Below are 49,574 nucleotides of genomic sequence, written 5' to 3'. Positions count from 1 at the left end.
GGGACCGCTTGGCCAGGCGCTCCACGTCCAGCAGGATCACGGCGCGCGCCTCCAGGCGCAGCCAGCCGCGTCCGGCGAAGTCGGCGAGCGCCTTGTTGACCGTTTCGCGCGAGGCGCCGACCAGCTGGGCCAGCTCTTCCTGGGTCAGGTCGTGGACGACATGGATGCCTTCCTCGGACTGGACGCCGAAGCGGCGCGACAGGTCGAGGAGGGCGCGGGCGACACGGCCCGGTACGTCCGAGAAGACCAGATCGGACATCTGGTCGTTGGTCTTGCGCAGTCGGCGGGCGACGGCGCGCAGCAGGGCCGTGGCCACCTCGGGGCGGGCGTTCAGCCAGGGCTGGAGGTCGCCGTGGCCGAGGCCGAGGAGTTTGACCTCGGTCAGCGCGGTCGCGGTGGCCGTGCGCGGGCCCGGGTCGAAGAGCGACAGCTCACCGATCAGCTCGCCGGGGCCGAGGACCGCCAGCATGTTCTCGCGCCCGTCGGGGGAGGTGCGGTGGAGCTTCACCTTGCCCTCGGTGACCACGTAGAGGCGGTCGCCCGGGTCGCCCTCGTGGAAGAGCGCGTCGCCGCGTGCGAGGGTCACCTCACTCATCGAGGCGCGGAGCTCCGCGGCCTGCTCATCATCGAGCGCCGCGAAAAGCGGGGCGCGCCGCAGAACGTCGTCCACGAGTTCTCTCCTTGTCGGCCTGTTCAGGGAACCGTGGTCCCCATCATGCCGGACGGTAAAACAGTGCGATCAATCACAAACCAGTTTGACGCACGGGCGTGCCGAACCGTGAGGCAGGGGGCCGATCGGGGGTGGATACGCGGTGACCGGGGCGGATGTCAGTGTGTGGCTCTAGGCTGGCCGGGTGTCCAAATCGCCGGTGAGAGCGCAGGCCAAGGGGGCTGATGGGGTGTCGGAAGGCCGTGATTCCGCTGTGGGCGAACAGGCTGCGAGTCGCCCGAAAAAAGCGACAAAACGCCCTGTGGGTGAGCAGGTCCCGAGGGCCGGGCTGAAGGCCGCGGCGAAGCCGGCGTCGAAGTCCGCCGCACGGGCCGCAGCCGAGTCCACCGCGAAGCCCGCGTCGAAGTCCACCGCGAAGGCCACCGTGAAACCCTCGAAATCCGGAGCGAAGCCCGGCGCGAAACCGGAATCGCATCTGGCGATGGTCCGCCGTGCCCGCAGGATCAACCGTGAGCTCGCCGAGCTCTACCCGTATGCCCACCCCGAGCTGGACTTCAGGAATCCCTTCGAGCTTCTCGTCGCCACGGTCCTCTCCGCCCAGACCACCGATTTGAGGGTCAACCAGACCACCCCCGCTCTCTTCGCCGCCTACCCCACCCCCGAGGACATGGCCGCGGCCGTCCCGGAGGAATTGGAGGAGCTCATTCGGCCGACCGGCTTCTTCCGGGCCAAGACCAAGTCGCTGATAGGCCTCTCCGTGGCGATCAGGGACAGGTTCGGCGGCGAGGTGCCGGGCCGGCTTGCCGATCTCGTCACGCTTCCGGGAGTCGGCCGCAAGACCGCCAATGTCGTGCTCGGGAATGCCTTCGGAGTACCGGGCATCACGGTCGACACCCATTTCGGGCGCCTGGTCCGCCGCTGGAAGTGGACGGAGCAGGAGGACCCGGAGAAGGTCGAGGCCGAGATCGCCGCGATCTTCCCCAAGAGCGAGTGGACGATGCTTTCGCACCGCGTCGTCTTCCACGGCCGTCGCATCTGCCATGCCCGTAAGCCCGCCTGCGGCGCCTGTCCGATCGCCCCGCTCTGCCCGGCGTACGGGGAGGGCGAGACGGATCCGGAGAAGGCCAGGAAGCTGCTGAAGTACGAGATGGGCGGTCAGCCCGGGCAGCGACTGAGCCCACCGGCGGACTACCCGGGCAAGCCCGCGCCGGCCCTGGGGGCCGGCTGACGCACGGCGCTCGCTCCGGAACGAAATGCGTGATGACAGGCGTTGTGAGACGAGGGGTGCCTATGAAGACGCACGAACAGAGCACGCAGAGCACGCACGAACAGGGCGCGGCGGCGGCCGGCCCCGCTGTGGTCAACCCGGCGGCCGTGAGCCCCGCTGCGGCGGTCGCAGCGGCCGCCGCAGCGGCCGGCGCAGGTCACGACGGAGCCATCACCGTCACGACCGAGGGCCTGCCGGAGTGGCTCGACCCTGTGGCCCGTGCCGCGCGGACGATCGAGCCGGACCAGCTCAGCCGCTTTCTGCCGCCGGAGAGCGGCGCCGGGCGGCAGTCCGCCGTACTCGTACTGTTCGGGGAGGGTGAGCGCGGCCCCGAGCTGCTCCTCATGGAGCGATCCGGAAGCCTGCGTTCCCACGCTGGGCAGCCTTCCTTCCCCGGCGGTGCACTGGACCCGGAGGACGGCGACCAGGCCACTACAGGGCCGCTCAGGGCCGCTCTGCGGGAGGCCCGGGAGGAGACGGGCCTCGATCCGCGCGGAGTGCAGATCTTCGGAGTGCTGCCCAGGCTCTACATCCCGGTGAGCGGCTTCGTCGTGACACCGGTTCTCGGCTGGTGGCGGTCGCCGAGCCCGGTCGGTGTCGTCGATCCGGGTGAGACAGCCCGAGTCTTCACCGTCCCCGTGGCGGATCTCACGGACCCGGCCAATCGCGCGACCACGGTTCACCCGAGCGGTCACCGAGGCCCGGCATTTCTGGTCGAATCCGCCTTGGTCTGGGGGTTCACGGCCGGAGTGATCGACCGGATTCTGCACTTCGCGGGCTGGGAGCGCCCGTGGGACACCGCCAAGCAGGTGCCGCTCGACTGGCGCGCATGACAGGCTGACTCCCGTGCTGCGCTGTCCGGCCCTGCCCGGACCCAGTCGAAGAAACAGGCCCGGTGACGAATCTGCGAGGCTATAGACGGTGAACGTGCTGGACATCCTGCTGCTGGCCGGCGCCGTGTGGTTCGCGGTCATCGGCTATCGCCAGGGGTTCGTCGTCGGCATCCTGTCGGTGATCGGGTTCCTGGGCGGCGGTCTCGTAGCCGTCTATCTGCTGCCGGTCCTGTGGGACCAGCTGACGAACGGCTCCGAGGTCTCATCGACGGCAGCCATCGTCGCCGTCGTCATCGTGATCGTCTGCGCCTCGGTGGGGCAGGCGTTCACCACCCATCTCGGGAACAGGCTCCGCCGGTACATCACGTGGTCGCCCGCGCGCGCTCTCGATGCCACCGGTGGTGCCCTGGTCAATGTGGTCGCGATGCTGCTGGTCGCCTGGCTCATCGGCTCCGCACTGGCCGGTACCACACTGCCCACGCTGGGCAAGGAGGTCCGTAGCTCGTCGGTCCTGCTCGGCATCTCCCGAGTGATGCCGACCCAGGCCTCCACCTGGTTCACGGACTTCTCCTCGGTCCTTGCGCAGAACGGCTTCCCGCAGGTCTTCAGCCCCTTCGCCAACGAGCCGATCACCGAGGTCCAGGCCCCGGACCCGGCGTTGGTCGGCAGCCCCGTGGCGGCCATCGCCAAGAAGTCCATCGTCAAGGTCGTCGGTACGGCCCCGAGCTGCGGCAAGGTCCTCGAAGGCACCGGTTTTGTCTTCTCCGACCGCCGGGTGATGACCAACGCCCATGTCGTCGGCGGTGTCGACGAGCCGACCGTCCAGATCGGCGGTCAGGGGAGGCTGTACGACGCGAAGGTCGTCCTCTACGACTGGCAGCGCGACATCGCCGTACTCGATGTACCGGACCTCGACGCGAAGCCGCTGAAGTTCACCGACACCGATCACGACGCCGGTACCGGGAACAGTGCCATCGTCGCGGGCTTCCCGGAGAACGGCTCGTACGACGTACGGGCCGCGCGCGTCCGGGGTCGTATCGACGCCGACGGACCGGACATCTACCGCCGGGGCACTGTCCGCCGCGATGTGTACTCGCTCTTCGCGACCGTCCGTCAGGGCAACTCCGGCGGACCGCTGTTGACCCCCGACGGCAAGGTGTACGGGGTCGTCTTCGCGAAGTCGCTGGACGACCCCGACACCGGCTACGCGCTGACGGCCGACGAGATCCGCCAGGACATCGCGCACGGCCGCGCCGCCAACCAGCAGGTCGACAGTCAGGGGTGCGCCCTCTAGAGCCTCTCCGGCACTGATCCGCCGGACAGGCCCTGCGCGTACCGCCCCGCGGCAGCCGCGAGAGACATGGAAGTTCCGCCCGGTCGGTGAACACTCACCGGCCGGCCGGGGCGGACATCATCCGCGTGGATGGCGCAGCCGCGCCGAGACCCAGCGGGCCCGACGGCGCAGAATGCGCGGAATACCGAGCCGGGGATCATGCATATCGTGCACCCGGCCCTGGGGGCCGCCCCCCTCATGAGTGCTCGGACTCGCCGTGGCGGTCGAGCGTCGGTTGCGTGCTGCGTCACCGAAGTCGTGCGTCCAGCCCATACCTCGACGTCTGCCCGTGCCTCATGGTCGGTAACCGCGCATCCGCCAGCCAATTGGCCTATGCGTCGGGCAATTGGCTGTTCGTCGGACAACTGTGCCCGTACGGCTACCGGTCGGGCTCGGAATCCTTGAGCCAGTTGATGAGTTCGGCCGAGAACCCGTCCGGATCCTCCTCGTGGGGGAAGTGCCCCAGACCGTCGAAAAGTCGCCAACGGTACGGCGCTTCGACGTACTCGCCGGACCCTGCCGCGCTCCGTGTACGGATCGCCGGATCGAGTGAACCGTGCACATGCAGTGTGGGTACCCGCACCGGCCGCTTCATGCGCCGGTTGAACTGGATTCCGTCCGGACGGGCCAGGGAGCGCACCATCCAGCGGTACGGCTCGATCGAGCAGTGCGCCGTCGACGGGATGCACATCGCGCGCCGGTAGACGTCGACCGCCGCATCGTCGGGGAACTCAGGGGTCCGGGGGCCCGCCCAGTCACGGATCAGCCGGCCCACCAACGCCGCGTCGTCCGCGACGAGCTGACGCTCCGGCACCCACGGGCGCTGGAAGCCCCAGACGTACGAGCCCGCGCGGGACTGGGCGAAGTCGGAGAGCATCGAGGAACGCCAGCGGCGCGGATGCGGCATCGACGAGACCACGAGGCGACGCACCAGCTTCGGCCGCATCACCGCGGCCGTCCAGGCGAGGTAGCCACCCATGTCGTGGCCGACCAGGGCGGCGTCCGGTTCGCCCAGCGAGCGGATCACGCCGGTGATGTCGAGCGCCAGGTTGGCGGGGTCGTAACCCCGGGGCGTGCGGTCGCTGCCGCCGACCCCGCGCAGGTCCATTGCCACGGCCCGGAAACCGGCGTCGGCCAGTGCGGTGAGCTGATGGCGCCAGGTCCACCAGAACTGCGGGAAGCCGTGCAGCAGCAGCACCAGCGGCCCCTCGCCGAGCTCGGCGATGTGGAAGCGGGCGCCGTTGGCCGCCACATCCCGGTGGGTCCACGGCCCGTCGAGCCTTACGGGCCCACCGGAGCCGGCCGGGCCGGGGGAACCCGGCAGGTCGGACGAGCCCGAGGGGCCTGAGCGGCCGGTCGAGCCCAAGGAGCCGTCCGGGCCCGCCCGGCCGTTCGGGCTTACCCGGCCTTTCTGGCCTGCCTGACCTTCCGGGCCTACTGGGCCGGATGCACTGGAATCGGGGACCGTCATGTGGACGAGCGTGCCACAGCGGACGCCTTGTCCTGGACCGAAGACTTCTCCAGAGCCTTCTCCGCCGGCCTGCTGCCCACAGCGGCCGGACGGCTCGCCCCCGCCGTGACAGCGGGCCGCGGGTGCGGCTTGACCCCCTGCAGCACGGCCGCCGTCTGCTTGGCCGAAGCGATGGACTTCTCCGGCGGCTTCACCTTCTTGAGCTTGGCGATGGCGAACAGTGCGAGCAGCACACCCAGCAGGATGAACGCGGCGCCCACGATCGTGAACGACACGGCGAGGCCGAGCCCCAGGTAATGGATTCCGTAAGCCGCCGCGAAGCTCAGCACCGGGATCGCGAACAGAACCAGCACGCCCGCGATGATGAACGCCACGCTCCCGGTCACGCCACGCTTGACGTCCTGCCGCACTTCGGCCTTGGCCAGGGCGATCTCGTCGTGCACCAGTGCGGACATCTCGGCCGTCGCTGCGGCGACCAACTGTCCGAGACTGCGGTCGGCACTGCCCGCGTTGTTGCCGGGGTCGCTCATCCCTGACTCCCTCTCCTGCTCTCCTGCTCAACACATCTGGTGTCAGATCATGCCGGACTGTCCGGCTTGCTGCTCGCTGCCCCCGCCAGTTGGGCAAGGCGGCGGTGCTCGGCCGCCTTCTTCTCGTAGATCGCGGCCATCCGCAGGTGGTACTCCGGGTCGTCCTGCTCATAGACGTCGGGCACGCCGTCCTCGTCCTCGTCGAGCTCCTCCGCCTCGTACAGAGTCCGGTATCTGCGTACCCGGAGTTTGAGCAGTGCACCGGAGAGTACGGCGGCTGTCAGCGAGCCGAGCAGCACGGCGGCCTTGATCTCGTTGATCATGTCCTCGTCGCCGGCGAAGGCCAGTTCACCGATGAGCAGCGAGACGGTGAAGCCGATCCCGGCGAGCGAGGCGACCGCGAAGACATCCGCCCAGGCCAGGTCCTTGTTCAGCTCTGCCTTCGTGAAGCGGGTGGCCAGCCACGTACCGCCGAAGATGCCTATCGTCTTGCCGACGACGAGCCCCAGGACGACACCGAGCGTCTCGGGCCGGGTGAAGACGCCCGCGAGTGCGCCGCCGGAGAGGGAGACACCTGCTGAGAAGAGGGCGAACAGCGGCACGGCGATACCGGCCGACAGCGGGCGGATCAGATGCTCGATGTGCTCACCGGGGGAGTGGGTCTCGCCGTCCCGCCGGGTGCAGCGGAGCATCAGGCCCATGGCGACACCGGCGATGGTTGCGTGGATGCCGCTGTTGTACATCAGGCCCCAGATGACCAGGGCGAGCGGTACGTAGATGTACCAGCCGCGCACATTTCTGCGCAGCAGCAGATAGAAGACGGCGAGACCGATGAAGGCGCCGGTCAGCGCCATGAAGTTGATCTGCTCGGTGAAGAAGACCGCGATGATCAGGATCGCGAGGAGGTCGTCGACGACGGCGAGCGTCAGCAGGAAGGCGCGCAGCGCGTTCGGCAGCGAGGTGCCGATGACCGCGAGGACGGCGAGCGCGAAGGCGATATCGGTGGCGGTGGGGACGGCCCAGCCACCCGTGGAACCCCCGCCGGTCACGGCCACGAGTGTGTAGACGACGGCCGGAACCGCCATTCCGCACAGCGCGGCGACGACCGGGAGGGCGGCCGCCCTGGGGTCGCGCAGTTCGCCCGCAACCAGTTCCCGTTTGAGTTCGACGCCCGCGACGAAGAAGAAGACCGCGAGCAGCCCGTCCGCTGCCCAGTGCTCCACGGAGAGGTTGAGGCCCAGCGACCCGGGACCGAAGTGGAAGTCGCTGACGGCCGCGTAACTGGAACCGAAGGTGTTCGCCCACACCAGGGCGGCTATCGCGGCCGCCAGCAGGATGACTCCACCGACGGTCTCGGTGCGCAGTGCGTCCGCGAGGTAGTTCCGCTCGGGGAGGGACAGGCGCGCCAGAAAGGTGCGGCGGGAGGAAGAGGGTGTGGGGGTGGCCACGAGTGAGGACCTCCGGGTCGGTACGGCAGCGATGGCATGGCTGATGCACTTGCCGACCAGACTTCCCGGCACACCCTGTGGAGATTTCTTATTGCTTTGTTGACGCCGCTGCCACTGTACCCGGGGTGCGCGGGGCGGTATCCGGTGATCTTCACCATAAATGTCCGAGGGGCACCCGGCGCGTTGCCGGATGCCCCTCGGTGACGTACTCGCCTCGGTCAGTCCTCGGACGAGGAGGAGGACGGCAGCTGGGTCTGGATGAGGTCCATTACCGACGAGTCGGTCAGCGTCGTGACGTCGCCCAGCTCGCGGTTCTCGGCGACGTCACGCAGCAGACGCCGCATGATCTTGCCGGAGCGGGTCTTCGGCAGCTCCGCGACCGGAAGGATCCGCTTCGGCTTGGCGATCGGGCCGAGCGTGGCGCCGACATGGTTGCGCAGCTCCGCGACGAGCTCGTCCGAGGCGGCAGCCGTACCGCGCAGTATCACGAAGGCGACGATGGCCTGGCCGGTCGTCTCGTCGGCAGCGCCGACCACGGCAGCCTCGGCGACCGAGGGGTGCGACACGAGCGCCGACTCGACCTCGGTGGTCGAGATGTTGTGCCCGGACACGAGCATGACGTCGTCGACGCGGCCGAGCAGCCAGATGTCGCCGTCCTCGTCCTTCTTGGCGCCGTCGCCCGCGAAGTACTTGCCCTCGAAGCGCGACCAGTACGTGTCGATGAAGCGCTGGTCGTCGCCCCAGATGGTGCGGAGCATCGACGGCCACGGCTCGGTGAGGACGAGATAGCCGCCCCCGCCGTTCGGAACCTCGTTGGCCTCGTCGTCGACGACCGTGGCGGAGATACCGGGCAGGGCGCGCTGGGCGCTGCCCGGCTTGGTCTCCGTCACGCCCGGCAGCGGGGCGATCATCATCGCGCCGGTCTCGGTCTGCCACCAGGTGTCCACGATCGGGCACTTGTCGGCGCCGATGTGCTTGCGGTACCACATCCACGCCTCGGGGTTGATCGGCTCACCGACCGAACCGAGGACCCGGAGACTGCTCAGGTCGAACTTGGCGGGGATGTCGTCACCCCACTTCATGAACGTACGGATCGCGGTCGGCGCGGTGTAGAGGATCGTGACGCCGTACTTCTGCACGACCTCCCAGAAACGTCCCTGGTGCGGGGAGTCGGGCGTGCCCTCGTACATGACCTGCGTCGCGCCGTTGGCCAGCGGGCCGTAGACGATGTACGAGTGGCCGGTCACCCAGCCGATGTCGGCGGTGCACCAGAAGACATCGGTCTCCGGCTTGAGGTCGAAGACCGCGTGATGGGTGTACGCCGCCTGCGTGAGGTAGCCGCCGGAGGTGTGCAGGATGCCCTTCGGCTTACCCGTCGTGCCGGAGGTGTAGAGGATGAAGAGCGGCTGCTCCGCCTCGAAGGCCTCGGGGGTGTGCTCGGCGGACTGCCGGCCGGTGATCTCGTGCCACCAGACGTCGCGGCCCTCGGTCCACGCGGTGTCCTGCCCGGTGCGCCGGACCACGAGGACGTGCTCGACGGTGTCGATACGGGAGACGGCGTCGTCCACGGCGGGCTTGAGCGCGGACGGCTTGCCGCGACGGTAGCCGCCGTCGGCGGTGATGACGACCTTGGCGTCCGCGTCCTGGATGCGGGCGGCGATGGCGTCGGCGGAGAAGCCGCCGAAGACCACCGAGTGCGCCGCGCCGATGCGGGCGCAGGCCAGCATCGCGATGGCAGCCTCGGGGATCATCGGCAGATAGACGGCGACCCGGTCGCCCTTGCCGACACCGAGCTCGGTGAGGGCGTTCGCTGCGCGGGAGACCTCGTCCTTCAGGTCGGCGTAGGTGATGGCGCGGCTGTCGCCGGGCTCGCCCTCGAAGTGGATGGCGACCCGGTCACCGTGGCCGGCCTCGACATGGCGGTCCACGCAGTTGTACGCGACGTTGAGCTTGCCGTCCGCGAACCACTTCGCGAAGGGCGGGTTGCTCCAGTCGAGCGTCTCGGTCGGCTCCGTGGCCCAGGTCAGGCGACGGGCCTGCTCGGCCCAGAAGCCCAGCCGGTCCGCCTCGGCCTGCTCGTACGCCTCCGCTTTGACGTTGGCATTGGCGGCCAGATCGGCAGGCGGTGCAAACCGCCGCTCCTCCTTGAGCAGATTGGCCAGGCTTTCGTTGCTCACGACATCTCCCATTCCCAGGGTGTCCGTTGTGTCCCGGGGCATAGCTCATCAGGCCAAAGGCCGGGTGACAAGTGTCTGCCCGGAATTGGTTTAGACCTGTGTCTCGTGTATGGAGACACGGTCCCGCCTCCATGTGCGGTCCGGCGCGGCGCGGCGCACCAGTGCGGAGCACAGCGACACGGAGCCGTACGGAGCGACACGGAGGCGGGACCACAAGGTCTCACGGACCGGGGGCGAATGTGGTTCAGACGCCGGTACGTTCCAACTCGCCGGAACCGCCTGGATCACCCGGGGCGGCGGGCCTGGGAGTGTCGGCGTCACCGGGGGAGCGGGAACCGGCCGGGGAACGGGAGTCGGCCGGGGGGTGGGCACCGGCCAAGGCGTGGGCTTCGGCCGGGGTGTGGGAACCGGAGGAGGCGTGGGCGTCGCCAGGGTCCACGCGGTTGAATACCTCGTCGAGCGCGTGCCCGGCGCTCGCACCCTCGGCCAGCAGATAGGCCTGTGCCTCGCCCACATGGAAGTACATCCCGTGCAGTTGCAGCCTGCCCTCGGCGAGCCGCCGTGCCACCGATCCGTGGGCCCGCAGGTGGTCCAACTGCTGGACCACATTGGTGAGGCAGAGCTGTTCCACCGCATCGGCAGGAAGGCGGCCGGAGATCCGGGCCCAGGCATGATGCCGGGATCTCATTCGCTCCAGGCTCGGCAGCCCGTGTCTCAGCCAGCGCCACAGGGACGACAGCGGAGTGTCCGGGCCCGGCCTGGCGCCGAGCAGAGCCTGCATCGCGCCGCAGCCGGAGTGCCCGCAGACGGTGATGGACTCCACCTTCAGCACATCCACGGCGTACTCGATCGCGGCGCCTACCGAGTCGTCACTCGACTCGGCGTCCGGCGGGGGCACCAGATTGCCGATGTTCCGTACGGTGAACAGGTCACCCGGGCCGCTCGCCGTGATCATGCTGGTGACCAGGCGGGAGTCGGCGCAGGTGATGAAGAGCTGGGAGGGACGTTGACCCTCGCGAGCCAACCGAGCCAGCTCCTCGCGCACCAGCGGAGCGGTGTTCCGCTGGAACGAACTCAGACCGCTGAACAGGCGGTTGCTGCCGATCCGGCGTGGGGCGGCGGTGGGTGAGCCGGCCGGGCCGGGGGTGCTGTGGGCTCCGGAGGCGTCGTGGGACGTGTGGTGCTCGGGGGAGCCGTCCTCGACGGCTCCCGATCCGCAGTCGGGGGCGCGGCCAGCGTCGAGGCGGGCGTGCTGGGTCTCGGGCGTCTGGCCGGACCGGTCGTGGCAGTGATGGTTGCGCCACGGCGTCCAGGGGCGGCAACAGGAATGCGCCGCCGAGGCGGGCTCGGCAATCCGGCCGCCGGACCTGCCGGTGAAGACGACCCGGCCGCCGTGGGCCGTCTGGGCAGTGCTCCAGTCCTGGATCGTCTCGTACGCCGCATGGTCCATGAAGAAGCCGTCCAGCTCGACGACGGCATCCCCGTCCTGGGGCAGCCGGGCGAGCGCCCGACTGAGTCGGGGCACCGCGAGGAACGTCAACTGACCCTGTACGACCACCAGATGCTGACCAGCCTGTTCGGTCACGGCGATCCTGGTCCGGGCCAGCCGGTGCAGCGCGACGGCCACCGCCACCGCGATGCCGATCACTACACCCTTGAGCACACCGAAGAGGAGCACGCCCGTGATCGTCGCCCCGTACACCAGGAATTCCCGGTGCTTATGGACATTGCGGATGTGGGCGAAACTCACCATCTGGATGCCGACCATCATGACCAGCGCGCCGAGCGCGGCCAGTGGGATCTGCTCCAGGGCGGTGACCAGCAGCCCTGCGGCGAGTACCACCCAGACGCCGTGCAGCACGGTGGAGGCACGGCCTGTCGCTCCGGCCCGAACATTCGCCGAACTGCGTACCGCACCGCCGGACACCGCCAGCCCGCCGACAAGCCCGGACAGGGTGTTGGCGATGCCCTGTGCACGCAGTTCACGGTCGAGATCGGAGCGTCTGACGGGTGGGTCCGGCGGGGACGAACAGGCCGGGCCGGGGCGGCCCGAGGCCGAAGCCGAGGCCGGGGAGGAAGCCGACGGCAAGTCGGCTTTGGACCGGGCGGTCGCTTGCCCGCCGGCACGGTCGGCCGACAGCTTGTCGACAGCGACCGCGGCGAGCAGTGACTCGAGACTGGCCACCAACATCACTGTCAATACAGCGGTGGCCAGAGCGAGTACGGGGCCGTGCGGCATCTCCGGCAGTGCGTGCGAGCGCCAGGACGGCAGATCGACCCGGGCGATCCCGGGCGCCGTGATCGCGGCCACCACCGTCGCGGTCACCACCGCGGCGAGGGCAGCCGGAATCCGTCGCGCCACCCGGCCGATCCGCCCCGGAATCCGCGGCCACAGGGTCAGGATGGCGATGGTCAGCGCGCCGATCAGCGGGGCGGCCGGACTCACCCGCCCCCACTGGTCCGGGAGAGCGAGGGCGTTGGCGACGGCCGAACTCTGAGGCGAGCCGCCGAGCACGATGTGCAGCTGGGCGAGTGCGATGGCCACGCCGATGCCGGCGAGGGTGCCGTGCACGATGGCGGGGCTGACGGCGAGGGCGCTGCGCGCCGCCCGCAACGAGCCCAGCAGGATCTGTAGAAGTCCCGCGCCGATGGTGATCGCGCAGGTGGTGCGCCAGCCGTAGATCTGGATCAACTCGGCTGTGACTACGGTCAGCCCCGCGGACGGGCCGCTGACCTGGAGGGGTGTGCCGCCGAGCAGTCCGGCAACGATTCCGCCGACCGCGGCGGAGATGAGGCCGGCCTCCAGCGGGGCGTCCATGGCGACGGCGAGGCCGAGGGACATGGGGACGGCGAGCAGGAAGACCGTGACCGATGCGGACAGGTCGGCGCCTGTGATGCGGAATCGTCCGCCGTGCGGCGGCGGTGGCGGGCTGTGCGGTCGTTTGATTCCCGAGTCGCGGGGTGGGCGCGAACTGCGGGATGTGTGGTCATGACGAGTGGGGACGCAAGCAGACATGTTCCCGTCTCCTCCGGGGCAGCGCGGTCGCGGAACGTGGGGGACGCGGCCGTGGGTCACGGCGTGCAGCGGCGGGATTTCTCAACTCTCAGTAAACAGATCGTAATGGAGGGTAAAGATCTCTGTCCATGCTTGAGGTCAAATGGCCCACTCAATCACCTGTTCAAGTGAATAAGCAGCTTTTCATTTGGCTTGTCATGTTAATTTCTGCATGACTGCATGTGACCTTGACCTTGACCTTGACCTTGACCTCGACCGCGCCGTCAGCCGAAGCAGCCCGTGGCACAGCGCCTGGCACCCGGTCAGAAGCCCCTGCGGTTCGTGGTGTTCTCGTGGGACGGCGCTGGAGAGGACAGCCAGAAGCCGTTCTCGCACTTCCGTGAGGTGGGCAAGAAATACCACGCGAACATGACGTACTTCCTCAGCGGCGTGTATCTGCTGCCTGAGGGCAAGCGGGAGCTCTACGACCCGCCGAAGCGCAGCGTCGGCAGCTCCGACATCGGCTTCAACGACACCGGGGGAATCCGGAACACCATCACCCAGGTTCGCGACGCCTGGGAGGACGGCGACGAGATCGGCACGCACTTCAATGGCCACTTCTGCGGCCCCGACGGTGGCGTCGGCACCTGGTCCGTCGATCAGTGGAAGAGCGAGATCAACCAGGCCAAGACCTTTGTGAAGAGCTGGAAGGCCAACGACCCCGACCTCAAGGGCGAGCAGCCGCTTCCATTCGACTTCGACAAGGAGCTCATCGGTGGCCGGACCCCCTGTCTGGAGGGGCAGAGGAATGCGGTGGCCGCGGCGCGGGCGATGGGCTTTCGCTACGACTCCAGTGGCGTCGACAACCAGGTCTGACCCAAGCAGAAGGACGGCATCTGGGATCTTTTGGTGCAGCTTGTCCCGGTTCCGGGGCGTGACTTTGCGACCCCGTCGATGGACTGCAACTCCATGTTCAACCAGTTCGGTACGACGCAGGGCGGTGCGGGCCGACACGAGTACTGGGGTAACCAGATGCGCGACGGCCTGATCCAGGCCCTCGACCGAGCGTACGACGGGAACCGTGCCCCGCTGATCACCGGCAATCATTTCGAGTCCTGGAACGGCGGTACGTACATGCGGGCCGTCGTGCAGACCATCGCGAGGGTCTGCACCAAGGCGGGTGCCCGCTGCGTGTCCTTCCGGCAGCTGGCCGACTGGCTGGACGCACAGGACCCGGCAACGCTGGCGAAGCTCGGCACGCTCGATGTCGGCCAGGCCCCGGCGAAGGGCTGGACGGACTTCCTCGACAAAGCCGCGACCTCGGCAGCGGACGCGTGGCCGGGCGGCGGGAGCCGACAAGGCCCATGCCGGGTCCGGCGCGGATCAGGCCGGTCGCTAGCTCGGTGGCCGCGCTCGGCGATGGAGCTCGGCCACCGAGCCGGACGTCCTCCGGCTGTGACTGCCCCGTGGGGGCGCCATGGTGCCCTGGCCGGAACGAGGGCATCCTCCCGGCCCGGGCACCGATGGATCAGGCGGGCTGAGCGGCGCCGTCCTGCACGTACCGCTCGTCGAGCACGAAGGACGGGTCGACCTGGGCGGCCAGGTCGGCGCCCGTCTTCTCATTGCCCCAGCTCTCCGCGTTCTTCAGATGGAAGTGCACCATCTGCCGCGTGTAGCGCTCCCAATCCCGCTGCTCGTACGAATCCTCCGCGGCGTTCTGCAGCGCCTGCAAGGCCATCCGATTGTCCGCCTCCAGCAGCTCGAAGCGGGCCGGCCTGCCCTTCTCCATGGCCCGTACCCAGTCGGAGTGCCCGACGCTGACCAGCAGATCGTCGCCCACCTCGGCACGCAGGAAGTCCAGATCGTCCTCGCCCTGCACCTTGTTGCCGATGACCTTCAGCGCGACCCCGAAGTCCCGGGCGTAGTCCTTGTACTGGCGGTAGACCGAGACGCCCTTACGGGTCGGCTCGGCGACCAGGAACGTCATGTCGAAGCGGGTGAACATCCCGGAAGCGAAGGAGTCCGAACCTGCTGTCATGTCAACGACGACGTAGTCGTCGGGGCCGTCGACGAGATGGTTGAGGCAGAGCTCGACCGCACCGACCTTGGAGTGGTAGCAGGCCACACCCAGATCCGACTCGGTGAATGGCCCGGTGGCCATCAGCTGGATCTCCCCGTCGTCGAGCCGGACCGTGCGGGCGCAGGCGTCGTAGATCGGGTTGCTCTCGCGGACCCGCAGCAGCCGCGAGCCCTCGCCGGGCGGAGTCGTCTTGATCATCGTTTCGACGGAGGCGATACGGGGATTGCTGCCGCGCAGATACTCCTTGATCAGAGGCAGCTGGGCTCCCATGGCGGGTAGCGTCGCAGCCTCTTGGTCGTCGAGGCCGAGCGCGGCCCCGAGGTGCTGGTTGATGTCGGCGTCCACCGCGACAACATGGGCTTCATTGGCGGCAAGGTGGCGGATGAAGAGCGAGGACAGTGTGGTCTTACCGCTGCCGCCCTTCCCTACGAAAGCGATCTTCATGTTCACCTAGGGTAGCGGCATGATTGCGTTCTGCTGTCACGCTTCGTGAAGAAGGCCACTCTCGGGCGGTAGTGGCGCAGGGGGCGCGTAGCCTCGCTACTTATGAGTACGACTGCCTCTGATCCGCTCGCCACCCTGGGCACCCTGCCGGGGGTCGCCGACGCGGTGGACTCCGTACGCAAGGCCGTCGACCGGGTCTACGGCCACCGCGTCATGCGGCGCCGCAGCAACGAGGTCACCGCCGAAGCGGCGCTGCGCGGCGCCCGTGGTTCGGCGGCGCTGTCCGGTGCCGACTGGAACCTGGAGGAGGTGCGCCGGCGTACCGACTTCAGTGGTGACGGTGAGGCGCATGTGATCGGAGCGGCCCTGAGGCTCACCGCCGAAGCGGGCCAACTGCTCTCCATCTGGCGGCAGTCGCCGCTGCGTGTCCTGGCGCGGCTGCATCTGGTTGCGGCCGGCGGTGCGGCGCCCGAGGATGCTGTCGGCCGGCCACGGCTGGCAGGCGAACCCGTGGACGAGCCACTGATCGAAGCGCCGCTGCCGGACGCCGAGGAGGTGGCAGGGCGGCTGGAAGGGCTGTCCGGATTGATCCTTTCGGGTACTGCCGCGCCCGCGCTGGTGACGGCGGCGGTGGTGCACGGTGAACTGCTGGCCCTGCGACCCTTCGGTTCGTACAACGGCCTCGTCGCGCGTACCGCCGAGCGGATCGTGCTGATCGGGAGCGGCCTCGACCCCAAATCGATCTGCCCCGCGGAGGTGGGACACGCCGAGCAGGGGCGGGCGGCATACATTGCCGCGTTCGAGGGATACCTGTCGGGGACGCCGGAGGGGATGGCGGCCTGGATCGCGCACTGCGGGCGCGCCGTGGAGCTGGGCGTCAGGGAATCGACGGCGGTGTGCGAGGCGCTGCAGCGCGGCGCCGCGTAGCGGGGTGCGTCGGTTCCGTGGGGGTGGGCACGACAAGCGGGGGCGGCCAATCGATGACTTCACCGCGGTAAGTCAAGCGCGGTAACTCCATCGCCGTAACTTCACTGCTTGGTAAAAGGGTTGCGGCGGTACCGTCCTCGGTACCGCCGCTGGCATGTCTACCCAGTTACCATGCGTCCTCGATATGTGCCCATCAGGTCGGGGGCTTTGCCCGTTTCCTGGTGCGGCTGGCCCGTAATCGACGGGTCGACGTCGCGTGGGTGCTCGGTTTTCATGCTCGGTCCGTGGGGCCTTCTCTGCGTTATCAGGTAATCCTCTCGGATGTCCTTGGTCTCGCGGGCCGTTGAGTCCTTTCTACTCCAGAGCCGGAGCGAGCGGTAGTGCTGGCCGCACTTCTTTACTTTCAGGTTCAATTACGGGCGAGTTGGACAACTCGGTTCGGTCGGATGAATCGGACTCATCGGTCGTCCTGCTTGACCCCATCGATCGGGCCGGGCGGCGGGGCTCGGGGTGTGTGCAGGGGTGCCGCCGCCCGGCTCACACATCAGGTGGAGGCCGTGGTGGCGCGGCGGCGGGAGGTGTACCAGACCAGTCCCGCCGTGACGGCGGCTGCGCCCAGCGCTGCCGCAGCGACCAATGCCGGGCGTGGCGGCAGTGAGAACGTCGGCAGTCGCTGCTTGAGTCGGACCGGTCGGTCAAAGACGAGAATCGGCCATTCGCGAAGGGTCGCTTCGCGCCGCAGGGCGCGGTCCGGATTCACTGCGTGCGGGTGGCCGACCGACTCCAGCATCGGTACATCAGTCGCGGAATCGCTGTAGGCGTAGCAGCGCGACAGGTCGTATCCCTCCGACACCGCGAGGGCCTTGACCGCCTCGGCCTTCGTCGGTCCGTACGCGTAGTACTCCACTTCTCCGGTGAAGCAGCCGTCGTCACCGACGACCATCCGGGTGGCGACGACTCGGTCGGCGCCGAGCAGCTCGCCGATCGGCTCGACGACCTCGGCGCCCGAGGTCGAGACGATCACTACATCGCGTCCGGCGGTGTGATGCTCCTCGATGAGCGTCGCCGCTTCGTCGTAGATGATCGGGTCGATCAGATCGTGCAGGGTCTCGGCGACGATTTCCTTCACTTGCTGGACGTTCCAACCCTTGCAGAGGGCGGAGAGATATTCGCGCATCCGCTCCATCTGGTCGTGATCTGCACCCCCGGCAAGGAACACGAACTGTGCGTACGCAGTGCGCAGTACAGCGCGGCGGTTGATCAGTCCGCCTTGGTAGAAGGACTTGCTGAAGGTCAGCGTCGAAGACTTCGCAATGACCGTCTTGTCCAGGTCGAAGAAGGCTGCTGTGCGCGGCAAGAAGCGGTTTTCCACAAGGCTGAGCATAGGGTCCCACCATTCGGCGTAAACTCTGGCGTGTGGGTTTGCCTGAGAAGGCTCTCGGGTACACCATGGAAGTCACGGATCGTTCGCGACCGTGCTAACCCGGTCCGGCTCCTCCCCCCCCGAGTCGGCCGTGGGGACGACCCCCGCTCTCCCCCCCGGCGGGGGTCGTCGCATGTCCGGACGCGTTTCTGTCATTCGGAATCAAGCATTCTGCCTCCATTTCGGCCGCGATGGCCCGCTTCTCGTTCCGTCTCTCACCCATCCTGACTCGTCACGGTGCGTAGCGGAAGTGCTGCTCTCCGGAAGTCGCCGGTATGAGCTACAGAGATATTCACAACGGCGGACTTGTCCACAGTTTTTGAGCAAGATCCACACGATTTCCCGAAGCGCTGCACGGTGATTCCAGTTGCGAAGTCCGCGACTTGTGGAATCGCCGATCTCGGAACGCTACGAGATCACCGCGAACCGCGATGAAGGTGCAGAGAGAAGGGGGCGGAGATCGTGGCTGAATCCATCGCACGGGATCGTCTGCCGACCGCTGGGGTGCGGCGGGGCGGACCGTTGATCGTGACCGAGGATGTGGAACTCCTCGACGATCTGCTGCGGCTGTGTGCGGCCGCCGGAGCGGAACCAGAAGTTCATCACTCGTTGCCCGAACGCAGAGGCGGCTGGGAGCAGGCCCCGATGGTCCTCGTGGGGGACGATGCCGCCCAGCGGTGTCGCGGAGCGGCACGCAGGCGCGGTGTGATGCTCGTGGGCCGGAACCAGGATGCCCCGGATGTCTGGCGCCGTGCCGTGGAGATCGGGGCCGAATATGTGCTGAGGCTGCCTGATTCGGAGGGGTGGCTCGTCGATCAGATCGCCAATGCGGCGGAAGGCGTTGGCCGGCCGGCACTCACTGTCGGGGTGATCGGCGGACGGGGCGGATCCGGCGCATCCACACTGGCCTGCGCCCTCGCGGTGACCGCGGCCAGGGCCGGACGGCGGACCATGCTGATCGACGGTGACCCGCTTGGCGGGGGCATCGATGTGCTGCTCGGTGGCGAACGGGCTGAGGGAATGAGGTGGCCGGATTTCGCCCATTCCAAAGGGCGGGTCGGCGGAGGTGCACTGGAGGAGTCGCTGCCTGCGCTGCACGGTCTGCGGGTACTCAGCTGGGGCCGCGACGACTGGGTGGTCATCCCGCCACAGGCCATACAGGCAGTGCTGGCCGCCGCGCGCAGGCTCGGCGGGGTGGTGGTCGTCGATCTGCCGCGCCGGGTCGACGAGTCGGTGGCCGAGGCGCTTGCGCAGCTGGACCTCGGGCTGTTGGTGGTCCCCGGAGAGCTTCGCGCAGTCGCGGCGGCGAAGCGGGTGGCATCGATGGCAGGGATGGTGCTGGGCGACCTGCGGGTGGTGGCCCGCGGCCCGTACGCGGCGGGCCTCGACGAGCGGTGGGTGGCGCAGGCGCTGGGGCTGCCGCTTGCCGGCGAACTCCCGCTCGACTCCGGGTTGCTGGCCACCCGGGATGGCGGCGCGCCGCCCGGCGGCAGTCCGCGCGGTCCACTGGCCAGGTTTTGCGCGGCGTTCTGGGAGCGGGCCCTCGCCCCGGAGGGTGCAGGGGGATGCGCCGGTGGGGGGCGTCGTGACGGAGACGCTGCTTGACGCCGTGCGGCAACGGCTGGCACAGAGTGGCGCGGCGCCGACCCCGGCCGTGGTCGCGGCAGCTCTTCGGGCCCAGGGACGGCTGCTCGGTGATGCCGAAGTTCTCGGCGCGGCCGATGAGTTGCGCGGCGAGCTGGTCGGTACCGGGGTGCTGGAACCGCTGCTCGCCGACCCGGCCGTGACGGATGTCCTGGTCTCCGCGCCGGACCGGGTGTGGGTGGACCGGGGCGGCGGGCTCGAACTCACCGGGGTGACCTTTCCGGACGCCGCCGCGGTGCGCAGACTGGCACAGCGGCTGGCGGCCGTGGCGGGACGGCGGCTGGACGATGCCCGGCCCTGGGTGGACGCGCGGCTGCCGGACGGCACCCGGATGCATGCCGTGCTGCCGCCGGTGTCCGTCGGCTCGACATGTCTGTCGCTGCGGGTGGTACGGCCCAGGGCCTTCTCGCTGACGGAGCTGGTTGCGGCGGGCACTGTGCCGCCGGGCGGTGACCGGGTACTGAGGGCGTTGGTGGAAGCGCGGGTCTCGTATCTGATCAGTGGGGGGACGGGGGCAGGAAAGACGACCCTCTTGTCCAGTCTGCTGGGTGCGGTCGGGGAGCGTGAGCGAATCGTGCTCGCCGAGGACTCGGCGGAGCTGCGGCCGGACCATCCGCATGTGGTGCGCCTGGAGTCGCGCCCTGCCAACCAGGAGGGGGCGGGGCGAGTGACGCTGAGAGACCTGGTGCGGCAGGCGCTGCGGATGCGGCCCGACCGACTGGTGGTCGGGGAGGTGCGGGGCGCCGAGGTCACCGAACTGCTGGCCGCGCTGAACACCGGCCACGAAGGCGGCTGCGGGACGGTTCATGCCAATGCAGCCGAGCACGTCCCGGCCCGCCTTGAGGCCTTGGGGACGGCGGCGGGACTGGACCGGACGGCACTTCACAGCCAGTTGGCGGCCGCGCTGTCGGTGGTGGTCCATCTCGTACGGGACCGGGCCGGGCAACGGCGGATCGCCGAGGTGCAGGTCCTGGAGCGGGATGCGGCTGGGCTGGTGGTGACCGTGCCGGCACTGCGCTGGGGCACCGACGGATTTGTGCAGGAGCGGGGCTGGGAACGGCTGCGGTCGATGACCGGGGGTGCGCTGTGAGCGGTGGCGCGACGGTGGGTATGTCGGACGGCGCGAGCTTTGCGGCACTCTTGTGCGTCGGGGTGGCGGCCTGGCTGGCGGTGGTGCAGGACCAGGGGCGTCGGCGAGCGCGGGTGTTGTTCGTCGACGGGGTGGTGGAGTCGCCGCTGCGTGAGCGCCGGAAGCGGATTCAGGCTTGGTTCCAGGAGCGGTTGCGGGCGCGGCGGGAGTGGCTCTGTCTGCCGGTGGCGCTGGCCATCGCCGTGCTGGGGGAATCCGTGCTGCCGGTCCTGGCTGTGGCAGTGGCGGTGCCGCTGATGCAGCGCTGGCTGCGGAGACGGGCCCTGACACAGGAGTGGGAACGCCGGGCCGATGGGGTGGTTGCGCTGTGCGGTGCCGTCGTCGGTGAGCTGCGGGCCGGGCACGAGCCGGGGCAGGCGCTGCTCGTTGCTGTCCGAGGGACCGGGGTGATGGGAACGGCGGAGGCCGCTGTGTCCGCTGCGGCGCGGTTCGGCGGCGATGTGCCGGGGGCGCTCGGGCAGGCGGCTCGGGAGCCGGGTCTGGACGGGCTTGCCGGAGTGGCGGCCTGCTGGCGGGTGGCGGTGGACGGCGGGACCGGGCTCGCGGCGGGCCTGGACCGCCTGGAGGGTGCGCTGCGGGCGGAACGACGCAGGCGGGAGGAGTTACGGGCCCAACTGGCCGGTGCCTGGTCGACGGTGGCCGTGCTGGCGCTGCTGCCGGTGCTGGGTCTGGGGCTGGGGGCGGCACTCGGGGCGGATCCGCTGAGGGTGCTGCTGCACACGCCGGCCGGGCTGGTCTGTCTGGTGACGGGTGGGTTGCTGGAGGCGGCCGGGCTTTGTTGGGCGGGCCGGATCGTACGGGCGGGGGAGACGGCGTGAACGGGGTCACCGGCGAAGCCGTCCACCGGGCGGCGGCAGTGTGGGCAGTTCTGGGCACCGTCGCGTATCTGGCCCTCGCCCTGGCGAGACGGCGGCGGAGGCGGACCGTGCACCGTAGGGGTGCGGTGCTGCTGGCGATCGGCCCGGAGAGGCGTCGGCGCGGACGGACGGCTTCCGGTGCCCGGGTGAAGGAATGGATTGCGCCACTGGGTGTTCTGGCGGCAGGCGTGGTCCTGATCGGCGGCCTGCCAGGGGGCGCGGCCGGGCTGGCAGGGGCGTACGGCGCCTGGAGGTGGCAGCGGGCCCGGCGTAGCCGCGACCCGGGGGCCGACGCTGTGGAAGCGGCGCAGTTCTCGCGTCAACTCCCTTTGGCGGCGGACCTCTTGGCGGCCTGCATTTCTGCCGGAGCCGGGCCCCGAGAGGCGGCGGAGGCGGTGGGGGAGTCGCTGGGCGGACCGGTCGGCGTGCGCCTGACGCGGACGGCCGCGGAGATCCGGCTCGGTGGCGAACCTGCGGTGGCCTGGGGGCGGTTCGGGGAGATACCGGGCGCGGGTGCGCTGTCCCGTTGCCTGGACCGGGCGGGATCGACCGGGGCTCCGGCGGCGGAGCCGGTGGCGCGGCTGGCCGAGGCGATGCGGGCGGAGCAGGCGAGCACGGCCGTGGCGCGTGCCCAGCGAGCAGGCGTGCTGATCACCGCACCGGTCGGGCTCTGCTTTCTACCCGCTTTCCTGGCGGTCGGAGTGGCGCCGGTGGTGATCGGTCTGGCGACCGGCCTGCTTCACAACAGGTGACAGAAAAGTACTAATAAGTATCTATTGCATATTATTTATGCATTTCTCGGGGGTTGAAATGACACAGCGAATCAGGGGCTGGGCGCGGAGCATGGTGCGCCGAGTCCGGTCGGACAACGGAATGACGACATCCGAATATGCGGTGGGGACAATCGCGGCCTGTGCGTTCGCGGCGGTGCTCTACAAGGTGGTCACCAGCCAGCCGGTCATGTCCGCACTGCAGTCACTGCTCAAGGACGCGCTCGATGCGAAGTTCTAGGAGCAGTTCCGGGGCGTCCGCCGGAGGTCGTTCCAGGACCGTGTGCGGGGGCGGAGACCGGGGGGCGGTGACGGCGGAAGCGGCTATGGCGATTCCGGTGCTGGTCGTGTTCGCCCTGGTGCTGGTCTGGGCGCTCATGGCCGCCTCCGCCCAGATCCGTTGCGTGGACGCGGCCAGGGCCGGGGCGAGGGCCGCGGCCCGCTCGGAACCGGAGGCGCAGGTGCTGGAAGTCACTCGTTCGGCGGCACCCGGCGGGGCCGAAGTCGCGATGGAGCGGGCCGGTGAGCTGTGGCGGGTACGAGTGGCGGCGCCGATGCCCGGACCCGGACCACTGGCCCTCGAGCTCCATGCAGAGGCGGCAGCACTTGCAGAGGACACGGTGGGGGTGAGGCCGTGACCGGGACAGGAGGGGGAGCCCGGAAGGCCGTCCTCGGGTGGCTGCACAGGAGCGGGAATCACATGCGGAATCGGGGTCGGGCCACGGACCGGGACAGAGGCCTGGCGACGGTGTGGGTGGCGATGACCACGGCCACGTTGTGCGTGGTGTTCGCGGTCGTGCTGGCGCTCGGACAGGTGATGGTCGCCCGGCACCGGGCCGGCGGCGCGGCGGACCTGGCAGCCCTGGCCGCGGCCGACCGGGCCCTGCAAGGGTCCGGGGAGGCGTGCGGGGCGGCCGAAGAGGTGGCCGCGGCACAGGGGGCGATGGTAGTGCGGTGCACGGTGCATGGGGAGATCGCCGATGTGACGGCCCGGGTGAGTTTCGGGCCGTACGAACCGGCGGTCAGGTCCCGGGCCGGCCCTCCGGCGGCTGCTCCCGACTCTCCGGATCCGTCGCCTCCGACGGTTCCGGAGGGCCCGGCTCTCCCGGGTCCTCCGGCGCAGACCGGAGGAGTTCGCTGAGGAGGCGCACGGCGCCCCGCTTGTGCAGCGGATCGTTGCCGTTGCCGCATTTGGGGGACTGGATGCAGGACGGGCAGCCCGCCTCGCATTCGCAGGACGCGATGGCCTGGCGGGTCGCGGTCAGCCATGTGCGGGCGGTGTGGAAGGCCCGCTCGGCGAATCCGGCACCGCCCGAATGACCGTCGTACACGAAGACCGTGGGCAGCAGGGTGTCCGGGTGCAACGGCACGGAGACGCCACCGATGTCCCATCGGTCGCAGGTGGCGAAGAGCGGCAGCATCCCGATCGATGCGTGCTCCGCGGCGTGCAAGGCGCCGCCCAGGATCTCCGGGTTGATACGGGCGGCGTCGAGCTGGTCCTGCGTGACCGTCCACCACACGGCGCGCGTGCGCAGAGTGCGGGGCGGCAGGTCCAGCTTGGTCTCGCCGAGGACCTCGCCGGTGATCAGTTTGCGACGCAGGAAGGAGACGACCTGGTTGGTGACTTCCACGGAGCCGTAGCAGAGTCGCCCGTCACCCCACGGGATCTCGGTGTCGGTCTCCAGGACGGCGATGGCAGTGGTGTCGCGTGCCGTCGTCGAGTACGGCGGGTTGGCCTCCTCGACCAGGGCCACCGAGTCCTCCAGGTCCAGCTTCCGGACCAGATAGGTGCGGCCCTGGTGGAGGTGGACGGCGCCTTCGTGGACGGCGGTGTGCGCGGCCGATTCGTCGACGGTGCCCAGCAGCCGGCCGGTGCCCTCCTCGACGATCTGGACGGGGCGGCCGCCCTCGCCGCGGATGTCGGTGAGATCGGCGGCGCGCTCGCGGCGGGTCCAGTGCCAGCCCGATGCCCGTTTGCGCAGTAGCTTCGCGGCCTCCAACTGCGGCAGCAGTTCGGCCACGGCCGGGCCGAAGAGCTCCAGATCGGGCTCGGTGAGCGGGAGCTCCGCAGCAGCGGCACACAGATGCGGGGCAAGGACGTACGGGTTGTCCGGGTCAAGGACGGTCGACTCCACGGGCTGCTGGAAGAGCGCCTCGGGATGGTGGACGAGGAAGGTGTCCAGCGGGTCGTCGCGGGCCACCAGGATGGCCAGGGCGCCCTGGCCGGAGCGTCCGGCGCGGCCCGCCTGCTGCCACAGCGACGCCCTGGTACCGGGATAGCCCGCGATGACGACGGCGTCCAGGCCGGAGACATCGACGCCGAGTTCGAGGGCGGTGGTGGCGGCCAGGCCGAGCAGTCGGCCGGAGTGCAGGGCACGCTCCAGGGCGCGGCGTTCCTCGGGGAGATAACCCCCGCGGTAGGCGGCGACCCGGGTGGGCAGGGAGCGGTCCACCTCGGCGAGGCGTTCCTTGGCGATGACGGAGATCAGTTCGGCGCCGCGCCGGGAGCGTACGAAGGCGACGGAGCGGACGCCTTGGACGGTCAGATCGGTGAGGAGGTCGGCTGTCTCGGCAGTGGCGGTACGGCGCACGGGTGCGCCCTTCTCGCCGTGCAGCTCGGTGAGGGGCGGCTCCCACAGGGCGAAGACCATCTCGCCGCGCGGCGAGGCGTCGTCGGCGACCTCCTTGACCGGGAGGCCGGTGAGGCGACCCGCCGCGACGGAGGGCTCCGCCGCGGTGGCCGAGGCGAGGAGGAAGACCGGATTCGCTCCGTAGCGGGCGCACAGACGGCGTAGCCGGCGCACCACCTGGGCGACGTGGGAGCCGAAGACACCCCGATAGGTGTGGCACTCGTCGATGACGACGAAGCGCAGGGCGCGCAGGAAGGAGGACCAGCGGGGGTGGGACGGGAGTATCCCGCGGTGCAGCATGTCGGGGTTGGTCAGGACGTAGTTGGCGTACTGACGCACCCACTCGCGTTCCTCGACCGGGGTGTCGCCGTCGTAGACCGCTGGCCTGATGGCGTTGCCGAGCGGTGCCGTGAGCTCCTTCACCGCACGCCTCTGATCGGCGGCCAGGGCCTTGGTGGGGGCGAGATACAGGGCGGTCGCGCCACGGCCGTTCGGGGCCTCGGAGCCGTCGAGCAGTGTGGTGAGCACCGGGACGAGGTAGGCGAGCGACTTGCCGGACGCCGTGCCGGTGGCGATGACCACGGATTCGCCGTCCAGGGCGTGCTCGGCGGCGGCCGCCTGGTGCGCCCAAGGGTGGTTGATTCCGGCTTTTTGGATCGCGGCGATCACTTCTGGCCGGATGCGGTCGGGCCAGATGGCATGGGTTCCCGTACGCGGGGGCAAGTGCTCCGTATGAGTGATGCGCGCGGACCGGCCCGCCGCTGCGGCGAGCCGGTCGAGGACCATGGCGGGAGAGGGGCGGGAGTCCCTGTTCTCGGGTGGTCCACTGGGGCGGTGATTCTTGGCCATCGGCACCGAGTGTGTCACTGGTGTGACGGACAATGGTCCCAAGGCGTCGTGCATGGCTGCTGGTAAGTGATTGAATGCCATCGCGGCTGGCGATCCGTCCCCTGGCTCCGCCGGGGAGACCGAGGGGCGACCGCTCGATAGCAAGGTGCTGGAGGATCCGTGGACCTGTCCTTGTCGACTCGCAATGTGTCCGGCCCTGGTGGCGACCGTACGGTCGTCGAGGTCGGTGGCGAGATTGATGTGTATACCGCGCCCAAGCTGCGCGAGCAGTTGGTCGAGTTGGTGAATGACGGCAGCTACCACCTGGTTGTCGACATGGAAGGCGTCGACTTCCTCGACTCCACCGGCCTCGGCGTGCTCGTGGGCGGCCTGAAGCGTGTCCGGGCCCATGAGGGCTCGTTGCGCCTGGTCTGCAACCAGGAGCGCATTCTCAAGATTTTCCGGATCACTGGTCTGACCAAGGTGTTCCCGATTCACACCACGGTCGACGAGGCAGTTGCGGCCACCGACTGACGGTCGGTCCGTGGCCGGTCCGGCGCGCGGTCGGTGGACCGGTGGCCGTGACCGGCGGGCGGTCTGACCGCCGATTGCCTCAGTCAGGCAGTCGGCCGTCGGGCAGTCAGTGGCCGGGACCTGGGTATCCAGCGCCCCGACCGCTGAGCAACGGGTCGGCGTCCGCTCTGTCGGCGGGCTGCTTGCCGGACGGCTGTTCGGTATTCGGCTGCTTGGGGCCGTCTGCCGGTTCGGGCGCCTGTCGGTCAGTCGACAGCCTGTCCATCAGTGGGCCGGTGGTCGGCGACCAGGCCGGAGCGCCGACGGCTTCGCCGGTTCCGGAAGAAGACCGGAAACAAGACCGGGTGAAGACTGGAAGAAGAGCAGGGGCGTCGGGCAGCCCGCCCGGGTCCCTGGGTGCACGCCCGTACGTCTGAGGGGGATCACATGGCCACCGTTGAACTCCGCTTCAGCGCCCAACCCGAACACGTCAGGACGGCCCGCCTCGTGGCAGCCGCCGTGGCGCGCCGGGCGGGGGTCGATGAAGCCGTGCTCGACGAGGTCAGACTCGCCGTCGGTGAAGCCTGCAGCCGCGCAGTCGGGCTGCACCGCAGCCATGGCATCACCGCCCCTGTCTCCGTCGTCCTGACCGAGGAGGAGAAGTCCTTCTCCATCGAGGTCGGCGACGAGGTGCCCGGGCCGGGTGCCGAGCCCGCTCCCGGCGAACCCGCCGGAGCCTCCGCGACACGCGGCGCCACGCCCGGCGTGGGAATCGACGGTCCGGATTCCGAGGCCGACGCCGACGGCGAGGACGAGATGGGTCTCGCAGTCATCAGCGGCCTCGTCGATGATGTGGAAGTCAGATCGGGGACCAACGGCGGAGTGATCCGCATGAGCTGGCCGAAGACGCCCGTGACGGTGCTTCCCTGAGGCGCCGCGGGCGTCACGGGCGGTCTCGCCGTCCCGATTCCTCCGAAGCCATCCCCCGATCCATTTCTTGATCCCTCTTTTGGGGCCCTGCTGAGCAGGGCCTTTTTTCATTTCTGTGTGATCATTGATCTACAGAAAATGCGTCCGCCCCATTACTGCATTCGAGCCGATCCGCGGTTGCGATCATTTGCCGATCCGCCGTTGAGGTCAATTACATTTACCGCGCACTGTTTTGATCAGCTCCCGCTCCCTACAATCCGTCCACGTCTTGAGCGCTGAGCGTCAAGGAGGACGTATGGCGGAGTTCTTCAACACCCCACTGGTAGGACTGACGCAAGATTCCGCAATTTCCACACCTTCCGTTCGACCCGCATCTCTCGCGGCCGCTGTACTCACCGATGACAACCGCGTCATCGTGATCGTCGTCGCGGTCGTCGCCATCGCCGCGCTGGTCGTCGCCCGACTGCTGGTGCGCCAGGTGTTGGCGACCGGTGAGGGCACCGACCGTATGAAGGAGATCGCGGCAGCCGTCCAAGAGGGCGCGAATGCCTATCTGGCCCGGCAGCTGCGCACCGTCGGCATCTTTGCCGTCGTGGTCTTCTTCCTGCTTCTGCTGCTTCCGGCCGACAACTGGTCGCAGCGCGCGGGTCGTTCGTTGTTCTTCCTGGTGGGTGCGCTTTTCTCGGCGACCACCGGATACATCGGGATGCGGCTCGCCGTACGCAGTAATGTCCGTGTGGCTGCTGCTGCGCGTGAGGCGACTCCCGCGGAAGGGGAACCCGAAAGGGATCTCACCGCTGTTTCGCACAAGGCGATGAAGATCGCTTTTCGTACCGGTGGCGTGGTCGGCATGATCACCGTGGGACTCGGGCTGCTCGGTGCTTCCTGTGTCGTCCTCGTCTATGCCGCCGACGCGCCCAAGGTGCTGGAGGGCTTCGGTCTCGGTGCCGCGCTGATCGCCATGTTCATGAGGGTCGGAGGCGGTATCTTCACCAAGGCCGCGGACGTCGGCGCCGACCTCGTCGGCAAGGTGGAGCAGGGCATCCCGGAGGACGACCCACGCAATGCCGCCACCATCGCCGACAACGTGGGCGACAACGTCGGTGACTGCGCGGGCATGGCGGCCGACCTCTTCGAGTCGTACGCCGTGACGCTCGTCGCGGCGCTCATCCTCGGCAAGGCCGCCTTCGGCGACTCCGGACTGGCCTTCCCGCTGATCGTCCCAGCGATCGGCGTGGTCACCGCGATGATCGGGATCTTCGCGGTCGCCCCGCGGCGCGCCGACCGCAGCGGAATGACCGCCATCAACCGCGGATTCTTCATCTCCGCGGTGATCTCGCTCGTCCTGGTGGCCGTGGCGGTCTTCGTCTACCTGCCGTCCTCGTACGCGGATCTGGACGGCGTCACCGACACCGCCATCTCCTCGAACGGCGGCGACCCGCGGGTCTTCGCCCTGGTCGCCGTCGCCATCGGTATCGTGCTGGCCGCCCTGATCCAGCAGCTGACCGGCTACTTCACCGAGACCAACCGGCGGCCCGTCAGGGACATCGGCAAATCCTCGCTGACCGGCCCGGCCACCGTCGTACTCGCCGGTATCTCCATCGGCCTGGAGTCCGCCGTCTACACGGCACTACTGATCGGTCTGGGCGTCTACGGGGCGTTCCTGCTCGGCGGTACGTCGATCATGCTGGCGCTCTTCGCGGTGGCCCTGGCGGGGACCGGGCTGCTCACCACCGTCGGGGTCATCGTGGCCATGGACACCTTCGGCCCGGTCTCCGACAACGCGCAGGGCATCGCGGAGATGTCCGGTGACGTCACGGGCGCCGGTGCTCAGGTCCTCACCGACCTGGACGCCGTCGGCAACACCACAAAGGCCATCACCAAGGGCATCGCCATCGCCACCGCCGTCCTGGCGGCGTCGGCCCTCTTCGGTTCGTACCGCGACGCGATCGCCACGGCGGTCGACGGCGTGGGGGCCAAGGCCGGGGGGATGACACTCAGTCTGGACATCTCGCAGCCCAACAACCTGGTGGGCCTGATCCTCGGTGCCGCGGTCGTCTTCCTCTTCTCCGGGCTGGCGATCAACGCGGTGTCCCGGTCCGCCGGATCCGTGGTCTACGAGGTGCGGCGGCAGTTCCGCGAGCACCCCGGGATCATGGACTACAGCCAGAAGCCGGAGTACGGGCGCGTCGTCGACATCTGCACCAAGGACGCCCTGCGCGAACTCGCGACGCCCGGCCTGCTCGCCGTTCTGGCGCCGATCGCCGTCGGGTTCACGCTCGGCGTCGGGGCGCTGGGTTCGTATCTCGCGGGCGCCATCGGTACCGGCACACTGATGGCGGTCTTCCTGGCCAACTCCGGCGGTGCGTGGGACAACGCCAAGAAGCTCGTCGAGGACGGTCATCACGGCGGCAAGGGCAGCGACGCCCATGCCGCGACCGTCATCGGGGACACGGTCGGCGACCCGTTCAAGGACACAGCAGGACCGGCGATCAACCCCTTGCTCAAGGTGATGAACCTGGTCGCGCTGCTCATCGCCCCGGCGGTGGTGCAGTTCAGCTACGGGCAGGACGCGAGCGCCGGCGTACGAGCGGTGGTGGCGGTGCTCGCCGTCGCCGTCATCATCGGCGCGGTCTACGTTTCCAAGCGGCGCGGGATTGCCGTGGGGGACGAGGATCACCCCGCTGACAGCGACGGGGGACCCGCCAAATCGGCTGACCAGGCGGCCGTTTCGTGAGGCGGCGACGGGAAGGGGCCGGTGGCGTGTAGCCGGCTGCGCTCAACGACCGGGCGGGCGACGCACTCTGATGTGTCGTCCGCCCGGTCGTGTTCTGGTGTCGTTTGCCGGTCGGTACGCCCGTCCGTGTGCTTGCTCGGGCAGGTGTTCTAGCGCCCCGAGGGCCGCGTGGGTGAGTTGTATCTCCCTCATTTCCCTTGGTGCAAATGGCTGCAAAAGCCCACTCATCGGACGTCCGGCACCCGGATGGAGGGCGCTCGACGTGTAAGTTCCGGGGCCGAGAGCCTTGGAAGGGACCGATCCGGTGAACAAGAAGCTTGCGGCCGCGCTGTCCGGCGGTGCGGTACTGGTACTTACGCTGTCGGGCTGCAGCAGCGACGACAACAGCGCCAAGGTGAACGCCTGGGCCAAGAAGGTCTGCGACCAGGTCCAGCCCCAACTGCAGAAGATCGCGAACGCCAACGCCGCCATCCAGCAGCAGACCGCCGACAACAGCAAGCCCGCCGACGTCCAGAGGACCGACTCGGCCGCCTTCCAGCAGATCTCGCAGGCGTACAAGGCGCTGGGAGCGGCTGTCGATTCGGCGGGCGCGCCGCCGGTCGACGGCGGCGAGACCACGCAGAAGGAGGCCGTGAAGGAGCTCAACGCCTCCTCCGCGGCGTACGCGAACCTGCAGAAGAAGGTCGACGCCCTCAACACGAAGGACCAGGCGAAGTTCGCCGACGGCCTCAAGGGCATCGCGGACGAGCTGAACAAGATCAGCACCAGTGGTGACGAGGCGCTGAAGAGGCTCCAGTCCGGCGAGGTCGGCACCGCGATGGCGAAGCAGAAGGGCTGCCAGAAGCCGACGGCCTCGGTGCCGCCGAATGCCGCTTCCTCGAAGTCGGCCTCCCCGTCCGCCTCGCCCAGCAAGAAGCCGTAACCGAGCGGAAGCGGCGGTTGTACGGACGGCCCGGCTGCCCCGGTGGGCGCCGGGCCGCTGCCGTTGTCAGCGGTAGCGGACACAATGGGTGGGTGAGTACGACCAGTCTCCCCGCGCCCGACCGTTCGCCCCGGCTCCGCGAAGCCCTGCTCGCCGCCGCCTTCACCGCCGATGGGCTCCTCGACCTGCTCGGCGCGCCGGCCTATGCCGCGCTCGCCCGCAGCGAGACGGTTCCGGCGCTGCGTGCCACCAGGGCGGACTCCCCGCTCGAAATACTGGTGCGGCTCTTCCTGCTCCAGCACCCCGTCCCGTACGAGCGGGCCCGCGCCGCGCTCCCACTGGCCGAGTGCATCGAGGACGGCTGGGTGACCCGGACCGGCGACGAGGTGCGGGCCACGGTCGACGTACGCCCGTACAGCGGGCCCGAGGGGCAGGACTGGTACATCGTCTCCGACCTGGGCTGCGCGGTCGGCGGCGCGGGCGGCATCGGTTCGCGCGAGGAGGGCGTGGTCCTCGGAGTCGGCGGGGCGTCCACCACGCTCGCCGGGATCACCGTCCGCACGCCTGTCGCCTCCGCGCTCGATGTCGGTACGGGCTCGGGCATCCAGGCGCTGCACGCCTCGCAGCACGCCACCCGGGTCACGGCCACCGACCTCAACCCGCGTGCGCTGGACTTCACCCGGCTGACGCTCGCCCTGTCCGGAGCCGCCCCGGCCGAGCTGCGCCAGGGTTCCCTGTACGAGCCGGTCGGAACCGAGACGTACGACCTGATCGTCTCCAACCCGCCGTTCGTCATCTCGCCCGGCGCCCGCCTCACCTACCGTGACGGCGGCATGGGCGGCGACGATCTGTGCCGGACCTTGGTGCAGCAGTCGGGCGACCGGTTGAACGAAGGCGGATATGCCCACTTCCTCGCCAACTGGCAGCACATCGACGGCGAGGAGTGGCAGAACCGGCTGAGTTCCTGGGTGCCTCACGGCTGCGACGCCTGGATCGTGCAGCGCGAGGTCCAGGACGTCACGCAGTACGCGGAGCTGTGGCTGCGCGACAGCGGAGACCACCGCACGGACCCCGCCGATTACGCCGCACGGTACGACGCCTGGCTGGACGAGTTCGAGGCCCGCAAGACCAAGGGCGTCGGCTTCGGCTGGATCACTCTGCGGAAGTCCGCCGCGGCTGCCGCCGGAAACCCGTCCGTCGTGATCGAGGAGTGGCCGCACGCGGTGGAGCAGCCGCTCGGACCGGCCGTCCAGGCCCATTTCGCCCGCCAGGACTACCTCCGCGCACAGGACGACGCGGCGCTCCTGGCCGGCCATTTCGCACTCGCCGCCGAGGTCGTGCAGGAGCAGGTCGGACTGCCGGGCGCGGAGGACCCCGAGCATGTGGTGCTCCGTCAGAACCGCGGCATGCGGCGTGCGACGAAGGTGGACGCCGTCGGCGCGGGCTTCGCGGGCGTGTGCGACGGAACGCTGCCCGCGGGCCGGATCCTGGACGCGATCGCCCAGTTGATGAACGAGGACCCCGTGCTGCTGCGCGATCGCACCCCGCAGGCGATCCGACTGCTGGTGGAGGAGGGCTTCCTGGAGCCGGTGCCGACGGCGAGCTGATGGCGTTGCTCCGGTCCTGGTCCGAGCCTCGGCCCCGGGGTGGGGCAGCTGCCGGCTCCGCCACCGCGGCTGTCTCCCGCACCGGACTCCGTTCCGGTTCGGGTGCGTGCTGCCGTTTGTAATGAACGGGCTCGCCATCAGCGTCTTCATGCTGACCGCCGACGGCCCGCCGCGGAGGCTGCGGATTCCGGTTGGCTCACGGACCGGTCCTGCCCCCGGGGCCTCGGTCCTGCACCTCCGGGATGTGTGAATCCGGCCATTCACCGGGGGTTCGCGTGCACGACGCCCTGGGGTGGCAGCCTCCCCCTGACCGGATGGCACAGGCCCCGGCCGAGCAGGGACAGGGAGGCGTACGGACATGGAGAGCGGACCTGCGGTCTTCGCCGGAACAGCATTCGCACTGTTCGGCGCCGCACTGCTGCTGTGGACGGGGGCGCGCGTGCTGCACCGCGCGCCGGTGGCGCACGGTGTGAGCCCCGTCGCCTCCGCCGCTCTCGCCACTGTGTTCGGCGTACTTTTTCTCGTCCTCGGTGTGTGGTGCTTCACCCGCATCTGATCCACTCCCCGCCGGACCCGGCCGGGAACCGCAGGGCGCGGCGGCCGGTGGCAGGGAACACGCCCGGACCGTCCGCCTCTCACCGCCGGTGCCGGCAGCGCCGCCACAGCGACCGGAAACCCGCAGGCAGCGGCCGTGCGCGCAGCGGACCGGGCAGTCCGGGCGGCAGGAATGGCGGAAGTCGGGTTACCGTTCGAGTGGCCGTTGCGGGCTTTTGCCGTTTGACACGGGGGCGGGTTGTACCGTCACACTCCGCAGCGACAGCACCGTCGGCAGCGTCAGCGCGCTGCCCGGATGCCCACTGAGTGTCGACCGGAGAGAAGAGCGAAGTTGTCCCCGACCAGCGAGACCGCACAGGGCGGCCGCCGACTCGTCATCGTCGAGTCGCCTGCCAAGGCGAAGACGATCAAGGGCTACCTCGGCCCCGGATACGTCGTCGAGGCGAGCGTCGGGCACATCCGCGACCTGCCGAACGGCGCCGCAGAGGTCCCGGACGAGTACACCGGCGAGGTCCGTCGGCTCGGCGTCGACGTCGAGCATGACTTCCAGCCCGTCTATGTCGTCAACGCGGACAAGAAGGCGCAGGTCAGGAAGCTCAAGCAGCTGCTGGCCGAGTCCGACGAACTCTTCCTCGCCACCGATGAGGACCGCGAGGGCGAAGCCATCGCGTGGCACCTGCAGGAAGTCCTGAAGCCCAAGGTCCCGGTCCACCGGATGGTCTTCCACGAGATCACCAAGGACGCGATCCGGGAGGCCGTCGCCAACCCGCGTGAGCTCAACCAGCGCATGGTCGACGCCCAGGAGACCCGCCGAATCCTCGACCGTCTCTACGGCTACGAGGTCTCGCCGGTCCTGTGGAAGAAGGTCATGCCGCGCCTGTCGGCCGGCCGCGTCCAGTCCGTGGCAACCCGTCTCGTCGTCGAACGGGAGCGCGAGCGCATCGCCTTCCGTTCCGCCGAGTACTGGGACCTGACCGGCACCTTCGCCACCGGCCGCGCCGGTGACGCCTCCGACCCGTCGACCCTCGCCGCCCGTCTCAGCGCGGTCGACGGCCGCCGCATCGCCCAGGGCCGTGACTTCGGCCCGGACGGGCAGCTGAAGTCCGGCTCCGTCCAGGTGCTGCACCTGGACGAGACGAACGCCCGCGCCCTGGCCGCCGCGCTCGCCGACGCCACGTTCGCCGTACGGTCGGTCGAGTCGAAGCCGTACCGCCGCTCCCCGTACGCCCCGTTCCGCACGACGACCCTCCAGCAGGAGGCGAGCCGGAAGCTGGGCTTCGGGGCCAAGGCCACCATGCAGGTCGCGCAGAAGCTGTACGAGAACGGCTTCATCACCTACATGCGTACGGACTCCACGACCCTCTCGGACACCGCGGTCTCCGCGGCCCGGGCCCAGGTCACGCAGCTGTACGGTGCCGACTACCTGCCGGACAAGCCGCGCACGTACGCCGGGAAGGTCAAGAACGCGCAGGAGGCACACGAGGCGATCCGCCCCTCCGGCGACCGCTTCCGCACCCCTGCCGAGACCGGCCTCACCGGCGACCAGTTCCGGCTCTACGAGCTCATCTGGAAGCGGACCGTTGCTTCCCAGATGAAGGACGCGGTCGGTAACTCCGTCACTGTCAAGATCGGTGGCCGGGCGAGCGACGGCCGCGACGCCGAATTCTCCGCGTCCGGCAAGACGATCACCTTCCACGGCTTCATGAAGGCGTACGTCGAAGGCGCCGACGACCCGAACGCCGAGCTCGACGACCGTGAGCGGCGACTCCCGCAGGTCGCCGAGGGCGATGCGCTGTCCGCCGAGGAGATCTCGGTCGACGGCCATGCCACCAAGCCGCCGGCCCGCTACACCGAGGCCTCGCTGGTCAAGGAGCTCGAAGAGCGCGAGATCGGCCGCCCGTCGACGTACGCCTCGATCATCGGCACGATCCTGGACCGTGGCTACGTCTTCAAGAAGGGCACGGCGCTCGTCCCGTCGTTCCTCTCTTTCGCCGTGGTCAACCTGCTGGAGAAGCACTTCGGCCGGCTCGTCGACTACGACTTCACCGCGAAGATGGAGGACGACCTCGACCGCATCGCGCGCGGCGAGGCCCAGTCCGTGCCGTGGCTGAAGCGCTTCTACTTCGGGGCGGGCGCCGGCGACACGACCGGAGCAGGGGCGGCCTCCGACGCGGGCAACGGCGACGGCGACCACCTCGGCGGTCTGAAGGAGCTCGTCACCGACCTCGGCGCGATCGACGCGCGCGAGATCTCCTCCTTCCCCGTCGGCAACGACATCAAGCTCCGGGTCGGCCGGTACGGCCCGTACATCGAGCGCGGCGAGAAGGACTCCGAGGGCCACCAGCGCGCGGACGTGCCGGAGGACCTGGCGCCCGACGAGCTGTCCGTCGAGTACGCGGAGGAGCTGCTGGCCAAGCCGAGCGGCGACTTCGAGCTCGGTGCGGACCCGGTCACCGGGCACCAGATCATCGCCAAGGACGGGCGCTACGGCCCGTACGTCACCGAGGTGCTGCCCGAGGGCACCCCGAAGACCGGCAAGAACGCGGTCAAGCCGCGGACGGCCTCGCTCTTCAAGTCCATGTCGCTGGACACGGTGACGCTGGCGGACGCGCTCAGGCTGATGTCGCTGCCGCGTGTCGTCGGTGAGGATGCCGACGGGCTCGAGATCACCGCGCAGAACGGCCGCTACGGCCCGTATCTGAAGAAGGGCACGGACTCGCGTTCGCTGACCTCCGAGGAACAGCTCTTCGACATCACCCTCGAAGAGGCCCTTGCGATCTACGCCCAGCCCAAGCAGCGCGGCCGCGCCGCCGCCAAGCCGCCGCTGAAGGAACTGGGCACCGACCCGGTGAGCGGGGCTCCGGTCGTGGTCAAGGACGGGCGCTTCGGTGCGTATGTCACCGACGGCGAGACCAACGCCACGCTGCGGACCGACGACAGCGTCGAGACCATCACGCCGGAGCGCGGCTACGAGCTGCTCGCCGAGAAGCGCGCCAAGGGGCCCGCCAAGAAGAAGACGGCGAAGAAGGCCCCGGCCAAGAAGGCGACCGCGAAGAAGGCGACCGCGAAGAAGACGGTGGCCAAGAAGACGACTGCGGCAGCCAAGAAGACCGCGGCGAAGAAGACGACGACCGCGAAGAAGGCGACCGCGGCGAAGAAGACGACTGCGGCGTCCGTGGAGGACTGACCGTACGGCCGATTGCCGGAGGGGCTGGGCTTTCCAGCCCCTCCGGTGTTTGCGTACCGGGGCCGGGTGGGCGAGGGGCGGGGCGCCTGCGGCGGGGCTGGTCCCGCTGCCCGCCCCTTCCCGGGGACCGGGCTTCTGCCCCGGACCCCGCTCCCCGCAAGCGCTGGAGGGGCTGGGAACGCCCCTCGATTGCCGACGGGGCGGGAGACGCCCGCACCCGCGGACGCCCATATGTTCGGGCGGGGCCTCCGGGGACCCTGCCACTCCGGATAGGCTGGGCGGATGACGCGAGCCGAGCAGCCAACGGTCGTGAGCCCCACCTCCGACACACTTGCCGCAGACTCACGCGAGCGCGCCGTACGAGCCCTGTTGCGTGTTCCCCCGCTGAAGCGGTTGTGGAGCGCCCAGCTCGTCGGCAGTATCGGCGATGCACTCGCCCTTCTCGTGTTGGTGCTGATGTCGCTGCAAGCGGCGGTCCTCGAGGGCTCATTCGGAGCCGGGTACCGAGGGGCGGCATTTGCCGTCGCCGCGGTGTTCGGTGCCCGGATCCTTGCCACCCTGCTCTTCGGAGCCGTACTCCTGGGGCCGCTGACGACGCTCACCGCGCCAGGAGGACCGCTGGACCGGCGGTGGCTGATGATCGGGACGGACGGGCTGAGGCTCGCGCTGCTGGTCGTCGCACCGCTGTGGATCGACTGGATGCCCGACAAGGCGCTCATGATGATCCTCATCACCGTCTTCGTCATCGGCACGGCCGAACGCCTGTGGACGGTTGCCAAGGACGGTGCCGCCCCCGCGCTGCTGCCCGCCCCGCCCCCCGAAGGCGCCGCTGTACGTCCGCTGCCCGACCACCTCGACGCACTGCGCCGGCTCTTCATCCGCACCGACTTCGCCGCCATTCCGGCCGCCGCGGCCGTCCTGCTGATCGCCACGCTCATCGGCAACCTGCTGGGCTCGGGCCTGGAGTGGTTCTCGCTCCACCAGGCGGCCCTCGGCTCGTACGTCGCGGCCGGGCTCTTCTCGGCCTCGATCTCCACCCTGTACTTCCTGGAACTGCCCGGTTCGCAGACGCCCCGCCCGCGCTCGCCGCTGGAGGGCCTGCGCCGACCGTCGACCGGCAGTGGAACCGACAAGGGCCGCACCGGATCCGTGCGGCTGTTCGTCGGCGTCTCCGCCGCAGTCGCCGGAGCCATTGCCGCCGCTGCCGCCGTCGCCGTTCTGCACGCCGCCGACCTCGGCGGCGGCCCCGCCACCTTCGCCCTGCTGATTCTCGGCCTGACCGGAGCCACGGGTGTCGGCATCCGAACCGCGGGGAAGGTGCTGCCCGCGCTGTCGCGGCGCCGACTGCTCGCGCTGGCCACCGCCGTCACGGGCATCGCACTCCTTGCCATGGGGCTCGTACCGGACACGGCGACCGTGCTGATGATCACGGTGCTCGCCGGATACGCGGCGGGTGTCGCGGCAGGCACCGGTCATGTCCTGGTCGACCAGGAGACCGAGGAGTTCCGCCGGGCCAGGACCACCGAACACCTCCAGGCCGTCGTACGGGTCCTCATCGCGCTCGGCGCGCTCGCGGGCCCGCTGCTGGCCGCCGCGATCGGCGAGCACCGGCTGACCTCCGGTGGCTTCGTCTTCGCCCACGGCGGAGCGGCCTTCGCGCTGATGCTGATCGGCGCACTGCTGCTGCCCGTCGCCGTGATCGTCCTCGCCAAGACGGACGACCGCTCCGGAGTGCCACTGCGTCGTGATCTGCGCGAGGCGCTGCGCGGCGGCGACCCGGCCGTCGCCCCTGCCGCGACCGGTTTCTTCCTCGTCCTGGAGGGCGGCGACGGCGCCGGCAAGTCCACCCAGGTCGAGGCGCTCGCCGAGTGGATCCGCGCCAAGGGCCACGAGGTCGTCGTCACCCGTGAGCCGGGCGCGACCCCGGTCGGCAAGCGGCTGCGCTCGATCCTGCTCGATGTGTCGTCGGCCGGGCTCTCCAACCGGGCCGAGGCACTGCTGTACGCCGCCGACCGCGCCGAGCACGTCGACTCGGTCGTCCGTCCGGCGCTGGAGCGGGGCGCGATCGTCATCTCCGACCGTTACATCGACTCGTCCGTTGCCTACCAGGGCGCGGGCCGTGACCTCTCCCCGACCGAGATCGCCCGGATCTCACGCTGGGCGACGAGTGGACTCGTACCGCATCTGACGGTGCTGCTGGACGTCGACCCGGAGACCGCGCGGGAACGGTTCACCGAGGCGCCCGACCGGCTGGAGTCCGAGCCGCCCGAGTTCCATGCCCGGGTGCGGTCCGGCTTCCTGACGTTGGCCGCGGCCGACCCGACCCGCTACCTGGTGGTGGACGCGGGCCAGGATCCGGAATCGATCACCACGGTCGTACGCCACCGGCTCGACCAGCTCCTCCCGCTCTCCGAGGCCGAGATCAAGGCCCAGGAGGAGGCGCGCAAGGCCGCCGAGGAAGAGGCCAGGCGCAAGGCCGAGGAAGAGGCGGCCCGCAAGGCCGAGGAGGAGCGGCTGGAGCGCGAGCGGCAGGAACAGCTCGCCAAGCTCCGCGCCGAGGAGGAGGAGCGCAAGCGCCGGGAGCTGGAGGAGGCACGCCGCCGCGAAGCCGAGCGCCAGGCGGAGGAGGCCCGGCAGCGGGCCGAGGAAGCCCGGCGTCTGGCCGAGGAGGAGCGGGCCAGGCTGGCGGCCGAGGAGGCGGCCCGCGAGGCCGAGCAGGCCCGGCTGCGCAGGCAGGCCGAGGAGGAGGCCCGGCTGCGCAAGGAGGCCGAGGCGCGGCGGCTGGAAAAGCAGCGCAAGGCCGAAGAGGCGTTGCTGCGGGCCGAGGAAGCCCGCCGGAAGGCCGAGGCCGAGGCGGCTGCGGCGGCAGAGGCGGCCCGGGCGGAGGCGGCTGCGTCGGCGTCCGTACCGGACAGCGAGATCACGGTGCCGACACCGATCGTCAACCCGAACGATGTGACGCAGCCGGTGCCTTCGCCGGTCACCCCGCCCTCGCCCGCCGACGAGGCCGAGACGGCGATGCTTCCGAAGATCCACGACCGGTCCGTGCGCCCTGGCGTGGCGGGTGCCGCGGATGAGACGACGGTTCTTCCTCCGGTGCAGGACGTACGCGACGCCCGGGCTGCTCGTGACGCCCGGGACGCGAATCCGGCAGACCGGGTTCCGCGGGGCATCTTCCGTGACGAGCGCCCGGCGGACTCCGCCCGGGAGAGCGAGAACGAGCGCACGCGCGAGCTTCCGCAGATCAGCGACCCGCATGCGGTCGCCCCGGAGCCGGTTCAGGACCACTGGGACGCTCAGGAACGTCAGGAGCGCCGGGGCCGGCGCCCTCGTCCCGACTGGGCCGAGGAGACCCCGTTGGACGATCTTCCGACGCTGGCGGACGAGCTGCTGGGCAACCACCGCGACGACGAGGGCTCAGGCCCCTCGGGCCGGGGACGGCGCCCGCGCCGTTGATCCGCGGAGGCTGCCGGGCGGGTCGACGGCCCGGCAGCCGGACTGCGGTGCTGCCGGGATTGTCAGACCCGTCCCCCACAATGGGAGTCGGATCGGGGAAGCCGGATCGACAAGCAGTGACATCACAGCTGCGCGGCCGCATCGCCAGCCGCGCGGCCGCACACCACCGGAAGGGCGGTGACCCATGACCGTATGGGACGACCTGGTCGGTCAGGACCGGGTGCAGGAGCAGCTCGGTGCCGCCGCCCGGGACGCCGATGCGCTGGTCACCGCCCACTCCGCGGGGGAGCCGGTGCCTCCGGGGTCGAAGATGACCCACGCCTGGCTGTTCACCGGCCCGCCGGGCTCCGGCCGTTCCACCGCCGCCCGGGCCTTCGCCGCCGCCCTCCAGTGCACCAGCCCCGACCGCGCCCTGGGCGGCGCACCGGGCTGCGGCTTCTGTGACGGCTGCCACACCAGCCTCATCGGTACGCACGCCGACGTAGAGGTGGTCCGTACCGATCTGCTCTCCATCGGTGTGAAGGAGACCCGCGAGCTGGTCCGCCGCGCCCAGCTCTCCCCGGCCGTCGGCCGCTGGCAGGTCATCGTTCTGGAGGACGCCGACCGGCTCACCGAAGGCGCGGGGAACGTCCTGCTGAAGGCTGTCGAGGAGCCCGCGCCGCGCACGGTGTGGCTGCTCTGCGCACCCTCCCTCGAAGATGTGCTGCCCACCATCCGTTCCCGCTGTCGTCACCTCACGCTGCGCACGCCCCCGGTCGATGCTGTCGCCGATGTCCTGATCCGGCGAGACGGCATCGATCCGGAGCAGGCCGCGTTCGCCGCCCGTGCCACCCAGGGCCACATCGGCAGGGCTCGTCGCCTCGCCACCGACGAGAGGGCCCGCTCCCGTCGCGCCGACGTGCTCAAGCTCCCGCTGCGGGTCGAGGACATCGGAGGCTGTCTCAAGGCCGCCCAGGAGCTGATCGACACCGCCACCGATGACGCCAAGCAGGTCTCGGAGGAGGTCGACGCCAAGGAGACGGAAGAGATGAAGGCCGCGCTCGGCGCCGCCGCCGGGGGGCGGATGCCGCGCGGCACGGCGGGGGTGATGAAGGAGCTGGAGGACAGACAGAAGCGCCGCAAGACCCGTACCCAGCGTGACAGCCTCGATCTCGCGCTCACCGATCTGACCAGCTTCTACCGCGACGTACTGGCCATCCAGCTGGGCTCGCGGATCGCCATCGCCCATGCGGACGCGCAGGATGCCCTCGACCGCATCGCCCGCTCCTCCACGCCCGAGCGAACCCTGCGCCGGATAGAGGCGGTGATCGCCTGCCGCCGGGCGCTGGACCGCAATGTGGCACCGCTGCTCGCGGTGGAGGCGATGACGATGGCGCTGCGCGCGGGCTGACGCCACTCATCACTCATCGCCGTTGCTCATCATCACCGTTCATCACTGCTTTTTCACCCGTACGAGCAGACAAGCGGGCGACCCGTCACCCGGCGACTACGCTCCGAGGATGGACTCCAGGCGCCCGCTCCGCATCCTTGCCACCGTGCTCGGTACTGCCGCCCTCCTCATCTCCGGCTGCAGCAGTGGTAGTTCGACGAGCGCCTCGCCGTCCGCCCCAGCGGTGCCCGCGGCGCTCGCGCCGTATTACGCGCAACAGCTGAACTGGCGGGACTGCGGCGCCGAGGGGTTCCAGTGCACGACGATGAAGGCGCCCCTGGACTACGCGAAGCCGGACGGCGGCGACATCGAGCTGGCCGTCTCCCGCATGAAGGCCACCGGACCGGGCAAGCGGATCGGCTCCCTCCTGGTGAATCCGGGCGGCCCCGGCGGTTCGGCCGTCGGCTACCTCCAGAGTTACGCGGCCATCGGCTATCCCGCCCAGGTCCGGGCTCGTTACGACATGGTCGCCATCGACCCGCGCGGAGTGGCCCGCAGTGAGCCCGTCGAATGCCTCACCGGTCCGCAGATGGATGCCTATACCCAGGTCGACCAGACCCCGGACGACGCCACCGAGGTCAAAAGGCTGAGCGACGCCTACAAGGAGTTCGCAAGCGGCTGCGAGCGGCGCTCGGGCGAGATCCTCCCCCATGTCTCCACCGTCGAGACGGCCCGCGACATGGACATGTTGCGGGCCCTGCTCGGTGACGGGAAGCTGCACTACGTCGGGGCGTCGTACGGCACCTATCTCGGCGCGACGTATGCCGAGCTCTTCCCCGCTCGCGTCGGCCGCCTGGTCCTGGACGGCGCGATGGACCCGTCACTCCCCGCAGTCGACGCGAACCGCGACCAGACCGCGGGCTTCGAGACCGCGTTCCAGTCCTTCGCCGCCGACTGCGTGAAGAAGGCGGACTGCCCGCTCGGCACCACCTCCACCGCCGACGCGGCCACCCGTCTGAAGCAGCTCTTCGCCGGCCTCGACGCCAGGCCGATTCCCACCGGCGCCTCGCGCGAGCTCACCGAATCCCTCGCCACCACGGGAGTCATCGCCGCCATGTACGACGAGTCGGCCTGGCCCCAGCTCCGCGTTGCCCTCGCCGGGGCCGAGAAGGGTGACGGTTCCGGCCTGCTCTCCCTGGCGGACAGCTATTACGAACGCGAGCCGAACGGCACGTACGCGAACCTGATGTTCGCCAACGCTGCCGTGAACTGCCTGGACATGCCGCCCGCCTTCGCCGACGCCAATGCCGCAGCCCAGGCACTCACCGGGTTCGAGAAGGCATCCCCGGTCTTCGGCAGGACCTTCACCTGGGCCGCCCTGAACTGCGCCCACTGGCCGGTCCGGTCCACCGGCACCCCCCACCGCATCGAGGCGAAGGGTGCCGACCCGATCCTCGTGGTCGGCACCACCCGCGACCCGGCCACTCCGTACAAGTGGGCCGAGTCCCTGGCCGGCCAGCTCTCCTCCGGCACCCTCCTCACCTATCGCGGCGACGGGCACACGGCGTACGGCCGCGGCAGTGACTGCATCGACACGGCGATCAACACCTACCTCCTGGAGGGCACCCCGCCGGCCAAGGGCAAGATGTGCTCCTGATCCCATCCGGAGCCCCGCTGACCTGCGGAAACGGGCCAAAGCCAGGCTGGTACGGAGCACCCCCGGAAACTGTGTAGACTTGGCGACGCTGCTGATCGCACCATGGTGCGACAGGGCGTGCCGCCTTAGCTCAGTTGGCCAGAGCAACGCACTCGTAATGCGTAGGTCTCGGGTTCGAATCCCGAAGGCGGCTCGGATCAACCCCAGGACTCACTCGCCGTGACCTGGGGTTTTTCTATGCGCTTGCTCGACCGCTCCCGCGCGCGGCCTCCGGTTGACATGAGGCGACCCGGTGGGAGGGTGGAAGAGGCGTCAAGTCCCGCCCGAGAGCGATATGTCCGAGGCGGTCGACCGCCACCGGGAGCAGCGACTCGCGGCTTGTGCGGATCCGGTGATCCAACTGATCCAGTGATCCGGAGTTCCGCCGGATTCGCAGAGTTCCGGGGATCCGCCGGATCCGACGGCAGCGCATGCCTTCCTTCCTCGCGTGGCCGGTTCTCCTCGCCAGACCTTTCGATGGGGTGGGCGCAGACGGCGCGATCGGGGAATGCGGAATGCGGAGGCAATTCCATGAAGGCACTGGTGTACGACGGACCGCGTTCGGTGAGCGTCAAGGACGTGCCGGACGCGAGGATCGAACGGCCGACGGACGTGCTGGTCAGGATCACCTCGACGAACATCTGCGGATCTGACCTGCACATGTACGAGGGGCGCACCGACATGGAGACGGGGCGCGTCCTGGGCCACGAGAACATGGGTGAGGTGATCGAGGTCGGTGACGGCGTGGACCGGGTGAGAGTGGGGGACCTGGTCTGCTTGCCGTTCAACATCAGCTGCGGGTTCTGCCGCAACTGCGACAACGGGCTGACGGCGTTCTGTCTGACCACGCCGACGGATCCGAGGATGGCCGGTGCCGCGTACGGCTTCGCGGGAATGGGCCCGTACAACGGGGGGCAGGCGGAGTTTCTGCGGGTTCCGTACGGGGACTCCAACTGCCTGGTGCTGCCGGAAGAGGCGCGGGAGAAGCAGAACGACTACGTGATGCTGTCCGATGTCTTCCCGACCGGCTGGCACTGCACCGAACTCGCGGGTGTGCGGCCGGGCGAGACCGTTGTCATCTACGGTGCCGGGCCGGTCGGCCTGATGGCCGCCCTGTCGGCGAAACTCAAGAGCGCCGCCGAGGTGATGGTTGTCGACCGTCACCCGGACCGGCTGCGTCTGGCGGAGGAGATCGGCGCCATCCCCATCGACGACTCCAAGGGCTCACCGATCGATCAGATCAACGAGCACACCAACGGACTGGGTGCGGACTGCGGTTGTGAGTGCGTGGGCTACCAGGCACATGACGCCCAGGGGCACGAGCAGCCGAACCTGACGCTGAACAATCTGGTGCAGTCGGTGAAGTTCACCGGCACCATCGGCGTGGTCGGCGACTTTTTCCCTCATGACCCCGGCAGCCCGGACAAGCTCTACAAGGACGAAGGAGAGATCGCCTTCGACTACGGCATGTACTGGTTCAAGGGCCAGTCGATGGGTACCGGCCAGGCCAACGTCAAGGCCTACAACCGCCAGCTGTGCAACCTCATCCAGCAGGGCAAGGCCGAGCCGTCGTGGATCGTCTCCCACGAGCTTCCGCTCTCGGAAGCGCCGCGGGGCTACGAGCACTTCGACAGCCGGGACGACGGCTGGACCAAGGTCGTCCTCCACCCCGGTGGCATGGGCTGAATCCGGCGGGTCGCCGGCACGACATGCGTATCCGGGCCCGCGTGCTCGCCACCGGCCGGGGCTCCCTGGTCGTGCTCCTCAACACGGACATCGATCAGCGGGGTTCCGGACCGAGCACCCTCTTCGCGGGGGCTCAGTCCGTCAACTCGGTGATCAGCGATGTCGCCCGGCCGATGAGGGCCACCTCGTGAGGGCTCATCGTCGGGTTGGCCGCGCGACGCGAGGCGGCTTCGGCGAGGTGGCGGTCGGGGATGCCGCCGGAGGCGGAGAAGTGCGGCAACAGGGCATCGAGCAGGGCGCGAGCCCCCGCCGACGCGGGGGAACGGTCGTCGACCGCGACCTGGGCGAGGATCAGGGCCGACATGGCCCGGTCCGCGGCCGGCACGCCCTCCCCGGTGTCGGTCCAGTCGATCACCACCGGGCCCCGGTCCGTCAGCATCACGTTGTCCGGGTGCAGGTCGAGATGGAGGATCCGGTCCTCGGGGCGCGGGGAGAGCCGGGCGGGGACGGTGTGCAGTTCGGTGAGGAGACCGGCCAGCATGGTGCCGGCCTCGGTCGCGGAGAGATCCCCGGAGAGCAGGGACTGCAGCATGGTAGGGCCGCTCAGACGTTGCAGTACCAGGTCGCAAGGGGCTGCCTCGGCGTCACGGGGGCCGAGTTGGGGGACCGGGTAGCCGTAGGCGCTGAGGTAGGACATGACCGTCCACTCGTGGGTGGCGTCCATGCCGTCGCGGTAGCGGCGCAGAACCCACTTCTCGTCGAGCGCGTACACATCGGCGGATCGTCCGGCACCCAGCAGCTCACCTATTCGCATGGGACGAACCTATGGGTGCGGGTGGCGGCACGGGGAGCTCCGTGGTCGCCACCAACACCAACTGGACGCCACATGCCCTGGTGAACGGGTACGGCAACGGCGATGTGACGGTCACCGGATCCACCGAGCTGCTGGATGGATCGACGGTCTGCCGCTCGGGCTCGACGACCGGCCGGCACTGCGGAACGGTCCAGCAGCGCAACACCAGCGTCACCTACCAGGAGGGCACCGTCTCCGGGGTCACCCGCACCCGTGTGTGCGCCGAACCGGGTGACTCCGGCGGGGTCACGTACCGCTGTCTGCAGGCGCACTCGGCCATCGTCGGCTGGGAACCGCCGAACGTCCCGCGCTGTGGGAACGCGGGTAGATACGCAGCACAGCGGAGGCGTACCCCCGCTGCGCGGGCGCGCCCCCGGGGAATCCCCTCGCGGGGCGCACGCCGCGCTCGGCCCGGACCGGAGCATCTGCGGTCCGGGCCCTTGTGGGGCGCACGCGGTGGGATCGCCGTCCGGGGGCGGGCGCCGGTCCGCGGAGTAGCCTGGATGTGTACGGCTCCCGGTGAGCCGCCTTTGTCGGCCTGCGCATCGAAGGGGGCCGGTACCGCATGGACACCCTGGTCACCGTCGTGGTCGTCCTCGCGATGATCGCGATCGCAGCGTTCGTCATCCACATGCTCAACGCCAGGCATCGGCATCAGCATCTGCGTCCCGCACACTACGATCACGGGCTGGCCGGGTTCGACGACGGACCGGGCGCACGACCTGCCCCGGGGCCGGATACGGGTGAACAGCAGGGGAGCGGAGGGCCCAAGGGGCCGAGTACGCCCGGCTCCGGCGGGTGATCCGCAGGTGGCGGCCTACTTCGCGTCCGAGTAGCGCTCCACCACCGCCGTCGTGAACGGAAAACGCACCGGCGTATCGCCGAAGGCGGTCCGCCCGGCCATGTCACCGGCCGCCCGGATCGCCTCCACGACCGCCTCTGCCTCCTCCTGTGGACAGTGCACAATCACCTCGTCATGCTGGAAGAAGACCAACTCGGCCCGGAGGCCGGCGGAGCCGAGCGACCGGCGCAGGGCGGCCAGGAGCAGCAGTGCCCAGTCCGCGGCGCTGCCCTGCACCACGAAATTGCGGGTGAAGCGGCCCCGCGCGCGGGCGTTCGACGATGCGTAACCAGGGGTGAATTCGCCCTCGGCGGAGGGCTGTTCCGCGCTCCCCTGCGGGATGCCGGCCTCGTCGTCCTCCTCGCTCCCGGCCGCGGGCGGACTGGTCCGGCCCAGCCACGTCCGTACGAGACGTCCTTCCTCGCCCGCTTTTGCCGCATCGTCGACGTAGGCCACGGCCAGCGGAAACCTTCGGCGCAGGGCTGCCAGGTTCTTCAGGCCGTCGCCCGAGGTCTGGCCGTAGACCGCGCCCAGCAGGGCCAGCTTGGCGTGGTCCCGGTCGCCGTGGAAGGCCCGGTCCGACAGTGACGTATAGAGATCGCCGTCATGGCCCGCCACTTCCATCAGACCGCGATCGCGGGAGATCGCGGCCAGCACTCTGGGCTCCATCTGGTCGGCGTCCGCGACGACGAGGCGCCAGCCCTCGTCCGCGACGACCGCCTGCCGTATCACCTTGGGGATCTGCAGCGCTCCTCCGCCGTTGGTCGTCCAGCGGCCGCTGACCGTGCCGCCCGGCTGGTACTCGGGGCGGAAGCGGCCGTCGCGTACCCAGTCCTGGAGCCAGCTCCAGCCGTGCGCCGTCCAGATCCGGTACAGCTTCTTGTACTGGATGAGGGGTTCCACCGCCGGATGGTCCAGCCCCTCCAGCTCCCAGCGCCGGGTGGACTTGACCTTGATGCCGGCCTGTGCGAACGCCTTCACCACGTCGGCGGGGAGGTCGGGACGGACCCGTCTGCCGAAGGCGGCCGACACCTCGTCGGCCAGCTCGGCCAGCCTGCGGGGCTCGCCGCCGCCCGCGTAACGCTCGCCGAGCAGTTCGTGGAGCACGTTCCGGTGCACGTCGGCGCGCCAGGGGAGGCCTGACCGGTTCATCTCGGCGGCGACCAGCATGCCGGCCGATTCGGCGGCCGTCAGCAGGCGCATCCTGCCCGGGTGCGCGGTGGCGTCGTGGCGGCGGAGCTGGTCGGCGTACACCTGGAGCAGGTCGTCGAAGGGCAGGTCCGTGCCGGACTGCGGCTCGAAGAGGGAGGACTGCGAGCCGGGCTCGGCGGAGCGGGGCGGCGGATCGGGGGGTACGGGGGCGTTGCGCAGGCGGGCGTGGGCGGCGGCTGCGGAACGGGGTTCGCCGAGACGGCCCTCGTGGGCGAGGAGGAGGGACTCGGCGACCTCGATGTCGTAACAACGGGCCACGGGGACGCCGGCCGCGAGCAGGCGCGGGTAGATCTCGGCGGTGGACCGCCAGACCCAGCGTGTGACATCCGGGCGGGAGCGGACCGCCTCCACGAGGTCGGGTTCGGTCAGGACCGGGGCGGTGGGCAGGCCGGTGGAGTCCAGCGGGGCGAGGAGGGCGCCGCCGGTCTCCGTGGTGGCCAGAGCCCATCGTTCGGTCATGCTGTCGAGTCTGGCACCCGGCACTGACAAGGGCGTGGGGCGCGTGGCGGGGTGGACCGCTGCGCGGGGTTTCACCCCACCACGCGCCCCTTCCCTGAACTGGGGCCCCGCCCCGGACCCCGGTCCTCGAACGCCGGACGGGCTGCAGGGACCGGGGGCCACAAGCGCCGGACGGGCCGAAACCTACTCGGAGTCCGTCGTCCAGGTGCCCAGGGAGATCTCGGCTGTGATGCCGGGGCCGAAGCCCGCCATCAGGCCGCGGTGGCCCTCAAGGGCCGAGGCCTCGTCGAACATGCGGCCAAGGGCGTCGAGCACCACCGCGCTGGCTATGTTGCCGTACTCGGTGAGCGTGGCGCGGCTGAAGCGGAACGCTTCCGGCGGCACGTCGAGGAAGCGGCTCAGGTCGTCCAGGATGCGCGGACCGCCCGCGTGGATGATGTAGAAGTCCATCTTGCCGGCGTTCCACTGGTGCTCCTCCGCGAGGGCGTTCAGGGCCGGGGCGAGGGGCTCCATGGTTCCTGGCACACGCTTGTCGAGCTGGAAGTGGAATCCGGTGGACCGGACCGCGTAGGAGATCCAGTCCTCGGTGTCCGGGATGATGTACGAGCCGTTGCTCTCCAGGCGGACTCCGGTGCCACCCCTGCCCCGGACCACGACGGAGGCTATGCCGTCGCCGAACAGGCCGTTGGACAGCAGGGATCCGACACCCAGATCGGTCGGCTGGTAGCACAGCGAGCAGAACTCGCAGGCGACGATCAGCACATTGGCGTCGGGGTACGCCGTGCAGAAGTCGTGGGCCCGGTTGACGGCTGCGCCGCCCGCGGCGCAGCCCAGTTGGGCGATCGGCAGCTGTCGTGTCTCCGGCCGGAAGCCCATCTTGCCGATGAGCCACGCGGTCGGCGGAGGCATCATGAAGCCGGTGCAGGAGACGTAGACGATCAAGTCGATCTGCCGCGGCTCCAGTTGGGCCTGATCGAGTGCCCGGCGTACCACCGCCGGAACCCTGGCCTTGGTCTGCTGCTCGTAGGTGATGCTGCGGGCGTCGAAGCCCGGGTGCTGCAGCACCTTCTCGATCGGCTGGATCAGGTGCCGTTTCTGCACCCCGGTATGTTCGATCAGACGAAGGACCAGATCGATCTGCGGATGGTCGCCGTGCAACCGTCGGGCCAGCTCCAGAGTTTCCTCGTTGGTGATGACGTACTCGGGAACCTCGATGGCCGGCTTGCAGAGAACCGCCATGGAACTCCTCCTAGCGGACTTTATGGTCCACACCGCCGGGCCCGGAACGGTTGGCGGGGTGTTCGCCGACGCGGGAGTGGCCACCACGGCTCCGCACGCGCGGTGACGCGCGAAGCAGAGCTTTGGTGGATTCCTGCGCCGGGGTCGGTACCCCTGATTCGGGCGCGGACGGGCCGACCGTCGAAGACTGAGTGCTAGCCGTTCGTGGGCGGATACTGATCCGCCACGGCTTGGGTGGATGGCCGTCGGGATCACGCTACGGCAGGCGGATCGGGGCCGCATGTCGAGCCGACACGCAGGGCAACGCAGGGCGCCGGGTGCGCGGCAGGGCACAGCAGGGCGCCGGGTGCGCGGCAGGGCACAGCAGGGCGTCGGGTGCGCGGCAGGGCACAGCAAGGTGCCGGGTGTGCAGAAAAGCGCCCGGCGCCCCGGGATTGTTCCGGGTTGCCGGGCGCCCTGGTGCGACGCGTCATCGATGAGCGTCACTGTCCGTACACAGAGGTCCGGTGCGTTGCCGGACCGCCCCTGTCACCAGGTGACAGGCAGTTCGAGGGGATAGCGCCAGATCGAGGTCTTGTTCCAGCGCACTTCCTCGGCGGGCGTCGCCAGCTTCAGAGCGGGGAAGCGCTTCAGCAGGGTTCCGATGGCGACCTGGAGCTCGGTCGCTGCGAGCGGGGCGCCGAGACAGTGGTGGCCGCCCCAGCCGAACGTCATGTGGGACGGATTCTCGCGCTCCAGATCCAGCTCGTCGGGCCGGTCGAACTTCCGGGGGTCGCGGTTGGCCGTCAGATAGGAGACGTGCACGATGTCCCCCTCCCGGATCAGCACCCCGCTC

At 69.7% G+C, this 49,574-nt stretch carries 37 protein-coding genes, 1 tRNA gene and 2 pseudogenes (1 of these 40 cut by a window edge); 26 read left to right on the top strand and 14 right to left on the bottom strand.

The window, feature by feature from the left end; all coding sequences use genetic code 11:
• Window positions 1-670, bottom strand: a 670-nt coding sequence (locus GA0115254_RS03345) for a Crp/Fnr family transcriptional regulator (RefSeq protein ID WP_093893738.1), incomplete at its 3' end; no start/stop codon positions are given.
• 301 nt (window positions 671-971) lie between these two features.
• Here GA0115254_RS03345 and nth point away from each other — a divergent pair.
• The 3 genes from nth to GA0115254_RS03330 all read left to right on the top strand — a co-directional run bounded on the left by nth (window position 972) and on the right by GA0115254_RS03330 (window position 4,064).
• Window positions 972-1,898, top strand: a complete 927-nt coding sequence (nth, locus tag GA0115254_RS03340; RefSeq protein WP_093893737.1) for an endonuclease III — start codon at window positions 972-974, stop codon at window positions 1,896-1,898.
• A 62-nt stretch (window positions 1,899-1,960) separates the two neighbouring features.
• Window positions 1,961-2,770 (top strand): NUDIX hydrolase, encoded by an 810-nt coding sequence (locus GA0115254_RS03335; RefSeq protein ID WP_256102373.1) that lies wholly within the window; start codon window positions 1,961-1,963, stop codon window positions 2,768-2,770.
• A gap of 88 nt (window positions 2,771-2,858) precedes the next feature.
• Entirely contained in the window at window positions 2,859-4,064 is a 1,206-nt protein-coding gene (locus GA0115254_RS03330) for a MarP family serine protease (RefSeq protein WP_093893736.1), read from the top strand.
• Window positions 4,065-4,181: 117 nt separating this feature from the next.
• Here GA0115254_RS03330 and GA0115254_RS45535 read toward each other — a convergent pair whose 3' ends face one another.
• The 6 genes from GA0115254_RS45535 to GA0115254_RS03300 all read right to left on the bottom strand — a co-directional run bounded on the left by GA0115254_RS45535 (window position 4,182) and on the right by GA0115254_RS03300 (window position 12,745).
• A complete protein-coding gene (locus GA0115254_RS45535; RefSeq protein WP_093893735.1) occupies window positions 4,182-4,376 on the bottom strand; it encodes a hypothetical protein in 195 nt (64 codons plus the stop codon).
• A 106-nt stretch (window positions 4,377-4,482) separates the two neighbouring features.
• On the bottom strand, window positions 4,483-5,574 hold the full coding sequence (locus GA0115254_RS03320; protein ID WP_176739959.1) for an alpha/beta fold hydrolase: 1,092 nt from the start codon (window positions 5,572-5,574) through the stop codon (window positions 4,483-4,485).
• The gene (locus tag GA0115254_RS03315; protein WP_093893734.1) at window positions 5,571-6,104 is read right to left on the bottom strand and encodes a phage holin family protein; all 534 of its coding nucleotides are present in this window, start codon (window positions 6,102-6,104) and stop codon (window positions 5,571-5,573) included. Before GA0115254_RS03315 ends, GA0115254_RS03320 begins: the two co-directional genes overlap by 4 nt.
• 47 nt (window positions 6,105-6,151) lie before the next feature.
• On the bottom strand, window positions 6,152-7,552 hold the full coding sequence (gene nhaA, locus GA0115254_RS03310) for a Na+/H+ antiporter NhaA (protein WP_093893752.1): 1,401 nt from the start codon (window positions 7,550-7,552) through the stop codon (window positions 6,152-6,154).
• 218 nt (window positions 7,553-7,770) lie between these two features.
• Window positions 7,771-9,771, bottom strand: a complete 2,001-nt coding sequence (acs, locus tag GA0115254_RS03305) for an acetate--CoA ligase (RefSeq protein ID WP_093893733.1) — start codon at window positions 9,769-9,771, stop codon at window positions 7,771-7,773.
• A 202-nt stretch (window positions 9,772-9,973) separates the two neighbouring features.
• Complete coding sequence (locus GA0115254_RS03300; RefSeq protein ID WP_093893732.1) at window positions 9,974-12,745, bottom strand: SulP family inorganic anion transporter; 2,772 nt, start codon at window positions 12,743-12,745, stop codon at window positions 9,974-9,976.
• 279 nt (window positions 12,746-13,024) lie between these two features.
• Between GA0115254_RS03300 and GA0115254_RS03295 the strand changes: the two are divergent.
• Window positions 13,025-14,071 (top strand): annotated as a pseudogene (locus GA0115254_RS03295) (hypothetical protein); the annotation flags it as partial.
• Between the two features lie 181 nt (window positions 14,072-14,252).
• Here GA0115254_RS03295 and GA0115254_RS03290 read toward each other — a convergent pair.
• Window positions 14,253-15,248, bottom strand: coding sequence for an ATP-binding protein (locus tag GA0115254_RS03290; RefSeq protein WP_093893731.1), 996 nt, complete (start codon window positions 15,246-15,248; stop codon window positions 14,253-14,255).
• A gap of 102 nt (window positions 15,249-15,350) precedes the next feature.
• On the opposite strand from GA0115254_RS03290, the gene GA0115254_RS03285 reads away from it, so the two are divergent.
• Window positions 15,351-16,175: a Fic family protein gene (locus GA0115254_RS03285; RefSeq protein WP_093893730.1), complete on the top strand. Its 825-nt coding sequence runs from the start codon at window positions 15,351-15,353 to the stop codon at window positions 16,173-16,175.
• A gap of 544 nt (window positions 16,176-16,719) precedes the next feature.
• On the opposite strand, the gene GA0115254_RS03280 is transcribed toward GA0115254_RS03285, so the two are convergent.
• Entirely contained in the window at window positions 16,720-17,559 is an 840-nt protein-coding gene (locus GA0115254_RS03280) for an HAD family hydrolase (RefSeq protein WP_093893729.1), read from the bottom strand.
• A 501-nt stretch (window positions 17,560-18,060) separates the two neighbouring features.
• Between GA0115254_RS03280 and ssd the strand changes: the two genes are divergently transcribed.
• From ssd to GA0115254_RS03245, 7 genes are all read left to right on the top strand, one after another.
• On the top strand, window positions 18,061-19,203 hold the full coding sequence (ssd, locus tag GA0115254_RS03275; RefSeq protein WP_370740817.1) for a septum site-determining protein Ssd: 1,143 nt from the start codon (window positions 18,061-18,063) through the stop codon (window positions 19,201-19,203).
• A complete protein-coding gene (locus GA0115254_RS03270; protein WP_093893750.1) occupies window positions 19,184-20,332 on the top strand; it encodes a TadA family conjugal transfer-associated ATPase in 1,149 nt (382 codons plus the stop codon). The genes ssd and GA0115254_RS03270 overlap by 20 nt, the downstream gene beginning before the upstream one ends.
• Before the next feature lie 20 nt (window positions 20,333-20,352).
• Window positions 20,353-21,210: a type II secretion system F family protein gene (locus GA0115254_RS03265; RefSeq protein WP_093893749.1), complete on the top strand. Its 858-nt coding sequence runs from the start codon at window positions 20,353-20,355 to the stop codon at window positions 21,208-21,210.
• Window positions 21,207-22,001 carry a type II secretion system F family protein gene (locus tag GA0115254_RS03260; RefSeq protein WP_093893728.1) on the top strand — a complete coding sequence of 265 codons (795 nt, stop codon included), beginning with the start codon at window positions 21,207-21,209 and terminating at the stop codon, window positions 21,999-22,001. The genes GA0115254_RS03265 and GA0115254_RS03260 overlap by 4 nt, the downstream gene beginning before the upstream one ends.
• A gap of 58 nt (window positions 22,002-22,059) precedes the next feature.
• On the top strand, window positions 22,060-22,260 hold the full coding sequence (locus tag GA0115254_RS03255; RefSeq protein ID WP_093893727.1) for a DUF4244 domain-containing protein: 201 nt from the start codon (window positions 22,060-22,062) through the stop codon (window positions 22,258-22,260).
• Entirely contained in the window at window positions 22,247-22,657 is a 411-nt protein-coding gene (locus tag GA0115254_RS03250; RefSeq protein WP_107451296.1) for a TadE family type IV pilus minor pilin, read from the top strand. The genes GA0115254_RS03255 and GA0115254_RS03250 overlap by 14 nt, the downstream gene beginning before the upstream one ends.
• A gap of 62 nt (window positions 22,658-22,719) precedes the next feature.
• Complete coding sequence (locus GA0115254_RS03245; protein WP_141720759.1) at window positions 22,720-23,160, top strand: Rv3654c family TadE-like protein; 441 nt, start codon at window positions 22,720-22,722, stop codon at window positions 23,158-23,160.
• Here GA0115254_RS03245 and GA0115254_RS03240 read toward each other — a convergent pair.
• Window positions 23,042-25,579 (bottom strand): DEAD/DEAH box helicase, encoded by a 2,538-nt coding sequence (locus tag GA0115254_RS03240; RefSeq protein ID WP_256102371.1) that lies wholly within the window; start codon window positions 25,577-25,579, stop codon window positions 23,042-23,044. The genes GA0115254_RS03245 and GA0115254_RS03240 overlap by 119 nt on opposite strands.
• Window positions 25,580-25,657: 78 nt before the next feature.
• On the opposite strand from GA0115254_RS03240, the gene GA0115254_RS03235 reads away from it, so the two are divergent.
• The 12 genes from GA0115254_RS03235 to GA0115254_RS03175 all read left to right on the top strand — a co-directional run bounded on the left by GA0115254_RS03235 (window position 25,658) and on the right by GA0115254_RS03175 (window position 44,135).
• Window positions 25,658-26,011: an STAS domain-containing protein gene (locus tag GA0115254_RS03235; protein ID WP_003967428.1), complete on the top strand. Its 354-nt coding sequence runs from the start codon at window positions 25,658-25,660 to the stop codon at window positions 26,009-26,011.
• Between the two features lie 426 nt (window positions 26,012-26,437).
• Window positions 26,438-26,920: an ATP-binding protein gene (locus GA0115254_RS03230; RefSeq protein ID WP_093893724.1), complete on the top strand. Its 483-nt coding sequence runs from the start codon at window positions 26,438-26,440 to the stop codon at window positions 26,918-26,920.
• 295 nt (window positions 26,921-27,215) lie between these two features.
• Window positions 27,216-29,657: a sodium-translocating pyrophosphatase gene (locus tag GA0115254_RS03225; protein ID WP_093893723.1), complete on the top strand. Its 2,442-nt coding sequence runs from the start codon at window positions 27,216-27,218 to the stop codon at window positions 29,655-29,657.
• A gap of 304 nt (window positions 29,658-29,961) precedes the next feature.
• Entirely contained in the window at window positions 29,962-30,579 is a 618-nt protein-coding gene (locus GA0115254_RS03220; RefSeq protein ID WP_093893748.1) for a small secreted protein, read from the top strand.
• 92 nt (window positions 30,580-30,671) lie between these two features.
• Window positions 30,672-32,186, top strand: a complete 1,515-nt coding sequence (locus tag GA0115254_RS03215) for a N5-glutamine methyltransferase family protein (RefSeq protein WP_093893722.1) — start codon at window positions 30,672-30,674, stop codon at window positions 32,184-32,186.
• A gap of 358 nt (window positions 32,187-32,544) precedes the next feature.
• Window positions 32,545-32,742, top strand: coding sequence for a hypothetical protein (locus GA0115254_RS03210; protein ID WP_093893721.1), 198 nt, complete (start codon window positions 32,545-32,547; stop codon window positions 32,740-32,742).
• Window positions 32,743-33,072: 330 nt separating this feature from the next.
• A complete protein-coding gene (gene topA, locus GA0115254_RS03200) occupies window positions 33,073-35,928 on the top strand; it encodes a type I DNA topoisomerase (protein WP_093893719.1) in 2,856 nt (951 codons plus the stop codon).
• A gap of 282 nt (window positions 35,929-36,210) precedes the next feature.
• Window positions 36,211-39,384, top strand: a complete 3,174-nt coding sequence (gene tmk / locus GA0115254_RS03195) for a dTMP kinase (protein ID WP_093893718.1) — start codon at window positions 36,211-36,213, stop codon at window positions 39,382-39,384.
• 184 nt (window positions 39,385-39,568) lie between these two features.
• Window positions 39,569-40,774, top strand: coding sequence for a DNA polymerase III subunit delta' (locus GA0115254_RS03190; RefSeq protein ID WP_093893717.1), 1,206 nt, complete (start codon window positions 39,569-39,571; stop codon window positions 40,772-40,774).
• Between the two features lie 109 nt (window positions 40,775-40,883).
• A complete protein-coding gene (locus tag GA0115254_RS03185) occupies window positions 40,884-42,410 on the top strand; it encodes an alpha/beta hydrolase (RefSeq protein WP_093893716.1) in 1,527 nt (508 codons plus the stop codon).
• Between the two features lie 119 nt (window positions 42,411-42,529).
• A tRNA-Thr gene (locus GA0115254_RS03180) sits at window positions 42,530-42,603 on the top strand.
• A gap of 377 nt (window positions 42,604-42,980) precedes the next feature.
• Window positions 42,981-44,135: a glutathione-independent formaldehyde dehydrogenase gene (locus GA0115254_RS03175; RefSeq protein ID WP_093893715.1), complete on the top strand. Its 1,155-nt coding sequence runs from the start codon at window positions 42,981-42,983 to the stop codon at window positions 44,133-44,135.
• A 133-nt stretch (window positions 44,136-44,268) separates the two neighbouring features.
• On the opposite strand, the gene GA0115254_RS03170 is transcribed toward GA0115254_RS03175, so the two are convergent.
• Window positions 44,269-44,949 carry a phosphotransferase gene (locus GA0115254_RS03170; protein ID WP_176739957.1) on the bottom strand — a complete coding sequence of 227 codons (681 nt, stop codon included), beginning with the start codon at window positions 44,947-44,949 and terminating at the stop codon, window positions 44,269-44,271.
• A gap of 44 nt (window positions 44,950-44,993) precedes the next feature.
• Between GA0115254_RS03170 and GA0115254_RS47375 the strand changes: the two are divergent.
• Together GA0115254_RS47375 and GA0115254_RS03160 are read left to right on the top strand one after the other, a co-directional pair.
• Window positions 44,994-45,316 (top strand): annotated as a pseudogene (locus GA0115254_RS47375) (carbohydrate-binding protein); the annotation flags it as partial.
• Between the two features lie 237 nt (window positions 45,317-45,553).
• Window positions 45,554-45,790: a hypothetical protein gene (locus GA0115254_RS03160; protein ID WP_093893713.1), complete on the top strand. Its 237-nt coding sequence runs from the start codon at window positions 45,554-45,556 to the stop codon at window positions 45,788-45,790.
• Between the two features lie 15 nt (window positions 45,791-45,805).
• Here the strand turns inward: GA0115254_RS03160 and GA0115254_RS03155 are convergent, their stop codons facing one another.
• The 3 genes from GA0115254_RS03155 to GA0115254_RS03145 all read right to left on the bottom strand — a co-directional run.
• Window positions 45,806-47,500, bottom strand: a complete 1,695-nt coding sequence (locus GA0115254_RS03155) for a bifunctional 3'-5' exonuclease/DNA polymerase (protein ID WP_093893712.1) — start codon at window positions 47,498-47,500, stop codon at window positions 45,806-45,808.
• 183 nt (window positions 47,501-47,683) lie between these two features.
• Complete coding sequence (locus GA0115254_RS03150; RefSeq protein WP_093893711.1) at window positions 47,684-48,739, bottom strand: type III polyketide synthase; 1,056 nt, start codon at window positions 48,737-48,739, stop codon at window positions 47,684-47,686.
• 528 nt (window positions 48,740-49,267) lie between these two features.
• Window positions 49,268-49,574: the final stretch of a cytochrome P450 gene (locus GA0115254_RS03145; RefSeq protein WP_093893710.1), read on the bottom strand. 899 nt of this gene lie beyond the right edge of the window; 307 of the gene's 1,206 nt are visible here — the last part of the coding sequence; its start codon lies beyond the right edge, outside the window; it ends in the stop codon at window positions 49,268-49,270.

This window comes from Streptomyces sp. Ncost-T10-10d, from assembly GCF_900091955.1.
Classification (GTDB): Bacteria; Actinomycetota; Actinomycetes; order Streptomycetales; family Streptomycetaceae; genus Streptomyces.
The sequence above is the reverse complement of the archived record's forward strand: the minus strand, read 5'-3'. Positions and strand labels throughout refer to the sequence as shown.

Coding starts and splice junctions, on each gene's coding strand:
- GA0115254_RS03335 (WP_256102373.1), top strand. CDS start 1,961: ATGAAGACGCACGAACAGAGCACGCAGAGCACGCACGAACAGGGCGCG.
- GA0115254_RS45535 (WP_093893735.1), bottom strand. CDS start 4,376: ATGGGCTGGACGCACGACTTCGGTGACGCAGCACGCAACCGACGCTCG.
- GA0115254_RS03320 (WP_176739959.1), bottom strand. CDS start 5,574: ATGACGGTCCCCGATTCCAGTGCATCCGGCCCAGTAGGCCCGGAAGGT.
- GA0115254_RS03315 (WP_093893734.1), bottom strand. CDS start 6,104: ATGAGCGACCCCGGCAACAACGCGGGCAGTGCCGACCGCAGTCTCGGA.
- acs (WP_093893733.1), bottom strand. CDS start 9,771: ATGCCCCGGGACACAACGGACACCCTGGGAATGGGAGATGTCGTGAGC.
- GA0115254_RS03300 (WP_093893732.1), bottom strand. CDS start 12,745: ATGTCTGCTTGCGTCCCCACTCGTCATGACCACACATCCCGCAGTTCG.
- GA0115254_RS03290 (WP_093893731.1), bottom strand. CDS start 15,248: ATGAAGATCGCTTTCGTAGGGAAGGGCGGCAGCGGTAAGACCACACTG.
- GA0115254_RS03285 (WP_093893730.1), top strand. CDS start 15,351: ATGAGTACGACTGCCTCTGATCCGCTCGCCACCCTGGGCACCCTGCCG.
- GA0115254_RS03280 (WP_093893729.1), bottom strand. CDS start 17,559: ATGCTCAGCCTTGTGGAAAACCGCTTCTTGCCGCGCACAGCAGCCTTC.
- GA0115254_RS03265 (WP_093893749.1), top strand. CDS start 20,353: ATGTCGGACGGCGCGAGCTTTGCGGCACTCTTGTGCGTCGGGGTGGCG.
- GA0115254_RS03255 (WP_093893727.1), top strand. CDS start 22,060: ATGACACAGCGAATCAGGGGCTGGGCGCGGAGCATGGTGCGCCGAGTC.
- GA0115254_RS03250 (WP_107451296.1), top strand. CDS start 22,247: ATGCGAAGTTCTAGGAGCAGTTCCGGGGCGTCCGCCGGAGGTCGTTCC.
- GA0115254_RS03245 (WP_141720759.1), top strand. CDS start 22,720: ATGCGGAATCGGGGTCGGGCCACGGACCGGGACAGAGGCCTGGCGACG.
- GA0115254_RS03240 (WP_256102371.1), bottom strand. CDS start 25,579: ATGGCATTCAATCACTTACCAGCAGCCATGCACGACGCCTTGGGACCA.
- GA0115254_RS03230 (WP_093893724.1), top strand. CDS start 26,438: ATGGCCACCGTTGAACTCCGCTTCAGCGCCCAACCCGAACACGTCAGG.
- GA0115254_RS03225 (WP_093893723.1), top strand. CDS start 27,216: ATGGCGGAGTTCTTCAACACCCCACTGGTAGGACTGACGCAAGATTCC.
- GA0115254_RS03210 (WP_093893721.1), top strand. CDS start 32,545: ATGGAGAGCGGACCTGCGGTCTTCGCCGGAACAGCATTCGCACTGTTC.
- tmk (WP_093893718.1), top strand. CDS start 36,211: ATGACGCGAGCCGAGCAGCCAACGGTCGTGAGCCCCACCTCCGACACA.
- GA0115254_RS03190 (WP_093893717.1), top strand. CDS start 39,569: ATGACCGTATGGGACGACCTGGTCGGTCAGGACCGGGTGCAGGAGCAG.
- GA0115254_RS03185 (WP_093893716.1), top strand. CDS start 40,884: ATGGACTCCAGGCGCCCGCTCCGCATCCTTGCCACCGTGCTCGGTACT.
- GA0115254_RS03175 (WP_093893715.1), top strand. CDS start 42,981: ATGAAGGCACTGGTGTACGACGGACCGCGTTCGGTGAGCGTCAAGGAC.
- GA0115254_RS03170 (WP_176739957.1), bottom strand. CDS start 44,949: ATGCGAATAGGTGAGCTGCTGGGTGCCGGACGATCCGCCGATGTGTAC.
- GA0115254_RS03160 (WP_093893713.1), top strand. CDS start 45,554: ATGGACACCCTGGTCACCGTCGTGGTCGTCCTCGCGATGATCGCGATC.
- GA0115254_RS03155 (WP_093893712.1), bottom strand. CDS start 47,500: ATGACCGAACGATGGGCTCTGGCCACCACGGAGACCGGCGGCGCCCTC.
- GA0115254_RS03150 (WP_093893711.1), bottom strand. CDS start 48,739: ATGGCGGTTCTCTGCAAGCCGGCCATCGAGGTTCCCGAGTACGTCATC.